General features: G+C 75.0%; 52 protein-coding genes (2 of these 52 cut by a window edge). 14 read left to right on the top strand and 38 right to left on the bottom strand.

The window, feature by feature from the left end; all coding sequences use genetic code 11:
- The 3 genes in view from INN71_RS06005 to INN71_RS05995 are tightly spaced (at most 33 nt apart) and all read right to left on the bottom strand, a layout consistent with a single transcriptional unit that may run on beyond the window.
- Nucleotides 1-534, bottom strand: the 5' portion of a protein-coding gene (locus INN71_RS06005; RefSeq protein ID WP_277501533.1) for an adenylate/guanylate cyclase domain-containing protein. Its footprint begins 483 nt before the window's first position; only the first 534 of its 1,017 coding nucleotides appear in the window; its start codon is at nucleotides 532-534; its stop codon lies beyond the left edge, outside the window.
- Nucleotides 518-1,030 carry a PH domain-containing protein gene (locus tag INN71_RS06000; RefSeq protein WP_277501532.1) on the bottom strand — a complete coding sequence of 171 codons (513 nt, stop codon included), beginning with the start codon at nucleotides 1,028-1,030 and terminating at the stop codon, nucleotides 518-520. The genes INN71_RS06005 and INN71_RS06000 overlap by 17 nt, the downstream gene beginning before the upstream one ends.
- Before the next feature lie 33 nt (nucleotides 1,031-1,063).
- Complete coding sequence (locus INN71_RS05995) at nucleotides 1,064-1,888, bottom strand: biotin--[acetyl-CoA-carboxylase] ligase (RefSeq protein WP_277501531.1); 825 nt, start codon at nucleotides 1,886-1,888, stop codon at nucleotides 1,064-1,066.
- Between the two features lie 63 nt (nucleotides 1,889-1,951).
- Between INN71_RS05995 and INN71_RS05990 the strand changes: the two genes are divergently transcribed.
- The 5 genes from INN71_RS05990 to INN71_RS05970 all read left to right on the top strand — a co-directional run bounded on the left by INN71_RS05990 (nucleotide 1,952) and on the right by INN71_RS05970 (nucleotide 7,628).
- Nucleotides 1,952-3,328 (top strand): hypothetical protein, encoded by a 1,377-nt coding sequence (locus tag INN71_RS05990; protein WP_301799846.1) that lies wholly within the window; start codon nucleotides 1,952-1,954, stop codon nucleotides 3,326-3,328.
- 103 nt (nucleotides 3,329-3,431) lie between these two features.
- Nucleotides 3,432-5,048, top strand: coding sequence for an acyl-CoA carboxylase subunit beta (locus INN71_RS05985; protein ID WP_277499968.1), 1,617 nt, complete (start codon nucleotides 3,432-3,434; stop codon nucleotides 5,046-5,048).
- A complete protein-coding gene (locus INN71_RS05980) occupies nucleotides 5,045-5,248 on the top strand; it encodes an acyl-CoA carboxylase subunit epsilon (protein WP_277499966.1) in 204 nt (67 codons plus the stop codon). The genes INN71_RS05985 and INN71_RS05980 overlap by 4 nt, the downstream gene beginning before the upstream one ends.
- A 98-nt stretch (nucleotides 5,249-5,346) precedes the next feature.
- A complete protein-coding gene (locus tag INN71_RS05975; protein ID WP_277499965.1) occupies nucleotides 5,347-6,831 on the top strand; it encodes a glycosyltransferase in 1,485 nt (494 codons plus the stop codon).
- A 53-nt stretch (nucleotides 6,832-6,884) separates the two neighbouring features.
- A complete protein-coding gene (locus tag INN71_RS05970; RefSeq protein WP_277499964.1) occupies nucleotides 6,885-7,628 on the top strand; it encodes a hypothetical protein in 744 nt (247 codons plus the stop codon).
- Nucleotides 7,629-7,751: 123 nt separating this feature from the next.
- Here INN71_RS05970 and INN71_RS05965 read toward each other — a convergent pair whose 3' ends face one another.
- Together INN71_RS05965 and INN71_RS05960 are read right to left on the bottom strand one after the other, a co-directional pair.
- Complete coding sequence (locus tag INN71_RS05965) at nucleotides 7,752-9,026, bottom strand: response regulator (RefSeq protein WP_301799844.1); 1,275 nt, start codon at nucleotides 9,024-9,026, stop codon at nucleotides 7,752-7,754.
- Between the two features lie 117 nt (nucleotides 9,027-9,143).
- Nucleotides 9,144-10,349 carry a glycoside hydrolase family 6 protein gene (locus tag INN71_RS05960; RefSeq protein WP_301799843.1) on the bottom strand — a complete coding sequence of 402 codons (1,206 nt, stop codon included), beginning with the start codon at nucleotides 10,347-10,349 and terminating at the stop codon, nucleotides 9,144-9,146.
- A gap of 44 nt (nucleotides 10,350-10,393) precedes the next feature.
- Here INN71_RS05960 and INN71_RS05955 point away from each other — a divergent pair, with 44 nt between their 5' ends.
- The 4 genes from INN71_RS05955 (at nucleotide 10,394) to INN71_RS05940 (ending at nucleotide 15,817) form a co-directional block, all read left to right on the top strand.
- Nucleotides 10,394-12,091 (top strand): DUF885 domain-containing protein, encoded by a 1,698-nt coding sequence (locus INN71_RS05955; RefSeq protein WP_301799842.1) that lies wholly within the window; start codon nucleotides 10,394-10,396, stop codon nucleotides 12,089-12,091.
- 3 nt (nucleotides 12,092-12,094) lie between these two features.
- On the top strand, nucleotides 12,095-13,231 hold the full coding sequence (locus INN71_RS05950) for a P1 family peptidase (RefSeq protein ID WP_301799840.1): 1,137 nt from the start codon (nucleotides 12,095-12,097) through the stop codon (nucleotides 13,229-13,231).
- Between the two features lie 38 nt (nucleotides 13,232-13,269).
- A complete protein-coding gene (locus tag INN71_RS05945) occupies nucleotides 13,270-13,923 on the top strand; it encodes a TIGR03085 family metal-binding protein (protein WP_301799839.1) in 654 nt (217 codons plus the stop codon).
- A gap of 394 nt (nucleotides 13,924-14,317) precedes the next feature.
- On the top strand, nucleotides 14,318-15,817 hold the full coding sequence (locus INN71_RS05940; protein WP_301799838.1) for an HNH endonuclease signature motif containing protein: 1,500 nt from the start codon (nucleotides 14,318-14,320) through the stop codon (nucleotides 15,815-15,817).
- Between the two features lie 481 nt (nucleotides 15,818-16,298).
- Here INN71_RS05940 and hisF read toward each other — a convergent pair whose 3' ends face one another.
- The 6 genes from hisF to hisD form a co-directional block, all read right to left on the bottom strand.
- On the bottom strand, nucleotides 16,299-17,063 hold the full coding sequence (gene hisF, locus INN71_RS05935; RefSeq protein WP_301799837.1) for an imidazole glycerol phosphate synthase subunit HisF: 765 nt from the start codon (nucleotides 17,061-17,063) through the stop codon (nucleotides 16,299-16,301).
- Nucleotides 17,060-17,827, bottom strand: coding sequence for a bifunctional 1-(5-phosphoribosyl)-5-((5-phosphoribosylamino)methylideneamino)imidazole-4-carboxamide isomerase/phosphoribosylanthranilate isomerase PriA (gene priA / locus INN71_RS05930; protein WP_277499955.1), 768 nt, complete (start codon nucleotides 17,825-17,827; stop codon nucleotides 17,060-17,062). Before priA ends, hisF begins: the two co-directional genes overlap by 4 nt.
- Before the next feature lie 102 nt (nucleotides 17,828-17,929).
- On the bottom strand, nucleotides 17,930-18,574 hold the full coding sequence (gene hisH, locus INN71_RS05925; protein ID WP_277499954.1) for an imidazole glycerol phosphate synthase subunit HisH: 645 nt from the start codon (nucleotides 18,572-18,574) through the stop codon (nucleotides 17,930-17,932).
- Nucleotides 18,571-19,203 (bottom strand): imidazoleglycerol-phosphate dehydratase HisB, encoded by a 633-nt coding sequence (gene hisB, locus INN71_RS05920; protein WP_277499953.1) that lies wholly within the window; start codon nucleotides 19,201-19,203, stop codon nucleotides 18,571-18,573. Before hisB ends, hisH begins: the two co-directional genes overlap by 4 nt.
- Nucleotides 19,200-20,366: a histidinol-phosphate transaminase gene (locus tag INN71_RS05915; RefSeq protein ID WP_277499952.1), complete on the bottom strand. Its 1,167-nt coding sequence runs from the start codon at nucleotides 20,364-20,366 to the stop codon at nucleotides 19,200-19,202. Before INN71_RS05915 ends, hisB begins: the two co-directional genes overlap by 4 nt.
- The gene (hisD, locus tag INN71_RS05910) at nucleotides 20,363-21,685 is read right to left on the bottom strand and encodes a histidinol dehydrogenase (RefSeq protein ID WP_277499951.1); all 1,323 of its coding nucleotides are present in this window, start codon (nucleotides 21,683-21,685) and stop codon (nucleotides 20,363-20,365) included. Before hisD ends, INN71_RS05915 begins: the two co-directional genes overlap by 4 nt.
- A 72-nt stretch (nucleotides 21,686-21,757) precedes the next feature.
- On the opposite strand from hisD, the gene INN71_RS05905 reads away from it, so the two are divergent.
- A complete protein-coding gene (locus INN71_RS05905; protein WP_277499950.1) occupies nucleotides 21,758-22,465 on the top strand; it encodes an LON peptidase substrate-binding domain-containing protein in 708 nt (235 codons plus the stop codon).
- Nucleotides 22,466-22,536: 71 nt separating this feature from the next.
- A complete protein-coding gene (locus INN71_RS05900; RefSeq protein ID WP_301799850.1) occupies nucleotides 22,537-23,001 on the top strand; it encodes an aminoacyl-tRNA deacylase in 465 nt (154 codons plus the stop codon).
- Here INN71_RS05900 and INN71_RS05895 read toward each other — a convergent pair.
- The 24 genes from INN71_RS05895 to mraZ form a co-directional block, all read right to left on the bottom strand.
- A complete protein-coding gene (locus tag INN71_RS05895) occupies nucleotides 22,985-24,640 on the bottom strand; it encodes a DUF3352 domain-containing protein (protein ID WP_301799836.1) in 1,656 nt (551 codons plus the stop codon). The genes INN71_RS05900 and INN71_RS05895 overlap by 17 nt on opposite strands.
- 55 nt (nucleotides 24,641-24,695) lie before the next feature.
- Nucleotides 24,696-25,175: a hypothetical protein gene (locus INN71_RS05890; protein WP_277499947.1), complete on the bottom strand. Its 480-nt coding sequence runs from the start codon at nucleotides 25,173-25,175 to the stop codon at nucleotides 24,696-24,698.
- Between the two features lie 46 nt (nucleotides 25,176-25,221).
- On the bottom strand, nucleotides 25,222-28,803 hold the full coding sequence (gene dnaE, locus INN71_RS05885) for a DNA polymerase III subunit alpha (RefSeq protein WP_277499946.1): 3,582 nt from the start codon (nucleotides 28,801-28,803) through the stop codon (nucleotides 25,222-25,224).
- A gap of 190 nt (nucleotides 28,804-28,993) precedes the next feature.
- A complete protein-coding gene (locus INN71_RS05880; RefSeq protein ID WP_277499970.1) occupies nucleotides 28,994-29,887 on the bottom strand; it encodes an RluA family pseudouridine synthase in 894 nt (297 codons plus the stop codon).
- Between the two features lie 35 nt (nucleotides 29,888-29,922).
- Complete coding sequence (lspA, locus tag INN71_RS05875) at nucleotides 29,923-30,537, bottom strand: signal peptidase II (protein WP_277499945.1); 615 nt, start codon at nucleotides 30,535-30,537, stop codon at nucleotides 29,923-29,925.
- The gene (locus tag INN71_RS05870) at nucleotides 30,510-30,950 is read right to left on the bottom strand and encodes a TraR/DksA family transcriptional regulator (protein WP_277499944.1); all 441 of its coding nucleotides are present in this window, start codon (nucleotides 30,948-30,950) and stop codon (nucleotides 30,510-30,512) included. The genes lspA and INN71_RS05870 overlap by 28 nt, the downstream gene beginning before the upstream one ends.
- Before the next feature lie 156 nt (nucleotides 30,951-31,106).
- The gene (locus INN71_RS05865) at nucleotides 31,107-31,874 is read right to left on the bottom strand and encodes a DivIVA domain-containing protein (RefSeq protein WP_277499943.1); all 768 of its coding nucleotides are present in this window, start codon (nucleotides 31,872-31,874) and stop codon (nucleotides 31,107-31,109) included.
- A 95-nt stretch (nucleotides 31,875-31,969) separates the two neighbouring features.
- Complete coding sequence (locus INN71_RS05860) at nucleotides 31,970-32,272, bottom strand: YggT family protein (protein WP_277499942.1); 303 nt, start codon at nucleotides 32,270-32,272, stop codon at nucleotides 31,970-31,972.
- Nucleotides 32,273-32,281: 9 nt separating this feature from the next.
- Nucleotides 32,282-32,836 carry a cell division protein SepF gene (locus INN71_RS05855; protein WP_277499940.1) on the bottom strand — a complete coding sequence of 185 codons (555 nt, stop codon included), beginning with the start codon at nucleotides 32,834-32,836 and terminating at the stop codon, nucleotides 32,282-32,284.
- 57 nt (nucleotides 32,837-32,893) lie between these two features.
- Nucleotides 32,894-33,604 carry a YggS family pyridoxal phosphate-dependent enzyme gene (locus INN71_RS05850; protein WP_277499939.1) on the bottom strand — a complete coding sequence of 237 codons (711 nt, stop codon included), beginning with the start codon at nucleotides 33,602-33,604 and terminating at the stop codon, nucleotides 32,894-32,896.
- Nucleotides 33,601-34,320, bottom strand: coding sequence for a polyphenol oxidase family protein (locus INN71_RS05845; protein WP_277499938.1), 720 nt, complete (start codon nucleotides 34,318-34,320; stop codon nucleotides 33,601-33,603). Before INN71_RS05845 ends, INN71_RS05850 begins: the two co-directional genes overlap by 4 nt.
- Before the next feature lie 18 nt (nucleotides 34,321-34,338).
- Complete coding sequence (gene ftsZ, locus INN71_RS05840) at nucleotides 34,339-35,610, bottom strand: cell division protein FtsZ (protein WP_277499937.1); 1,272 nt, start codon at nucleotides 35,608-35,610, stop codon at nucleotides 34,339-34,341.
- A gap of 180 nt (nucleotides 35,611-35,790) precedes the next feature.
- Complete coding sequence (locus tag INN71_RS05835) at nucleotides 35,791-36,507, bottom strand: cell division protein FtsQ/DivIB (RefSeq protein WP_277499936.1); 717 nt, start codon at nucleotides 36,505-36,507, stop codon at nucleotides 35,791-35,793.
- Nucleotides 36,504-37,955, bottom strand: a complete 1,452-nt coding sequence (gene murC / locus INN71_RS05830; protein ID WP_301799835.1) for a UDP-N-acetylmuramate--L-alanine ligase — start codon at nucleotides 37,953-37,955, stop codon at nucleotides 36,504-36,506. The genes INN71_RS05835 and murC overlap by 4 nt, the downstream gene beginning before the upstream one ends.
- Nucleotides 37,952-39,055, bottom strand: coding sequence for an undecaprenyldiphospho-muramoylpentapeptide beta-N-acetylglucosaminyltransferase (gene murG, locus INN71_RS05825; RefSeq protein ID WP_301799834.1), 1,104 nt, complete (start codon nucleotides 39,053-39,055; stop codon nucleotides 37,952-37,954). The genes murC and murG overlap by 4 nt, the downstream gene beginning before the upstream one ends.
- Nucleotides 39,056-39,122: 67 nt before the next feature.
- A complete protein-coding gene (ftsW, locus tag INN71_RS05820; protein WP_277499933.1) occupies nucleotides 39,123-40,367 on the bottom strand; it encodes a putative lipid II flippase FtsW in 1,245 nt (414 codons plus the stop codon).
- Nucleotides 40,368-40,397: 30 nt separating this feature from the next.
- Nucleotides 40,398-41,894: a UDP-N-acetylmuramoyl-L-alanine--D-glutamate ligase gene (gene murD, locus INN71_RS05815; RefSeq protein ID WP_277499932.1), complete on the bottom strand. Its 1,497-nt coding sequence runs from the start codon at nucleotides 41,892-41,894 to the stop codon at nucleotides 40,398-40,400.
- On the bottom strand, nucleotides 41,891-42,967 hold the full coding sequence (gene mraY / locus INN71_RS05810; protein WP_277499931.1) for a phospho-N-acetylmuramoyl-pentapeptide-transferase: 1,077 nt from the start codon (nucleotides 42,965-42,967) through the stop codon (nucleotides 41,891-41,893). The genes murD and mraY overlap by 4 nt, the downstream gene beginning before the upstream one ends.
- Nucleotides 42,964-44,403, bottom strand: a complete 1,440-nt coding sequence (gene murF / locus INN71_RS05805) for a UDP-N-acetylmuramoyl-tripeptide--D-alanyl-D-alanine ligase (protein ID WP_277499930.1) — start codon at nucleotides 44,401-44,403, stop codon at nucleotides 42,964-42,966. The genes mraY and murF overlap by 4 nt, the downstream gene beginning before the upstream one ends.
- On the bottom strand, nucleotides 44,400-46,049 hold the full coding sequence (locus INN71_RS05800; protein ID WP_301799833.1) for a UDP-N-acetylmuramoyl-L-alanyl-D-glutamate--2,6-diaminopimelate ligase: 1,650 nt from the start codon (nucleotides 46,047-46,049) through the stop codon (nucleotides 44,400-44,402). Before INN71_RS05800 ends, murF begins: the two co-directional genes overlap by 4 nt.
- A gap of 47 nt (nucleotides 46,050-46,096) precedes the next feature.
- Entirely contained in the window at nucleotides 46,097-47,866 is a 1,770-nt protein-coding gene (locus tag INN71_RS05795; RefSeq protein ID WP_277499928.1) for a penicillin-binding protein 2, read from the bottom strand.
- Nucleotides 47,867-48,020: 154 nt separating this feature from the next.
- Entirely contained in the window at nucleotides 48,021-48,605 is a 585-nt protein-coding gene (locus tag INN71_RS05790) for a hypothetical protein (RefSeq protein WP_277499927.1), read from the bottom strand.
- Nucleotides 48,602-49,711 (bottom strand): 16S rRNA (cytosine(1402)-N(4))-methyltransferase RsmH, encoded by a 1,110-nt coding sequence (rsmH, locus tag INN71_RS05785; RefSeq protein ID WP_277499926.1) that lies wholly within the window; start codon nucleotides 49,709-49,711, stop codon nucleotides 48,602-48,604. Before rsmH ends, INN71_RS05790 begins: the two co-directional genes overlap by 4 nt.
- 303 nt (nucleotides 49,712-50,014) lie before the next feature.
- A complete protein-coding gene (gene mraZ / locus INN71_RS05780; protein ID WP_346812978.1) occupies nucleotides 50,015-50,470 on the bottom strand; it encodes a division/cell wall cluster transcriptional repressor MraZ in 456 nt (151 codons plus the stop codon).
- 417 nt (nucleotides 50,471-50,887) lie between these two features.
- Between mraZ and INN71_RS05775 the strand changes: the two genes are divergently transcribed.
- From INN71_RS05775 to INN71_RS05765, 3 genes are all read left to right on the top strand, one after another.
- Nucleotides 50,888-51,874 carry a MoxR family ATPase gene (locus tag INN71_RS05775; protein ID WP_277499925.1) on the top strand — a complete coding sequence of 329 codons (987 nt, stop codon included), beginning with the start codon at nucleotides 50,888-50,890 and terminating at the stop codon, nucleotides 51,872-51,874.
- 64 nt (nucleotides 51,875-51,938) lie between these two features.
- A complete protein-coding gene (locus tag INN71_RS05770; protein ID WP_277499924.1) occupies nucleotides 51,939-53,198 on the top strand; it encodes a DUF58 domain-containing protein in 1,260 nt (419 codons plus the stop codon).
- Complete coding sequence (locus INN71_RS05765) at nucleotides 53,195-55,627, top strand: transglutaminaseTgpA domain-containing protein (RefSeq protein WP_301799832.1); 2,433 nt, start codon at nucleotides 53,195-53,197, stop codon at nucleotides 55,625-55,627. Before INN71_RS05770 ends, INN71_RS05765 begins: the two co-directional genes overlap by 4 nt.
- Nucleotides 55,628-55,725: 98 nt before the next feature.
- On the opposite strand, the gene INN71_RS05760 is transcribed toward INN71_RS05765, so the two are convergent.
- The 3 genes from INN71_RS05760 to INN71_RS05750 form a co-directional block, all read right to left on the bottom strand.
- Nucleotides 55,726-56,172 (bottom strand): DUF3040 domain-containing protein, encoded by a 447-nt coding sequence (locus INN71_RS05760; RefSeq protein WP_277501306.1) that lies wholly within the window; start codon nucleotides 56,170-56,172, stop codon nucleotides 55,726-55,728.
- 247 nt (nucleotides 56,173-56,419) lie between these two features.
- The gene (gene dinB / locus INN71_RS05755; RefSeq protein WP_277501307.1) at nucleotides 56,420-57,643 is read right to left on the bottom strand and encodes a DNA polymerase IV; all 1,224 of its coding nucleotides are present in this window, start codon (nucleotides 57,641-57,643) and stop codon (nucleotides 56,420-56,422) included.
- A gap of 24 nt (nucleotides 57,644-57,667) precedes the next feature.
- Nucleotides 57,668-57,671 carry the 3' end of a methyltransferase domain-containing protein gene (locus INN71_RS05750; protein WP_277501308.1) on the bottom strand. It continues 737 nt past the right edge of the window, so only the last 4 of its 741 coding nucleotides appear in the window; its start codon lies off the right edge, out of view — the gene reads right to left on this strand; its stop codon occupies nucleotides 57,668-57,670.

The raw sequence follows: 57,671 nt of genomic DNA, 5'->3' as shown, positions 1-57,671 counted from the left end.
GGTGTCGGTCTCCTCGTCGAGCTCGTCGAGGCCCTCGACCCGGCTCACCGCCGCGGCGAGGTGGCGCCGCCACGCGTTGAGCGTCAGCTGCTCGAACACGTCGCGGAAGTCCTCGACCAGGCGCACGGCCGCGCCGATGCGGCTGCCCGTGGCGCCGGGGCCCGACTCGCGCTCGTCGATGACGGGGATGAGCGCCGAGATCTCCCAGTCGGCCAGCCGCGCCATCGTCTGGCCCACGGCCCGGGTCAGGTTCACCGCCGTGTCCATGTCGAGCCCGCCCCGCTCGACGGTCTCCACGAGGGCGGCGAGCGCCGTGGTGTCGGATCCGGTGAACGTGACGTCGGCCTCGTTGAGCGGCAGGCCGAGGGCCCGCCACAGGCGGCGCACGTCGGCGACCGGGATGCCCGCCTCGTCCAGGTCCTGCGCCGTGAAGACCGGGACCTCCCCGAGGATGGCGCGCTCGAGGTCGGTGCGGGTGGGGCGCCCGCCCTCGCCGCCGGTCGGGTCGGGCTGCGGGTCAGGTGCCGTCGTCACCGCGGGCCCCGGAGAGTCGGTGGAGCTCCTCGGACACGAGCAGCTGGACCTGCTCGACGCGCGGGATGTCGCGCAGCTCGACGCGGCCCTGCTCGCTGGCGTCGGAGACCACGAGCGTGCCGCAGCCGAGGAGGCGGTCGACGACCCCGACCTCGAGGTCGACGCCGCTGATGCGGTTGAGCGGGATGGTGCGTCCCTCCTGCGCGACGAAGCCGGAGCGGGCGATGAAGCGGCGGTTGGTGAACGTGTACGTCGTGGTCAGCCACCGCACCACGGGGCGGAGCACGAACCAGAAGAGCACGACGAGGGCCGCCACCCCGGTGGCGATCCGCCCCACGTCGCCCGCCGTGCTCGCGGGGAGCACCACCACGAGGGCCACGGCCGCCGCGCCCACCACGACGAGCACCAGCAGCGCGCCGAAGATCTCCTTCACGTGCGTGCGGGTGCTCACGACGACGTGCTCGCCGGGGTTGAGGAGCCGCTGCGGGAAGGACACGGCCGCGATTGTGTCACCTCCGCCGGAGCGACCTCAGGCGTCCGCGCGTCGGACGTGCACGACGTCGCCCGCCCCCACGACGGTGCGGCCGTCCGGCCCCTCGACCACCAGGCCGCCGCCGGCGTCGACCTCGACCGCGGTTCCGTGCAGCACCCGGTCCTGCGGCAGCTCGACGCGCACTGCGCGCCCGACGGTGTCGCAGACCGAGGTGTAGTCGGCCCTCAGACCGGTCAGGTCGCCGGCCTCCCAGCGCTCCAGGCCGCGGTCGAGCTCGGCGAGCACCGCGACGAGCAGGGCCGTGCGGTCGAGCTCGGCGGCGGGCACGCCCGCGGTGGCCAGCGACTCCGCCGTCGGCACCGGCAGCTCGGCCCGCGTCGTGGAGACGTTCAGACCGATGCCCAGCACGGCGGCCGGACCGTCGGCGCTCTCCACCCGCTCGGCGAGGATCCCGCAGACCTTGCCCGTGGGCGGGCCGTCGGCGGCGACGAGCACGTCGTTGGGCCACTTCAGCCCGACCCGGAGACCCGGGTGGCGGCGGGCGACCCCCCGTCGTACGGCGGTGCCCGCCAGGAGCGGCAGCCACGGCCAGGCGGCGGCCGGCGCGCCCGGACGCAGGAGCACCGAGAAGGTGAGGGCCGCCCGGTCGGGGGTGACGAACACGCGGTCGACCCGGCCGCGGCCCGCGGTCTGGTGCTCGGCGGCGAGGACGGTGCGGGCCGGTGCGCCCGTCCGGGCCCGGGCGGCCAGGTCGGCGTTGGTCGACGCCGAGGCGGCCACGACCTCGACCGCCCAGCCCGGCAGGGCGGCGAGCTCGTCGGTGCGGAGCGGCGGGCGCAGCGGGGCGGGGTCGGCGGTCACGGGCGCGACCCTAGCCACCCGGAGCCGCCCGCCCGTCTGCCTGCCCGCCTAGACTCGCGACCCGTGCCCGTCGCCCCCGATCCGTCCCGCGTCCCCGTCGTGCTGGCGACCAGCAACGGGGTGGGCATGGGGCACCTCACCCGGCAGCTGTCGGTCGCGCTGGCGGGCGCGGACGCGCTCGACGTGACCCTGCTGTCCCTGTCGGGTGCCCTGCCGACGGTCGCGCGCGCCGTGGCCGACGGGCGCCTGCCCGGGGCCGAGCACGTGCGGGTCGAGCACTGCCCCAGCCGCACCAGCCCGTGGCAGGGCGCGGGCGCGGCCAAGGTCGCCTGGCGCACCGCCTGGGACCCCTACTTCGCCGACCGCCTGGTCGCGCTCGCGGCCGAGACGGGGGCCCGCGTCGTCGCGTTCGACGGCGTGGTGCCGTACGCGGGTCTGCTCGCCGCCCGGCGCCGCCTGCCCGGCACCGCCTTCGTCTGGGTGCGCCGCGGCATGTGGCGCCAGGGCGTCGGCGCGCCGTGGCTGGCGCGCGCCGACGCGTTCGACCTCGTCGTCGAGCCCGGCGACCTCGGCGCCGCGGCCGACACCGGACCCACCGCCGGCGACACCGGCGCGCTGCGCACCGCGCCCGTGTCGCTGACCACGCACGTGCCGGCCCTGGGGCGGGCCGCGGCGCGCGCCGCGCTCGGGCTCGACCCGGACCGCCCGGCGCTGCTGCTCGCCCCGGGCTCGGGGGCCTACGCCGACGTCGGCGAGCTGGTGCGCCGGGTGCGCGAGCACCTGCGCACGGCGGCGCCGCAGTGGCAGGTGGCGCTCACGCGGCAGGCGATCGCCCGCAGCGGCGCCGGCGGGTCCGGCGGCTCCGGCACCCAGGACGGCGACGTCGTGGCGCTGCGCGACACCTACCCCCTGGCGCGCTACCTCGCGGCCTTCGACGCCGCGGTCGGCGCCGCCGGCTACAACGCCGTGCACGAGCACCTCGCCGTCGGCCTGCCCACGCTGCTGGTGCCGAGCACCGCCCACGAGACCGACGACCAGGTGGCCCGCACCCGCGGGGTCGTCGCGCGGGGCGCGGCGCTGGCGAGCACGGACGAGTCCGACCTCACCGGTGCCCTCGACCGGCTCCTCGACCCCGCGGTACGGCGGGAGCTCACCGCGGTGTGCGCGGGCCTCGAGACCCCCGACGGCGCGACGACGATCGCCCGGGAGCTCGTCGCGCTCGGGCGCGGCCGCGCCCCCGCGCCCTGGCCCGCTCGTGTCGGCCCCCCGGCGTGGCGCCGGGCGCTGACCCGGCCGGTCGCACGGCGGCGGGGCACGCCGTACCTGACGGAGGCGGTGACCGACGTGGACCCGCAGGTGCCGGTCGAGCACCTGCGGGCGGGGGCGTCGCCGCGCTACCGCGCGCTGCGCGAGCGGGCGGCGCGCTGGCTCTACGCCTGAGGCGCGGCCGGTGTCCCGGATCACGGGATGGGACGGGGTACCCGTTGTCCGGTACGCAAGACCCCTGCGTCCGGCGTCGGCGCGGGACGCTACATTGCCGCCCATGAGCGCACAGGTGGGCGAGGGCACGGACGTGCCCGACGAGATCGACGTGACGACGACCGCCGGCAAGCTGGCCGACCTCGAGCGCCGGCTCGACGAGGCCGTGCACGCCGGCTCGGCCAAGGCGGTCGAGAAGCAGCACGCCCGCGGCCGCCAGACGGCCCGCGAGCGCATCGAGCAGCTCTTCGACGAGGGCAGCTTCGTCGAGCTCGACGAGCTGGCCCGCCACCGCTCGGTCGCCTTCGGCCTCGAGAAGCGGCGGCCCTACGGCGACGGCGTCGTGACCGGCTACGGCACGATCGACGGTCGCCAGGTCTGCGTCTTCTCGCAGGACTTCACGGTCTTCGGCGGCTCGCTCGGCGAGGTGTACGGCGAGAAGATCACCAAGGTCATGGACCTGGCGATGAAGACCGGCTGCCCCATCATCGGCATCAACGAGGGCGCCGGCGCCCGCATCCAGGAGGGCGTGGTCTCCCTGGGCCTGTACGGCGAGATCTTCCGCCGCAACGTGCACGCCTCGGGCGTCATCCCGCAGATCAGCCTCATCATGGGCAACTGCGCCGGCGGCCACGTCTACTCCCCCGCCGTCACCGACTTCACCGTGATGGTCGACCAGACCTCCGCCATGTTCATCACCGGCCCCGACGTCATCAAGACGGTGACCGGCGAGGACGTGACGATCGAGGAGCTGGGCGGCGCGCGCACCCACAACACGCGGTCGGGCAACGCCCACTACATGGGGGCCGACGAGGAGGACGCGCTCGAGTTCGTCAAGACGCTGCTGTCCTACCTGCCGCAGAACAACCTGGACGAGCCGCCGGTCTTCGACGACGTCGCCGACCTCGAGGTCACCGACCTCGACCGCTCGCTCGACGCCATCATCCCGGACAGCCCGAACCAGCCCTACGACATCCGCGAGGTCGTCGAGGCGGTGGTGGACGACCAGGAGTTCCTCGAGGTCCAGCCGCTCTTCGCGCCGAACCTGGTCGTCGGCTACGCCCGCGTCGAGGGCCGCAGCGTCGGCGTCGTCGCCAACCAGCCGATGCAGTTCGCCGGCACGCTCGACATCGACGCCTCCGAGAAGGCCGCGCGCTTCGTGCGCACCTGCGACGCCTTCAACATCCCCGTGCTGACGTTCGTGGACGTGCCCGGCTTCCTGCCCGGCACCGACCAGGAGTACAACGGCATCATCCGCCGCGGCGCGAAGCTCATCTACGCCTACGCCGAGGCCACGGTGCCGCTGGTCACGATCATCACCCGCAAGGCGTACGGCGGCGCCTACGACGTCATGGGCTCCAAGCACCTCGGCGCCGACATCAACCTGGCGTGGCCGACCGCCCAGATCGCCGTCATGGGCGCCCAGGGCGCGGTCAACATCCTGTACCGCAAGGAGATCGCCGAGGCCACGGAGGCCGGCACCGCCGACGCCACCCGCGCCGAGCTCGTCGACGAGTACGACAAGCACCTCGCGAACCCGTACGTCGCGGCCGAGCGCGGGTACGTCGACGCCGTCATCAGCCCCCACGAGACCCGCGGCGAGATCGTCAGGGCCCTGCGCCTGCTGCGCACCAAGCGCGAGACGCTGCCGCCCAAGAAGCACGGGAACATCCCGCTGTGAGCGCGCCGCTGCTGCGGGTCGTCAACCCCGACGCCACCCCCGAGGAGGTCGCCGCGATCGTCGCGGTGCTCTCCTCGCTGGGGGGCGCGCCGGCGCCGGCCCCCCGTCGTACGCCGGAGTGGTCGGCCCCGCGCCGCCTGCTCCGGTCCACGCCGGCGGCCGGCGCGGGCGCCTGGCGCTCCTCCGCCCTGCCGCGCTGACGGGTCCCACGGGCCGCACCGGTCCGTTTGACGGAAAACTGAGCAGAAGTTCGGCGCTCACCGGGACGGACCCGAGCAGGGGGCGGCAGGATACGGGCGTGACCCTCCCCGGCCCCGAGCTCTCCGGACGCCCCTCCGCGCGCGGCGACACCTCGCAGAACCAGTACGTGCGCGTGCCGGACCCCGGCATGGCGGCGTACGCCGACGAGTTCCTGCACGGCGTCGAGGAGCTGCCCACCTACCGCCCCACCATCGGCGCGGTCATCCCGGCCTACAACGAGGGCGAGACGATCGGCGGCGTGCTCGACGCGTTGCTGGCCCAGACCCGCCTGCCGGACGTCATCCACGTCATCGTCAACAACACCACCGACGACACCGTCGAGGTGGCGGGCTACTACGCCGGCGAGCACGTGCGCCAGACGCGCAACGGCGAGCAGATGACCGAGATCTTCGTCCACGACATCGGCAAGAACCCGGACAAGAAGGTCGGCGCGCTCAACTACGGCTACTCGCTCGTCGAGGGCTACGACTACCTCCTTGGCGTCGACGGCGACACCACCCCGGAGCCCGACGCGGTCGAGGAGCTGGTCAACGAGATTGCGAGCGACGACCGCATCGGCGGCATCTCGGCCATCTACAGCATCGACGACTCGGCGCTCGACGGCCTGATGTCGAAGTTCCTCATCGCCGGCCAGCGTGCCCAGTTCGCCGCCTTCAACATGCAGAACCTCCTGCGCGGGCGCAACATGGCGGTGCTGGGCGGCCAGTTCTCCATCTTCTCCACCCACGCCCTGCGCGAGGTGCTCGAGGACAGCCACCAGCGCACGCCGTGGGTCAACGACTCCGAGGTGGAGGACTCGCTGCTCTCGCTGCAGATCAAGAGCGCCGGCTACCTCACGAAGATCTCGGCCGCCGCCCGCGCCCACGTGGGCGGCATGACCACGCTGCGCTCGCTCGACGCGCAGCAGGTGAAGTGGAACTTCGGCGCCATCGACCTGATGTGGCCCGGCCAGCGCGGCGACACCCCGGGGCAGCCCCTGCACCCGAACCTGCGGCTGCGGTGGTTCGAGCACATCTCGATGGTCATCAACATCACGACCCGGCTGCTCTTCCTGCTGCTGCTCCTGGGCTCGCTGTCGATCGACGCGTTCGTCTTCTCCCCCTGGTGGGTCATCCCGCCGATGGCCGCCATCCTGCTCAACTTCCGCGTGGCCCGCTCGATGTACTACGCGAACCGCCGGGACTACCTGTTCGCATTGCTGCTGGCGCCCGCCGAGGTCTACATGTGGATCCGGATCGGGCACTTCCTGCGCGCCTGGACCAAGTTCGCCTCTCGCGCGCAGACCGACAACTGGGCCGCTCAGGCCAAGGCCGAGCGCGGCTCGGGCCAGGCCTACCTGGCCCCCCTCGCGGTGCTGGCCGTCATCGTCGCCGTCATGGCGGCCATCTGGCTGCAGCTGCCGATCGACGCCAAGTCCGACGTGCTGTCGTTCGGCTGGCCCATCCTCGGCATCATCACGATCCTGCAGACCGGCTGGATGTCGACCAAGCTGCTGCGCCGCTACAAGGGCTACAAGGCGTGAGCGCTGCGCGCACCGCCCGCCCGACCCGCCCCACCCGCCGACCGGAAGAGACCATGCCCGCCTCCCGTGCCCGCCGTACCCGCCGCGCCCTGCCCCTCGCGCTCGGCGGCCTGCTCCTCAGCCTGCTGCTGTCCTCCTGCTCCCTCGTCGAGGACCTGACCGGCAGCGACGACGAGGCGCAGCCCACCGCGACGGCCACGAGCGCCGCGACCGGCGAGTTCTACGACTCGCAGTTCACCCGGGACGGCACGTTCCAGTCGCACATCACGGTCGGCGACAACCTCGACTTCGTGTACACGCTCTACCCGACGAAGTCGACGCCACGGACGAACGAGTGGTACCCGCGCGGCTCGAAGTTCTTCTCCTTCACGTTCCAGGCCTACGACCTCGCCCGCGACCTGCGCGACCCGTACGAGACCAAGCGCAAGGTGTGGCTGGGCCGCATGCAGGTGACGTCCACGACGAAGCGCTCCGACGGCGGCGCGGCCGAGACGCCGTACACCCTCGACGCGCAGGCGCAGACCGTCACGCTCGACCCCGAGCCGGTGACGTACGGCGACTACGGGATGCTCGTCACCTCGCCGAAGGGCGCGTTCGAGCTGCGCAACCAGGAGATCGTGGCCACCGACCTGGCCACCATCGGCGTGGAGCTCACGTTCTCCGCGACGGTCAACATCGAGACCAGCGCGGGCTCGAACCGCTACGTGCAGGAGACCATCACGCAGGTCGTGCCCATCGCGATCTTCGCCTCCGACGAGGAGACCCAGGCCCAGGAGATCCCCGTCAACGCCAACTGAGCGCCCGACCCCGGCCGCGGCCGGGAGACGACGCTGCGAGACGACGCTGCGAGACGACGCCGCGAGACGACGGAGGCCCCCCGGCGATGCCGGGGGGCCTCTCGTGCTCGTGGGCACGCGTCGTCAGGTGCCGGGCGCCATGCGGTAGCCGACGCCGCGGACGGGCTCGATCCACCGGGGGACGGCGCCGTCGTCGCCGAGCTTGCGCCGCAGGTCCTCGATGTGGGCCTCGACGGTGCGCTTGTCGGCCTCGTTGACGAAGTACGCCGTCACGTAGTCCTGGCCGCGCATCGTCAGCACCAGGTCGGCCTTCGAGCGCACCCGCCGGCCCGTGGACATCAGCGAGGCCAGGAGGTCGAACTCGACCTTCGTCACGTCGACGCCGCGACCCTCGACGAGCACCGCGCGCGAGGTCGGGTTGAGGGACAGGCCGTTGTGCCGCACCCACCCGTCGCCCCCCACGACCTGCTGGTCGTTGTCCGCCGCCATCGACGAGGCGGGGGTCAGGCCCGAGGCCGGGAGCGGGTCGGCCGCGTACGACGCGACGGGCTGGGTCGCGACCGGCTGCGGGACGGCCTGCTGCACCGGCGGGGCGTAGACGGGCTGCTGAGCCGGCTGCTGGACGGGCTGCTCGTGGGCGGGCTGCACCGGCTGCTGGTAGACCGGCTGCGCCGGCTGGTGCTGGTGGGCGGGCTGCTGGTACGGCGCCTGCTGCTGCAGCCCCTGGTCGTGCGCGACCTGGTCGTACGTCGAGTGCGCCGCGGTCTGCGGCACCGCCGGCTGGGCGGGCACGGGCTGGGCGGGCGCGGGCTGCTCCGGCTGCGGCGCGGCGTGCCGAGGGGCCGGGGTGGCCGGGGTCGTCGGGGCCGGGCCGATGGTGGCGCGGTTGCCCTGGCTGAACTCGCGACGGATGTCGACCGCCCAGCCGGTGGGCTCGCGCTCGGGCTCGGTCGCGGCAGGCACGGCGGCCGGCTCGGCGAGGCCGTGCCCGTCCTCCTCGTCCGTGCCCTCGTTGCGGGCGCGCGGGCGCCGCAGCATCGACTCGGCGCGGGCGCGGAGCTCGCGGGGGCGGAACGGCTTCACCAGGTAGTCGTCGGCGCCGGCCTCGAGGCCCATCACGACGTCGATCTCGTCGCTGAGCGCAGTGATCATGATGAGGTAGGTGGAGCTGAACTCGCGGATGCGGCGGGCCACGGCGAAGCCGTCCATGCCGGGCATCGAGACGTCGAGGGTCGTCAGCACGGGGTCGTGCTCCCGGACCGCCGCCAGGCCGTCGACGCCGTTGCGGGTGACGTGCGTCACGTACCCGCTCTGCGTCAGGACGAGGTCGAGGAGGTCGCCGACGTCCGGGTCGTCCTCGACGATGACGGCGACCCGTCGCGATGCGCGCTGTTCCACCGGCTCAGGCTAGCAACGTCCCGCGGCCAGGACGCGCCGTACGGGCGAAAGCCGGGGGCAAGATCCCCGCAAATCACCCGGTCCGGCGGGCCCGCCGGACCGTGACCGTGGCGTCCGTCACCACCCGCTCGCGGCGGCCATCGAGAGCGCCCGCTCGACCCAGAACACTCCTGCGTCGGGCCCACCGTTGCAGGTGCCGTCGCTCTCCCCCGGCGGCTTGACCCACAGGTGGGCGTCCCGGGCCGAGCCGTCGTCGACCGCGGCGGGCTCGTCGCCCAGGAGCCGCGCGTCGGGGTTGCACCACTCCGAGGTCGACGGGGCGCCGTTGCGCCCGGAGTCCGTGACGTAGTGCGCGCCGCCGAGCCGGGAGCTCAACGCCTCGGCGTACGGCGTCTCGTCGGCGTCGGCCTGGTAGCCCGCCACGTTGGTGGCGAAGCCCCGCGCCTTCTCGACGCCGACCCGGCGCAGCAGGTCGGCCATCTCGTCGACGGGGCGCCAGTCGGAGTGGCCGGCGTCGACGTACGTCGGGACCCCCGCGTCCACGAGGCTGCCCAGCGCGCCGGCGAGCAGCTCGACCCGCTGGTCGGTGTTGCCGCACTCGAAGGTCGCGGCGAGCCCGTCGGGCTCGAGCACGGCGGCGGCGGCGCCGTCGCCGGTGCCGAGGGCGGAGGCGATCTCCCCGACCCAGGCCGCGTACTCCTCCGGCGGCAGCCCGCCCGCGGAGAGCTGGCCGGTGCAGTCGCGGTCGGTTACGCCGTACACGACGAAGACGGCGACCTCGTCGGCGTCCGCGGCGTCGGCGACGATCCGGCGCACGTGGTCGCCGACCTCGCCGCGCCCGTGGGCCTCGGGGGTCAGCCAGATGGCCGTCGGCACGTCGGCGAGACGCCGCAGCGTGGCGGCATCGTCGGCGCGGCCCTGGGCCTCGACCGTGTCGGCGGCCACCGCGGCCTGTGCGTCGGGCCAGGTGTAGAGGCCGCGGTCGGCGAACGGGTTCGCGTCCTGGGGGTCGCTCCACGGCAGGCTGCGGGAGATCGGACCCTCGCTGAGGGTGAAGCCGACGACGGTCGCGGCCACCACGGCGAGGCCGGCGCCGGCGCCCCACCAGCGGCGGCGCCGACGGCGCTGCTCCCGGGCCGCCGCCTCCACCTCGTCGCGGGAGGGCCCACGGGCGCCCCGCGGGGTCGGCACCGGCGGCACCTCCTGGCGCCGCACGTGGCCCGGCAGGTGGCGGTGGCCGCTCAGCCGGGGAGGCGTCCGCCCGGCCGGTGCCGCACCCGGCGTGTCGTCGGCCGGGTCGTCACCCGAGGAACCCCTGCCCATGAGGACGGATCGTAGTCGGCGCCCTGCACCTAGGGTGGGGCGCCATGAGCAGAACGGTCGACGAGCGCACCACCACCTACGTCGCGGAGCACGCGGCTCTCGATCCCGTGGCGGCCACGGAGATGGGCGTGGCGGGCCACGACCACGAGCTGACCGACTACTCCCCCGAGGGGTACGACGCGCGCCTCGAGCTCGCGCGGGCCGCCGTGCGGGACGTCGTCGCGGCCGAGCCGGTCGACGAGCGCGAGGCGGTCGCGCGGGAGGCGTTCCTCGAGCGCACGCGGCTGGCGATCGAGTACGACGAGGCGGGCTACGCCCGCAGCGAGATCAACGTCATCACCTCCCCGATCCACGAGCTGCGCGGCGCGTTCGACCTGATGCCGACGGCGACGGCCGAGGACTGGGAGGCGATCGGCTCCCGGCTGGCCGCCGTGCCCGGCGCCCTGGCGGGCCTGCGCGTGACTCTCGCCGAGGAAGCCGCCCGGGGGCGGGTGAGCGCTGCGCGGCAGTACGCCGCGGTGGCCACCCAGCTGGAGCGCTGGACCGGCCAGACCGGCTCGGGCAGCGTCTTCGTCGACCTCGTGGCGCGCGGCGTGGCCGACGGCACGGTGCCGGGCGCGATGGCCGGCGGTCTCGAGCGCAGCGCCGTCGCGGCCACGCGGGCGATGGCCGACCTCGGCCTGTTCCTGTCCGACGAGATGGAGCCGCGCGGGCGCCGCACCGAGGCGGTCGGCCGCGAGCACTACGCGCTGGCGTCGCGGATGCACCTCGGCTCCACGGTCGACCTCGAGGAGACCTACGCCTGGGGCTGGGCGGAGCTGGCCCGCATCGAGGACGACATGCGCGCGACCGCCGCCCGCATCACCCCGCAGGCGACCGGGCCCGACGCGATCGACGTGGCCGTCGCCCACCTCGACGCCGACCCCGCGCGCCGGATCGAGGGCCGCGAGGAGTTCCGCGCGTGGATGCAGCAGCTCGCCGACCGCGCCGTCGCCGAGCTCGCCGACGTGCACTTCGACATCCCCGAGCCGGTGCGACGCATCGAGTGCTGCCTCGCCCCCACCAACGACGGCGGCATCTACTACTCGGGTCCGAGCGAGGACTTCAGCCGCCCTGGCCGCATGTGGTGGTCGGTGCCCGAGGGCATCGACACGTTCCACCCGTGGCGCGAGACCACGACCGTGTTCCACGAGGGCGTGCCCGGCCACCACCTGCAGGTCGGGCAGACGGCGTACCGGGCCGAGCTGCTCAACCGCTGGCAGCGCACGATGTGCTGGGTGCCGGGCCACGGCGAGGGCTGGGCGCTGTACGCCGAGCGGCTGATGGACGAGCTGGGCTACCTCGAGGACCCGGCCGACCGCCTCGGCATGCTCGACGGCCAGGGCTTCCGCGCCGCCCGCGTGGTCGTGGACATCGGCATGCACCTCGAGCTCGAGGTGCCCGCCGACAACCCCTTCGGGTTCCACCCCGGCGAGCGGTGGACGCCGGAGCTCGGCTACGCGTTCATGCGCCAGCACTCGCGCGACGACGACGCGACGCTGCGCTTCGAGGTGGACCGCTACCTCGGCTGGCCGGGGCAGGCGCCGGCGTACAAGCTCGGCGAGCGCACCTGGCTCGAGGCGCGGGCCGCGGCGCGGCGCCGCCACGGCGACGCGTTCGACCTCAAGGCGTTCCACCGCGCGGCGCTCGACCTCGGCTCGCTCGGCCTCGACCCGCTCGTCGCGGCGCTCGACCGGATCTGAGCCGTGGCCGCCCCCCGCCCCGACCGGCCCGACCGGCCCGACCGGCCCGCCGCGCCCGTGCCGGGTCCGACGAACACGATCCTCGACGTGCCGGGCATCCGGGTGGGTCACGCGCAGCGCACCGACCCGGGGTGGCTGACCGGCACCACCGTGGTGCTCCCGCCCGCCCACGGGGCGGTCGCGGGCGTCGACGTGCGCGGCGGCGGGCCGGGGACCCGGGAGACCGACCTGCTGGACCCGCGCAACCTCGTGGAGCGCGTGCACGCCATCGTGCTCGGTGGTGGCTCGGCGCTGGGCCTGGCCGCGGTCGACGGGGTCGTGGGGCGGTTGCTGGACACCGGCGTGGGGTTCCCGATGGGCACCGGGCCCGGTGACGTCGTGCCGATCGTGCCGGCGGCGATCCTGTTCGACCTGGGGCGGGGCGGGGTGTTCCGCAACCACCCCGACGCCGCGCTCGGGGCCGCCGCGCACGACGCCGTCGCCACGTCCGGGCCCGACGACGTGCTGGGGTCCGTCGGGGCGGGCACGGGCGCGCGGGCCGGTGGTCTGCGCGGCGGGATCGGGAGCGCGTCGCTGGTGCTGCCCGGAGGTGCGCGCGTGGGCGCGCTCGTCGCGGTTAACGCGGTCGGCTCGTGCGTCGACCCCGCCACGGGCGAGCTGTACGGCGCGCCGCACTGCCTGCCCGAGGACCTCGTCCCCCACGCCCCGGGCGGGCTGGTGCGACCGGACGCCGCCGAGCTGGCCGCGGCGCACGACCTCGCCGCCGCGCTCGAGGGCGACCGGCCCGCCCCGCTGGCGACGACGATCGGCGTCGTGGCGACGGACCTGCCGCTCACCAAGGCGGCGGCCGCGAAGGTGGCGGGCGTGGCCCACGACGGCCTGGCGAGGGCGGTGCTGCCCGTGCACTCGATGTTCGACGGCGACACCCTGTTCGCGCTGTCGACCGCCCCGCCCGGGGCTGCGGGGCCCGACCCCGCGACGTACCCGTTGCAGTTCCACGCCCTCCTCGAGGCGGCCGCCGGCTGCGTCACGCGGGCCGTCGTGCGGGCGATGCTCGCCGCCGAGGGCGTGACGACGCCGTGGGGCACGCTGCGCTCGTACGCCGAGGCCTTCCCGTCGGCGCTCCCGGGCCGGTCGTAGCGCCCGGAGCGGCTGGCCGCGCCGCGTAGGGTCGGACCGTGCCCACGACGTCCCCCTCCCCGGCCCGCACCCTGGCCCGCGCGGAGCGCGCCGCGATCGCCGACCTCGCCCCCACGCTCGGGGCGGACGCCCCCACGTTGTGCGGCGACTGGACGGTGAAGGACCTCGTCGTGCACCTGCTGATGCGCGAGCGGAGCCCGCTGGCGCAGGCCGCGGGGTTCGTCCCGCCGCTGTCGGGCCTGGCCCGGCGGGCCGAGCGGCGGTGGGCGCGCGCCGACCTGCCCCTGCTCGCCGACCAGCTGCGCCGCCCGGTGCTGAGCTGGGCCGCCGTGCCCCCGCTGGACCGCCTCGCCAACACCGTCGAGCTGTTCGTGCACCACGAGGACCTGCGCCGCGCCCAGCCCGGCTGGACGCCCCGCGACCTCGGCGACGCCGCCGAGGACGAGCTCTGGCGGATGCTGCGGCCCATCGCCATGGTCACCACCCGCAAGGTCGGCGCCCCGGTCGTCGCGGTCGACGCCCGGTCGGGGCGACGCGCGACCGTACGGCGCGGCGAGGGCCCCGCCGTCGTCACCGGACGCCCGTCCGAGCTGGCGCTCCTCCTGCTCGGCCGCGACGAGGTCGACGGCGTCGAGGTCACCGGCCCCGACCTCGCCGTTCGCCGCCTGCGCATCGCCGACCTGGGGTTGTAGGTCGCGCCGCGACCGGCCGGGGGTGGTCGCGGTGGCCGCGCGCCGCTCCGGTGGTCGAGGTGGCCGCGCCAGCGGCCCCCTCCGGTGGTTGAGGTGGCCGCGCCAGCGGACCCCTCTGGTGGTTGAGCTGGCCGCCCGCCGCTCCGGTGGTTGAGGTGGCCGCGCCAGCGGACCCCTCCGGTGGTTGAGGTGGCCGCGCGAGCGGACCCCTCCGGTGGTTGAGCTGGCCGCCCGCCGCTCCGGTGGTTGAGGTGGCCGCGCTAGCGGCCCTCGAAACCACGATCGTGGTCCCGGGCGGCCCCGATCCGGGCGCCTCAGAATCTTCCAGATCTTTCTTCCCCAGGCCCCGTTCCTGGAGCGAAGAATGTCGGTGCCCACCCCTAGCGTTGTCCGTATGAACCACCCGAGCACCGCAGTCGTCGAGGCCCCTCCGGCCATCGACACGACAGCGCTGCTCGCGACCGCCCGAGCCGCTGCAGCGACCCAGCAGGCGGCCGAGGTAGCGGCGTTCGTAGCGGTCGCCGATTGGGCCGACGCCCACACCGACGGCACCGTGGGCGACCCCATCGGCCCGCTCGGGCTCTGGTCGGAAGACCCCACCTCGGTACCCGGTGGCGACCGGTTCCTCGAGCTCGGCGGACCCGGCGCACCCCTCGTGTCTGAGTTCTGCCTCTACGAGATCTCCGGCGCTCTCGGCCGATCCGTCACCTCCGGCCGGCCCCTGGTCGGTGACGCCATCGAGCTGCGCCACCGCCTCCCCCGCCTCTACGCACGAGTGTTGGCCGGCGCCGACCCCTCGACACAGCGACGGTCCCTGCCGGTGTGGCGCGCGAGGAAGATCGCCGCCCTGACCCGCACCCTCACCGCCGAGGCCGCGGACTTCGTCGACCGCAACCTCGCACCGGTCGCCCACCGTGCCACCATGCCGACCGTCGAGCGCCTCGTCGCCGAAGCGGTGGTGCGGTTCGACCCTGAGAACGCCGAGCTCGACCGAGCGGATGCGGACGCCGGCCGTTACTTCACGGTCGAGACCACTCCCGTCGACGCCGCGTCGCCCTGGACCGGTGTCGTGGCGGTGCACGGGACGCTCGACTCCGCCGACGCGCTCGACCTGCAGAACGCGGTGCAGCGGGTCGCCGCCGACCTCGCCGCCGCCGGCTGCGACGCCGACCTCGACGTCCGCCGCTCCATGGCCCTCGGCGAGCTCGCCCGCCGCCAGACCACCCTCGACCTCTACGGCACCGACAGCACGGCGGCCCACACGACACGGACGCCGGCACGGCAGGTCGTGCTCTACGTCCACTTCTCCGACGCCGCCATCGCCTCACACCGACCCGGTGACGGCCCCGGCATCGACCCGGCCACCGGCACCACGGGCATCGACCTCGCCCGCGAGGAGAACACCCGCAGCCTCGTCACGGCCGACCAGGTCCGCGACTGGTGCCAGTCCCCGAACACGACGATCACCGTGAAGCCCGTCATCGACCTGGCGGAGCACGTCGCGGTGGATGCCTACGAGATCCCCGACCGGATCGCCGAACGGGTCCGGCTCGACCGGGCCACCTGCGCCTTCCCCTACTGCGGACGACCGGCACGCGGGCTCGACCTCGACCACACCGAGCCCTACCGCTGGGAAGCAGCACCTGGTGCCGGCCAGACCTCGACCGCCAACCTCACCCCGCTCTGCCGGGGCCACCACCGCGTCAAGACCCACCCGTCACCCACCGGGGCCAGCCCACCGAGCGACGGCCCACCCGGCATCGACCCGCTCGCCGAGCATCCGCCCGACCGACGATGGCACTACCACCGCGACCCGCTCGGCACCTACCTCTGGACCAGCCCTCACGGCCTGAGGTACGCCGTCGACTCGACCGGCACCACACCGCTGAGCTAGCTACCCGCGCAGAGCCGACCCCGCCACCCCGGCACCACGTGGCGGGGCCACCGGCGCGCCCTGAGGTGGTTTCGAGGGCCGCCCGGGCGGCCACCCCAACCACCGGACGACCCCCACCACCGGCGTGTCCAGGCGTGGTTTCGAGGGGTGCTAGCGCACCCACCTCAACCACCGGGAAGCGCGGCCACCAGACCCCCGCCGTACCCGCGGGGCCACCGGCGCGCCCCGGACGTGGTTTCGAGGGCCGCCGGGGCGGCCATCTCAACCACCGGACGACCCCCACCACCGGCGTGTCCAGGCGTGGTTTCGAGGGGTGCTAGCGCACCCACCTCAACCACCGGAACGCGCGGCCGACTCGATCGCCGCCGGAGGTGGACCGCCACCACGGGCGCCGCTTCCCGCTCGCGGTAGGAGCGATAGCCCTCGACTACCGCTCCTACCGCGACAGGCAGGGACCGCGACCGAGCCGGGCGTGACCCGCCTAGCGGACGGGGTGCCCCGCGTCGACGAGCGCGGCCTTGACGTCGCCGATGCGCAGCGTGCCGAAGTGGAACACGGTGGCGGCGAGCACGGCGTCGGCGCCGGCGTCGACGGCGGGCGCGAAGTGCTCGAGCGCCCCGGCGCCGCCGGAGGCGATGACGGGCACGCTGACGACTCCCCGCACGGCCCGGAGCAGCTCGAGGTCGAAGCCGTCCTGGGTGCCGTCGGCGTCCATGGCGTTGAGCAGGATCTCCCCCGCGCCGAGCTCGCTGGCCCGAGCCGCCCACGCGACAGCGTCGAGACCGGCGGAGCGCCGGCCGCCGTGCGTGGTGACCTCGAAGCCGGAGTCGGTGCCGCTCGCCGCACGGCGGGCGTCGACGGAGAGCACGAGCACCTGGTTGCCGAAACGGTCCGCGATCTCCGCGATCAGCTCGGGCCGGCGGATGGCCGCCGTGTTGACCGCGATCTTGTCGGCCCCGGCGCGCAGCAGCCGGTCGACGTCCTCGACGCTCGAGATGCCGCCGCCGACGGTGAGCGGGATGAAGACCTGCTCGGCGGTCGCCGACACGATCTCCAGCGTCGTGGCCCGCCCCTCGTGGGAGGCCGAGATGTCGAGGAACGTCAGCTCGTCGGCGCCCTCGGCGTCGTACGTGCGGGCCAGCTCGACCGGGTCACCGGCGTCGCGCAGCTCCTGGAAGTTGATGCCCTTGACGACCCGGCCGCCGTCGACGTCGAGGCACGGGATGACGCGGACGGCCAGGCTCACGCCTGCTCCCCCGCAGCACCCGCGGCGCCCGCGGCACCCCGCGTCAGCTCGAGCGCGTCCTCGATGGTGAACCGGCCCTCGTAGAGCGCGGTGCCGGCGATCGCACCCTCGACGCCCAGCGGCACGAGCTCGGTCAGCGCGCGGATGTCGTCGAGGGTGGTGACACCGCCCGAGGCCACGACCGGCTTGTCGGTCGCCGCGCAGACGTCGCGCAGCAGCTGCAGGTTGGGCCCGGCGAGCATGCCGTCCTTGTTGACGTCGGTGACGACGTAGCGCGCACAGCCCTCGCCGTCGAGCCGCGCGAGCGTCTCGTACAGGTCCCCGCCCTCCCGCGTCCAGCCGCGCGCGGCCAGCGTGCGGCCGCGCACGTCGAGGCCGACGGCGACGCGGTCGCCGTACGTCGCGATCGCCCGCGCGCACCACTCGGGCTGCTCCAGCGCGGCGGTGCCGATGTTGACCCGGCGGCAGCCGGTGGCCATGGCGGCCTCCAGCGACTCGTCGTCGCGAATCCCGCCGCTCATCTCCACCTTGATGTCCAGCCGACCGACGATCTCGGCCTGCAGCTCGCGGTTGGTGCCGACGCCGAACGCGGCGTCGAGATCGACGAGGTGGATCCACTCCGCGCCGGCCCGCTGCCAGCGCAGCGCGGCCTCGACGGGGTCGCCGAACCGCTTCTCGGAGCCGTCGACCCCCTGCACCAGCTGCACGGCCTGGCCGCCCTTGATGTCGACGGCGGGGAGGAGCTCGAGGTACGACGCGGGCACGACGGCCTGCCTTTCTCGCGGGATGCGCTGGTGCGGGGTGCGGTGCTGCAGTGGAACGGGGTGGTACGGCGGAGCGGCTGCGGCGGGCGGGCCCGCTGCGCCTCAGAGCGTGGCGACCCAGTTGCGCAGCAGCGCCGCGCCGGCGTCGCCCGACTTCTCGGGGTGGAACTGGGTGGCCCAGAGCGGACCGTTCTCGACGGCCGCGACGAAGCGGTCGCCGCCGTGGGTGGCCCAGGTGACGAGGGGCGCCCGGGTGCGGTCGTTGGTCTCGAGCTCCCAGCGGCGCGCGGCGTACGAGTGCACGAAGTAGAACCGCTCGTCCTCGAGCCCGGCGAACAGCCGCGACCCCTCGGGCACCTCGACCGTGTTCCAGCCCATGTGAGGCACCACCGGCGCCTCGAGCCGCTCGATCGTGCCCGGCCACTCGTCGCAGCCGACGGTCTCGACGCCGTGCTCGATGCCGCGGCCGAAGAGGATCTGCATGCCCACGCAGATGCCCATCACGGGGCGTCCGCCGGCGAGGCGGCGCCCGATGATCTCGTCGCCCTTGACGGCGCGCAGGCCCTCCATGCATGCCGCGAAGGCGCCGACGCCCGGCACGAGCAGGCCGTCGGCGTCCAGCGCCGCCTGCTTGTCGGAGGTCAGCTCGACCTCGGCGCCCGCGCGCTCGACGGCGCGCACGGCGGAGCGCAGGTTGCCCGAGCCGTAGTCGAGGACGACGACGTGCGGCCGGTCGCCACCGCTCACAGCGTGCCCTTCGTGGACGGCACGCCGGTCTCGCGCGGGTCGAGCGCGACCGCGTCGCGGAACGCCCGGGCGAACGCCTTGAACTGCGTCTCGACGATGTGGTGCGGCTCGCGCCCGGCGAGCACCCGCACGTGCAGCGCGAGGTGGCCGTGGAAGGCGATGGTCTCGAAGACGTGCTTGGTCAGCGACCCCAGGTAGGACACGCCGGAGCCGCCGAGCTGCACGTACTGCTGGCCCTCGGGCTCGCCGGTGTGCACGCAGTACGGGCGGCCCGAGATGTCGACGACGGCCTGCACGAGCGCCTCGTCGAGCGGCACCGTCGCGTCACCGAAGCGCCGCGTGCCCTTCTTGTCGCCCAGCGCCTGGCGGATCGCCTGGCCCAGCACGATCGCGGTGTCCTCCACCGTGTGGTGGGCGTCGATCCACGTGTCGCCCTCGGCACGCACGGTCAGGTCGACGAGCGCGTGGCGGGCGAACGCGGTGAGCATGTGGTCGTAGAAGCCGACCCCGGTCGAGATCTCGTGCCGGCCGGTGCCGTCCACGTCGAGGTCGACGAGGATGCGCGACTCGCTGGTCGTGCGCTCGAGCCGGGCGGTGCGCGGGGCGCGGTCGGCCTGGGGGGTGCTCACTGGTCCTCCTTGGTGACGATCACGAGGGCGTCGCGGAACGCGGCCATCTCCTCCGGGGTGCCGACCGAGACCCGCAGCCAGCCCTCCGGGCCGGTCTCGCGGATCAGCACCCCGCGGTCCAGCAGACCCTGCCAGACGGCGCGCCGGTCCGCGAACCGGCCGAAGAGCACGAAGTTGGCGTCCGAGTCGGCCACGTCGTGGCCCTGCTCGCGCAGCCACACCACGAGCACGTCGCGCTCGGCACGCAGCGCGTCGACCTGCCCGAGCAGCTCGGGCGCGTGGCGCAGCGCCGCGAGCGCCGTCGCCTGCGTCGTGGACGAGAGGTGGTAGGGCAGGCGCACCACCCGGATCGCGTCCGTGATGGCCGGGTCGGCGGCCAGGTAGCCCAGCCGGAGCCCGGCGCCCGCGAACGCCTTGCTCATCGTGCGCGTCACGACGAGGTTGCGGTGGGTCGGCAGCTGCTCGAGCGCGCTCGGCGTGCCGGCGCGGCGGAACTCGCCGTACGCCTCGTCCACCACGACGATCCCGCCGCGCCCCCCGTTGCCGTGCTCGGCGACCGCGGCGCACAGCGCGTCCACGGCCTCCGGCGGCAGCGCGGTGCCGGTCGGGTTGTTCGGGCTCGGCAGCAGCACGACGCTCGGGCCGTGCTCGGCGACCAGGTCGCGGGCCGCGTCGAGGTCGAGCGAGAAGTCCTCGGCCCGATGGCCGGCCACCCACGTCGTGCCCGTGTCCCGCGCGTACTCCGGGTACATCGAGTACGTCGGGGCGAAGCTCACCGCGGTGCGTCCCGGCCCGCCGAAGGCCTGCAGCAGCTGCAGCATGACCTCGTTCGACCCGTTGGCCGCCCACACCTGCTCGGCCGCGATCGGCGCCTGGCCGGCCGCGACGTCCCGGGAGAGGTAGGCCGCGAGCGCCTCGCGCAGCGCCGTGAACTCCCGGTCGGGGTAGCGGTTCAGGGTGCGGGCCGCCGCGGCGACGCCCGCCGCGATGTCCGCGACGCACGCCTCGGAGGGCCCGTAGGGGTTCTCGTTGACGTTGAGCTGGACGGGGACGTCGAGCTGGGGCGCGCCGTACGGCTCGATCCCCCGCAGCTCCTCGCGCAGCGGCAGCCAGCCCGCTCCCGTGCTCCCCGTGCTGCCCGTGCTCCCGGGGCCCGCGCTCACGAGAAGCGCACCCGGACGGCGGCGCCGTGACCGGGGAGGTCCTCGGCCTCGGCGAGGGTCACGACGTGGTCGGCCACGTCGGCCAGGCCCTCCCGCGTGTACTCCACGACGTGCACCGACTTCGTGAACGCCCGCACCGACAGGCCCGAGGAGTGGCAGGCGCAGCCGCCGGTGGGCAGCACGTGGTTCGACCCGGCGCAGTAGTCGCCCAGGCTGACCGGGGCGTGCGGACCGACGAAGATCGCGCCGGCGTTGCGCACCCGCGCCGCCACGGCGGCCGCGTCGGCGGTGTGGATCTCGAGGTGCTCGGCCGCGTAGGCGTCCACCACCTCGATGCCCTGGTCGACGTCGTCGACGAGCACGATCCCGGACTGCCGCCCGGCGAGGCTGGTGCGCACGCGCTCGACGTGGCGGGTGGCGGCGACCTGCTTCTCCAGCTCGGCGTCCACGTCGTCGGCGAGCGTCTCGCTCGGCGTGACGAGCACCGCGCCGGCGAGCGGGTCGTGCTCGGCCTGGCTCAGCAGGTCGGCGGCGACGTACGCCGGGTCGGCGGTGTCGTCGGCGAGGATCGCGATCTCGGTGGGCCCGGCCTCGGAGTCGATGCCGACCAGCCCCCGCACGAGCCGCTTGGCGGCCGCGACGTAGATGTTGCCGGGGCCCGCGACGAGGTCGACCCGCGCGCAGGGGCCGGCGCCGTGAGCGAACATGGCGATCGCCTGGGCCCCGCCCACCGCGTAGACCTCCTCGACGCCGAGCAGCGCGCAGGCCGCCAGGATCGTCGGGTGCACCGAGCCGCCGAACGCCTTCTGCGGCGGGCTCGCCAGCGCGATGGAGCCGACGCCGGCCACCTGGGCCGGCACGACGTTCATCAGGACGCTCGACACCAGCGGAGCGAGGCCGCCCGGCACGTAGAGCCCCACCCGGCCGACGGGCACCTTGCGGTGCGTGACCCGGGCGCCCGGCGCAAGGTCGGTCACCGCATCGCGCTCCAGCTCGGCCGCGGAGGTGGTGCGCAGGCGGCGGATCGACTCCTCCAGCCCGGCGCGGATCGCGGGGTCGAGCGCCTCGAGGGCCGCCTGCGCGGCTCCCACGGGGACGCGGACGTCGGTCAGCTCGACGCCGTCGAAGCGGGCGCCGAGCTCGAGGACGGCGTCGACACCGCGCTCGCGCACGGCCTCGACGATGGCGTGGACCGCCGGCACGGCCGCCTCGACGTCGAAGTCGGCACGCGGCACGACCGCCCGGTAGTCGAGGGATCCGGGGGTCGCTCCGCGCAGGTCGGTGCGGCGCAGCCGCGGGGCCGGAGCGGTGGTGGTCATGGGCCCGATTCTAGGCCGGGGCCCGGGGCGGCCCGGCATCGCGGCCGCCACGCGGGCGCTAGGGTCGAGGACGTGGCCGACGCGCAGGACGACCAGCCCGGGGACGCCGGCACGACGCGCCTGCCCATGTTCCCGCTGGGCTCGGTGGTGTTCCCCGGCCTCACCGTCCCGCTGCGCGTCTTCGAGGACCGCTACCGCGCGCTGGTGCACCACCTGCTGCGCGAGCCCGACCCCGCGCGCCGCCTCTTCGGCTCCGTCGCGATCCGCGAGGGCTATGAGGTCGGCGACCGCGGCAGCCAGTCGCTGCACCGCGTCGGCTGCCGCCTGCAGCTGACCCAGGTGCAGACCCACGAGGACGGCACGTTCGACGTCGTCGCCGTGTGCCGCGACCGCCTGCGGCTCGACCGTCTCGACACCAGCGGCACCTTCCCCGTCGGCGAGGTGCAGGTGCTCCCCGAGCCCGAGCGCCCGCCGACCGTGGACCCCGCGGTCGTCGAGCGCACCGGCGCGCTCTTCGCCGCCCACCAGGCGGTCGTCTCCGAGCTCGGCGGCAACGTCGTCGCCGGGGTGCTGCCGAACGACGTGGTCTTCCGCTCGTGGGCGATGTCGGCGGTGGCGCCACTGCCCCTGTCGGACCGCCAGCGGCTGCTCGAGACCGACGACCCGGAGGAGCGCTACCTGCTCCTCGCCGACCTGTTCGAGGCCGAGCTGCGCGCCATCAACGTCATCCCGTCGCTCCCGGCGATGCAGCTCAACCGCACCGGCTTCTCCCCCAACTGAGCGCGGCGGCGAGGACGGTGGCGAGGAAGCGCGACGCCCGCGGCGAGCGGCAGGCCGCGGCGACCCCGGCGATCGCCGCCCTGGTCGCGGCCGGCGCCTGGCACGTGGTGCACCCCTACGAGCACGACCCCGCGAGCACGTCGTACGGCGAGGAGGCCGCGGCCGCGCTGGGCCTGTCCCCCGACCGGGTGCTGAAGACCCTCGTGCTCGACGTCGACGGCGAGCTGTGCGTCGGCGTGGTGCCGGTCGCCGGGATGCTCGACCTCAAGGCGGCGGCCGCCGCGCTCGGCGGCCGCCGCGCCCGGATGGCCGACGTGGCCGATGCGCAGCGGGCCACCGGCTACGTCGTCGGCGGCATCTCGCCGCTCGGCCAGCGCCGCGCCCTGCGCACCGTCGTCGACGACACGGCCCTCACCCACGCGAGCGTCTTCTGCTCCGCGGGTCGCCGCGGCGTCGACGTCGAGCTCCGCCCCGCCGACCTGGTGGCCCTGGCCGGCGGCGGCGCGGTCGTGGCGCCCGTCAGTCGTCCGTCGTGATCCGCAGGACGGTGCGCGCCACGTCGTCGTCGACCCGCACCGAGAGCCCGACGGCCGACAGCGGCGCCACGTTGTCGGCGAGCTCGTCGTCGCCCAGGTCGCGCGCGAGGTCCTCGAGCCAGCCGTCGCCGGCCCGCAGGTCCAGGAACAGCAGGGCGTGCACGTCGTCGGTCTCGGGCACGACGTCCTCGAACACGTCGGTGCCGCCCAGGCCGCCCTCCTCCGCGACGTCGGCGACCACGTCGTCGTCGAAGCCGAGCGCCACGCTCCCCCCGTCGCCGCCCTCCACCGCGACGTCGACCTCGTCGGGTGCACCGGACGCCTCGAGGAGGTCGTCCAGCACGTCCCGCACCTCGTCGGCATCGGTGCCCAGCACCTTCGCCGCGAGCGGCAGGTCCTGCGGTCCCTCGGAGCCCTCCAGCGTGTCGAGGTCGGCCCGTTCCCCGTCGACCGCGAGCGCGACGCCCTCGCCGAGCAGCGTCCGCAGGTCGTCCGGCAGCCGCAGCCCGGTCTCGTCCTCCACCGCGGCGACGCCCGCCTCGACGTCCTCGGAGGCCAGGCCACCGTCGACCAGGTTCGCGAGCAGCGCCTCGTACCAGTAGGGCACCAGGCCCACCGCGAGCGCCGCCCCCGTGGTGTCCGGCAGCGAGGCCGCGAGGTCGCCCGCGGTCCCGGCGGTCAGCGCCGGGCGCTCCCCGTCCTCCGCGCCGAGCCGCGCCTGCGTGGCGCCCACGACCTCGAGGCCCCCGTCGGCGAAGCGCGCGGCGAGGGCGGCGCCCTCGAAGTCCTCGGCGGCGGTGCGGACGGCCTCGCGGTCGGCCTCGCCGATCGCCAGCCCCAGCTCGTCGCCGATCGCGTCGTCGAGGTCGCCGTCGAGGGCCTCGACGAGCTGGTCGGCCGCACCGGACCCCACGAAGACGTTGAGGATGCCCGCGCCGCCCGCCGCGTCGGTCCACCGCCCGTACGCCGCGTCGTCCGCGAGGGAGGCCTCGGCCGCCCCGTCGAGCACCCGCTCGGCGGCGTCGGAGGTGTCGCTCACCACGAGCCACGAGCCCTCGGCGGCCCAGCCGACCTCGTCCTCGCCGCCGCAGTCCGCGATCCGCTCCATGCCGTCGGACGCCGCCGCGGCGTCGGAGACCTCGGCCACGAACACGACGTCGCCGCCGAGCTCCGGCACGTTGGGCGAGGTGTCGTCGGGCACGACCGCCGCCGCGAAGCGCCCGCCGAGCCACGGGTCGATGTCGTCGTCGAAGTCGAGGTCCGCGCAAGGAGTCGCGTCGACGATCTGGTCGAAGAGCGTGCGGCGGACGTCGTCGCGGTCGAGCCCGACCTCGTCGGAGAACTCACCGAAGCCGGGGAAGCGCTCGAGCACCTCGAGCGCTTCGAGCTTCTGCCGACCGCTCGGGTCGAGGTCGACGCTCAGGTAGGCCAGCGTGTCGGCCGGCAGCGCCTGCGACGGCTGGTCGCCGGTCGCGTAGTAGGCCTGGTAGGCCGCCGCTCCCCCGCCGATCGCGACCACCCCCAGCACGCCCGCCGCGCCGAGCACCACCGCGGTGCGCGCCCGGCGCCGGCGCGGTCCCCGGTGCGGCGGCTCGTACGGCGGCGGGTACGCCTGCTGGTCCCCCGATGGCTGCGTCACGTCCGCGTCCCCTCGTCTCGTGGTGCGGCGGCACCCTCGCCGCCCGGCCAGGAGACTAGTCGCCCCGGCGGGGCCAGAGCAGCAGCACGAGTGCGACGGCGCTGAGCGCGGCCGCGGGCATCGCGGCGTACGCGCCGATCCCCTCCACCTGCAGGTCGATGGCCACACGGGACCCGTCGGCGCTGCGGGCCGCCACCTCGACCGGGTCCTCCGGGCCGAGCAGGTGGCCGATCCACCCCGTCAGCACCCCCGCCGCGGCCGCAGCGAGGCCCGTCGCCCCGAGCGCGACCCACGGTCGGGCGAGGTGGCGCACGGCCACCACGGCGCCGGTCAGGAAGCCGGCGGCGGAGGCGACGACCAGGTACGACGCCGTGCCCGTGATCGAGCCCTCGATGCTGCGGGGGTCCCAGAAGAAGTCGCCGTTCGCGGCGAACCCGGTGGACGGGCGCCACCACCAGCTCCACAGGAGCGCGGCGACCACCGCCACCTCCGCGAACAGCCGCACCACCCGCAGGACGTCACGGACGGTCGTCATCGGGTCAGCCGCGGCACCGGGCGAGGGGGGCGTCGGCAGCACCCGCTCAGCCACGCGACTCCGCCCCGCCGAGGCACCCGGGCCCGAGCAGCTGCTTGAGGTCGGCGAACAGGGCCGGGCTGGGCGTGACGCGCAGCCGGTCGTCGATGCGCAGCAGCGTGGTCGACTGCCGCGTCAGCAGCCGCAGGTGCACCTCGGACATCCCGGGGTGGGTGGCCAGCACGTCGCGCAGCTGCGTCACCACCGTGGGGGTGCACCGGGTCGACGGCAGGGTCAGCACCACCGGCCCGCCGGGTCCCTCCGCGAGGTCGGGGAGCGTGACCTCCTGCCCGCGGATCTCCGGCTGCTCCTTGTCCTTCGACAGCGCGCCCGAGACCCGGATGATCGAGTCCGGCACGAGGTGCTGGGCAACCAGCTGGTAGCTGCTGGGGAAGAACAGCACCTCGATGCCGCCCTCGAGGTCCTCGAGCGTGATCGTCGCCCAGGCGTCGCCCTTCTTCGTGATCTTGCGCTGCACCGAGGTGACCAGGCCGCTCACGGTGACGCGGGAGCCGTGCGGGCGCTCCTCGTCGAGCAGCAGCTGACCGACGGTCGCGTCGGTGCCCTGGGAGAGCACGTGCTCGAGGCCGAGCAGCGGGTGGTCGGAGACGTAGAGGCCGAGCATCTCGCGCTCGTGGCCCAGCAGCGTCATCTTGTCCCACTCGTCGATGTCGGGCAGCGCGACGCTGACGCCGAACGAGCCGCCGCCGTCGTCCACGTCGTCGAGGCCGCCGAACAGCGAGTCCTGCCCGATGGCCTCGTTCTTCTTGATGTCGACGTACTGGTCGACCGCCATCTCGTGCACCGCGACCAGCGCGCGCCGCTTGTGCTTCATGTCGTCGAAGGCGCCCGCCTTGACCAGCGACTCGATGACCCGCTTGTTGCAGGCGCCGATCGGGACCTTCGCCATGAAGTCGTTGAAGTCCGTGAACCGGCCCTTCTCCTCGCGCGCGCCCACGACCTGCTCGACCACGTTCGCGCCCACGTTGCGGATCGCGGTGAGGCCGAAGCGGATGTCGGTGCCGACCGGGGTGAAGTTGTGCGCGGACTCGTTGACGTCGGGCGGGAGCACCTGGATGCGCATGCGGCGGCACTCGTTGAGGTAGATGGCCGACTTGTCCTTGTCGTCCTTCACCGAGGTCAGCAAGGCCGCCATGTACTCGGCCGGGTAGTTCGCCTTGAGGTACGCCGTCCAGTACGACACCACGCCGTACGCCGCGGAGTGGGCCTTGTTGAACGCGTAGTCGGAGAAGGGCAGCAGGATCTCCCACAGGGCCGTGATGGACTGCTGGGAGTACCCGCGCTCGAGCATGCCGGCCTGGAACCCGGCGTACTGCTTGTCGAGCTCCTCCTTCTTCTTCTTGCCCATGGCGCGGCGCAGGTTGTCAGCCTGTCCGAGGCTGAAGCCCGCCAGGACCTGGGCGATCTCCATGACCTGCTCCTGGTAGACGATCAGGCCGTAGGTCTCGCCGAGCACCGTCTCGAGGGGCTTCTCGAGCTCGGGGTGGATCGGGTCGATGGGCTCGCGGCCGTTCTTGCGCCGCGCGTACTTGTTGTGGGAGTCCGCGCCCATCGGGCCCGGACGGTAGAGCGCGCCGACGGCGGAGATGTCGGCGAACTTGTCCGGCTTCATGCTGCGCAGCAGCGCCCGCATGGGCCCGCCGTCGAGCTGGAACACGCCCAGGGTGTCGCCGCGCGAGAGCAGGTCGTACGTCGCGGGGTCGTCGAACGGCAGGTCCTCGAGCACGACCGTCTCGCCGCGGTTCATCTCGATGTTCTTCAGCGCGTCGTCGAGCACCGTGAGGTTGCGCAGGCCGAGGAAGTCCATCTTGACCAGCCCGAGCGACTCGCACATCGGGTAGTCGAACTGCGTGATGATCGCGCCGTCCTGCTCGCGCTTCATGATCGGCACGATGTCGACGAGCGGCTCGCTCGACATGATGACGCCGGCGGCGTGCACGCCCCACTGGCGGATCTGGCCCTCGAGGCCGACCGCCGTCTCGTAGATGGTGCGCACGTCGTGGTCGCTGGCGTGCAGGGCGCGGAACTCGCCGCCGTCGTTGTAGCGCTTGTGGCCCTCGTTGAAGAGCTCCTTGAGCGGCACACCCTTGCCCATGATGTCGGGCGGCAGCGCCTTGGTGATGCGGTCGGAGACGGCGAAGCCGTAGTCGAGCACGCGCGCGGCGTCCTTGATCGCCTGCTTGGCCTTGATGCGGCCGAAGGTGGCGATGTAGGCGACGCGGTCGCTGCCGTACTTCTCCGAGACGTACTGGATGACCTCGGTGCGCCGACGCTCGTCGAAGTCGATGTCGAAGTCGGGCATCGAGGGGCGCTCGGGGTTGAGGAACCGCTCGAAGATGAGGCCGTGCTCCAGCGGGCACAGGTCGGTGATCCGCAGCGCGTACGCCGCGATCGAGCCCGCGCCGGAACCACGGCCGGGGCCGACCCGGATGCCGTTCGCCTTGGCCCACTGGATGAAGTCGGCCACCACCAGGAAGTAGCCGCAGTAGCCCTTGGCCGCCACGACCGACAGCTCCATCTCGACGCGGTCGCGCACCTCGGCGGTCAGCGCCTCACCGGGGTAGCGGCTCTCGATGCCGCGCCAGACCTCCTTGCGGAACCAGGAGTCCTCGCTCTCCCCCGCCGGCACGTCGGCGCGCGCCATGTAGCCGCCGGTGGACTCGGTGAAGTCCACCGAGCAGCGCTCGGCGATCGCGAGGGTGTTGTCGCACGCCTCGGGCATGCCGAAGCGGTCGGCCCACAGCTCACGCATCTCCGCCGCGGACTTGATGTAGTAGCCCCCGCCGTCGAACTTCAGGCGGTTCGGGTCGGCCAGGCGCTTGCCGGAGGCGACGCACACCAGGGCGTCGTGGGCCTCGGCGTCGCCCGGGTTGTTGTAGTGCGAGTCGTTGGTGGCGACCGGCGGGATGCCCAGCTCCTTGCCCAGGCGCAGCAGGTCGTCGCGCACGCGCTTCTCGATGCTGATGTCGTGGTCCATCAGCTCGAGGAAGAAGTTCTCCTTGCCGAAGATCTCCTGGAACTCGGCCGCCGAGCGGCGCGCCTCGTCGTACTGCCCCAGCCGGAGGCGGGTCTGCACCTCGCCCGACGGGCAGCCGGTCGTGGCGATGAGGCCCTTGCCGTAGGTCTGCAGCAGCTCGCGGTCGGCGCGCGGCTTGTAGTAGTACCCCTCCAGGCTCGAGCGCGAGGAGAGCCGGAACAGGTTGTGCATGCCCTCGGTGCTCGAGGCCCACATCGTCATGTGGGTGTAGGCGCCGCCGCCCGCGACGTCGTCGCCGCCCTCCTCGGCCGTGCCGCCCTTGCCCCAGCGCACCCGGCGCCGCTCGCTGCGGTGGGTCTGGGGCGTCAGGTACGCCTCGATGCCGATGATCGGGTTGACCCCGTGCTTGCGGGCCTTCGACCAGAAGTCGTAGGCGCCGTGCAGGTTCCCGTGGTCGGTCATCGCGATGGCCGGCATGCCCAGCTCCACCACCCGCGAGAACAGCCCGTCGAGCAGCGACGCCCCGTCGAGCATCGAGTACTCCGTGTGGACGTGGAGGTGGACGAACGAGTCGGAAGATCCGGCGGCCATGGAGTTCAGCGCGCTCCTCGAGGACGGTGCAGCAGGACAGACGGGTGGTGCGGGCGGTGCGCGGGGAAGGAGGTCAGCCTACGCGACGCCGGCGCCCCTCATCGTGCCGTCGGGCACCGACACCCGTCGCGTCGCGGACGCCGCGGCGGGTCGGGTGGCGGGCCGGGTGGAGGGTCGGGTCGAGGCCGGGTCAGTCGCTGTCGCGCACGACCTCGAGCGCGTGCGCGAGGTCGTCGGGGTAGCCCGAGTCGTACGTCACGTACTCCCCCGAGCCCGGGTGCACGAAGCCGAGCCGCACGGCGTGCAGCCACTGGCGCTCCAGCCCGACGCGGCGCGCCAGCGTCGGGTCTGCGCCGTACGTCAGGTCACCGACGCACGGGTGCTTGAGGGCCGACATGTGGACGCGGATCTGGTGGGTGCGGCCGGTCTCGAGGTGGACCTGCAGGAGGCTCGCGAAGCGGTGGGCCTCGAGCGTCTCGTAGTGGGTCACGCTCGCGCGCCCGTCGGCCATGACGGCGAACTTCCAGTCCGAGCGCGGGTGGCGGCCGATGGGGGCGTCGACCGTGCCCGTGTGCGGGTCGGGGTGCCCCTGCACGAGCGCGTGGTAGGTCTTGTCGACCTCGCGGTTGCGGAAGGCGTTCTTCAACCGCGAGTACGCCGTCTCCGACTTGCAGACCACCATGACGCCCGAGGTGCCGACGTCGAGACGCTGCACGATGCCCTGGCGCTCGGAGGCCCCGCTCGTGGCGATGCGGAAGCCCGCGCCCACGAGGTGACCGACCACGGTCGGGCCCCGCCACCCCGGCGAGGGGTGGACGGCGACACCGACCGGCTTGTCGATCACCACGATGTCGTCGTCGTCGTGGATGATCCCGATGCCCTCGACGATCTCCGGCACGATCTCGAGCGGGTCGACCACCGACGGGATGGTCACCTCCAGCAACGCACCCGCCACGACGCGGTCGGACTTGGCGACCGGGCCGCCGTCCAGCGCGACGTTGCCCTCGGCGATCAGCTCGGCCGCCCGCGACCGGCTCACGCCGAACATGCGGGCCATGGCGGCGTCGACGCGCTCGCCGGCCATCCCCTCGGGGACGAGCACCACGCGGAGGTCGGCGTTCACCGCGGGTCCTCCCCGGCCGGCTGGTCGGCCTCGGGGGTGCTGTCCGCCCGGTCGTCATCGACGCGCCCGCCGTCGACCCTCACGCCGCGGAAGGCCTGCACCACGATGAGGGCCGCGGCCACGTTGATGCACATGTCGGCCACGTTGAAGACGGGCCAGCTCGGCAGCGCGATCATGTCGACGACGTGCCCGTGGAACGGCCCGGGGTCGCGCAGCAGGCGGTCGGTGAGGTTGCCGGTCACCCCCGCCAGGAGGAGACCGAGGGCGACGGCCCACAGGGCGCTGCCGAGGCGGCGGCTCGCGACGAGCACCGCGATCGTCGCGACGATGGCCACGACGGTGAGCACCGGGGTCGCCCCGGTGCCGAGGCTGAAGGCGGCGCCGGGGTTGAACACCAGGCGCAGCACGAGCAGGTCGTCGACCAGCGCGACGGGGCCGTCGGCGAGGTGGCGGAGCGCGAGCTCCTTCGTCGTCAGGTCGACGGCGTACGCCGCGAGGGCCACCAGCAGGAACGCCGTCCAGGTGCGACGCCGACGAGACGCCGGGGAGGACGGGGGACGGTCCGGGTCGCCCGAGCCGTGGCTCAGCGACGCTCCTCGCGCTGCTTGCATGACACGCACAGTGTGGCACGCGGGAAAGCCATCACCCGCATCTTGCCGATCGGTCCGCCGCACGAGGCGCACACCCCGAGGCGGCCCTCCCCGATGCGTGCGAGGGCCCGCTCGACCTGCTCCAGCGCGGTGCGCTCCGTGCTCACGAGGCTGAGCTCGTGGTCGCGCTCGAAGGTCGAGGCGCCGAGGTCGGCCGCGTCGGGGCCGGCGCCGTCGCCCGCGTCGGCGAACAGCCCGGCGAGCTCGGCCTCCTGCGCCTCGATGCGGGCGCGCAGGGTCGCCGCGTGCTCCTGCAGCTCGGCGACCACCTCGTCGACCTCCGCCCGCGTCCAGGGCTCGTCGCCCTCGGCGACCGGGAGGGCGGCGGGGTCGATCTCCCGCAGGCCGGTGTCGGTCGTCGTCTCCTCGTTCACCACGTGCTCCTCCGAGTCGGTGTCCGAGGCGACGTGCCGTCGGCGTGCGAGGACCCTAGCCGCCTGCCCCGCACCGCTCAACCGTCCCGGGACGCCGAACGGCCGGCCACCCCGGGAGGGGTGGCCGGCCGCGCGTGCCGTCGAGGTGGTGAGCGCTCAGGCCTCGTCGTCGCCGAGGATCGAGCGCAGCCGCTTCGGGGCGGCCGAGCTGTCGCTCACGGGCGCGGCGTCGCCGCCGCCCCCGAGGGCCTCGAGCTGCTGCGAGAAGTAGGTCTTCAGGCGCGAGCGGTACTCCCGCTCGAAGGAGCGCAGGCGCTCCACCTCGCCGTTGAGCTTGTCGCGCTCGCGCTCCAGGTCGCCGAACATCTGCTGGCGACGCTCGGCGGTCTCGGTGTCGAGCATCTGCGAGCGGGTGCGGGCGTCGGCCTCCATGCGGTCGGCCTTCGTCTTGGCCTCGCCCTCGAGGCGCTCGGCCTTGGTGCGGGCCTCACCGATGATGCGGTCGGCCTCGTCCTTGGCCTCGTCGACCAGCTCGTCGGCGTTGCGCGTCGCGATCTCGAGGAGGCGGGCCGCGGCGTTGGAGGCCTGCGGGACCGTCTCGACGCGGATCGTCTCGACGCCGGCGGAGGGGGCGGCAGCCGCCACCACGGGCGCGGGCGCCGGGGCGGGGGCCGGCGTGGGGGCCGGGACCGGCGCGGGGGCCGGCGTCGGCTCGGGCGCCTTCTCGAACACCGGCGCGGGAGCGGGAGCACCCGACTGCGCGGCGCTGAGCTTGGCGCGCAGGTCCTCGTTCTCCTTGGTGAGACGGGCCAGCTCGGCCTCGACCTCGTCGAGGAACTGGTCGACCTCACCCATGTCGTAGCCCTCGCGGAGCCGGACAGGAGTGAAGCGCTTGTTGCTCACGTCCTCAGGCGTCAGTGGCATGACCACACCCATTCATCTCGTCGGCTTGCAATACACGTCTCGGCGCAACACTAGCGCCTCAACTCCCCCACGGGTCACTCGACCGCCGGGGAGGGTCAGGCGCTCAGCAGCGTCGCACGGTTCACCTGGAGCAGCAGCATGCTGGCGACCAGGACGATCAGGAAGCTGAGGTCGAGCGCCACCCCGCCCAGGCGCAGCGGCGGGATGACCTTGCGCAGCGCCTTGATCGGGGGGTCCGTCACGGAGTAGACGACCTCGAGGACCACGAGCACGACGCCCTTGGGCTCCCACGACCGGGCGAAGACCTGCACCCAGTCGACCACGAAGCGGATCCACAGCATGCTGATGAAGACGAACAGGACGAGCTCGACGACCTGCCCGATGACGTTCGCGGTCAACGCCCCGCGTCAGCTCTGGTTGAAGAAGCCGCCGCTGACGATGCGCGCCTTGTCCTCGGCGGCGACCGTCACGTTCGGGGGCGAGAGCAGGAAGACCTTGTTCGTCACGCGCTCGATGGTGCCACGCGTGGCGAAGACCAGGCCGGCGGCGAAGTCCACGAGCCGCTTCGCGTCGCTGTCGTCCATCTCCGAGAGGTTCATGATCACCGGGATGCCGTCGCGGAAGTTCTCCCCCACGGTGCGGGCCTCGTTGTAGGTGCGCGGGTGCAGCGTGATGATCCGCGACAGCTCGGCGACCTGGCTGACGGGCGCGGCCGCCACCTGGGCGCGACGGCGCTCGGCGAGGTCGGCGACGGGGGCCGGGGCGGCCTCCACCGGACGCCGACGCACGGGGCGCTCCTCGCGCTCGTCGGAGTGGTCACGGTGGTCCCGCTGGTCCCGGTGGTCGCGCTCGTCCCGGACGTCCCGCTCGCCGGTGTGGCCCTCGGCCTCGTCGTACTCGTCGTACCCCGGGTCCTCGAGCAGACCGAGGTACTCGCCGATCTTGCGCATCGCGCCGCTCATGCTGACTTCCTCAGGAGTTGTGGCACACCACGGGGGCGCGCTCGGTTGGATCGGACACTACTGGACACGGGGCCTCGCTCCGAGGACCGCGCTACCGACACGCACGTGTGTCGCCCCCGCCGCGACGGCCTCCTCGAGGTCGCCGCTCATGCCGGCCGAGAGCACCGTCGCGCCGGGGTGCTCGGCCCGGACGCGGGCCGCCTGGTCGGCGAGCCGGGCGAACGCCGCCGCCGGGTCCTCGCCCAGCGGCGCCACCGCCATGAGACCCGCCAGGCGCAGCCCGTCGGTGCCGGCGACGGCGTCGCACAGCTCCGCCACCTGCTCCGGCGGGCAGCCCGCGCGGTGCTCGGCGCCGGGCGGGTCGAGGCTCACCTGCACGAGGCAGTCGAGGGGACCGGCGACGTCCCGCTCGGCCCGCCCGCGCGCGAGCGGGGCGAGCAGCTTGGGACGGTCGAGGGACTCGACGACGTCGGCGTACGCCGCCACCGCCGCCGCCTTGTTGCTCTGCAGGCCGCCGATGAAGTGCCAGCGCAGCCCCAGGTCCGCGGTCTCGGCCGCCTTCGCCGCCGCCTCCTGGTGGCGGTTCTCGCCGACGGCGCCCACCCCGAGCCCGGCGAGCAGCCGCACGTCGGAGGCGGGGAAGAACTTGGTGACGACGACGAGCTCCACCTCGTCGTCGCGGCCGGCCGCGCGGGTGGCCGCGACGACCCGCGCGCGCACCGCCGCCAGAGCGGCGGCGAGCTCGGCCTCCCGGCCCTCCGCACTCACGCGACCACCTGCACGAGGCCGGCGAGGCGGCCCGCCGCCGCACCGTCGCGCCGGTGGGACCACAGCTCGGCGTCCTCCATCGTGCACGCGCCGAGCTCGGTGACCTCGTCGACGCCCGCGGCGGTGAGCTGCGCCCGTACCGCTGCCCCGAGGTCGAGCGCCGGCGTGCCCCACGACGTCGTCGCCGCCGCGGCCGGGACCGCCCGGGCGACCTCGTCGCGCAGCGCGGCGGGGACCTCGTAGCACCGCCCGCACACGTGCGGACCCACCCAGGCCCGGACCTCGTCCGCCCCGGCGGCCCGCAGGGCGGCCACCGTCGCGGTCACGACCCCGGCGCGCACGCCCTCGCGCCCGGCGTGCGCCGCGGCGACGGCACCGCCGGCCGGATCGGCCAGCAGCACCGGGACGCAGTCGGCGACCCGCACGAGCAGGGCGACGCCCGGCTCCGTGGTCACGATGCCGTCGGCCTCGGGAGGCTCGCCGGCCGCGTCGAGCGCCCCGGCAGCGACCGCCACGGTCGCGCCGTGGACCTGCCGCATGCCCCGGACGGAGCGGGCGCCGAGCTCGGTGCGCACCGCCTCGAGGTCGGCCCGCACGTCGCTCACCGCCGCCGCGGGCGGGGTGCCCGGCAGCGCGAGGTTGAGCGGGCGCGCGTCGTGGCGGGCCGAGGTGAAGGCCACCTCGACCCGCCCGACGCGCTCACGGAAGACGAACACCGGCTGCGGACGCTCCGCTCACTTCAGGAAGTCGGGCACGTCCAGGTCGTCGTCGAAGTCGACCTGGGGCGCCGGCTGGGCCGGGCGGGGGGCACCGACCGGCACCGACGGACGCTCGTTCGGCTGGGGCGGGAGCGGACGCTGGTCGCGCTGGGGCTCCTGGGCGTACGCCGGCTGCCGCGGCTGGGCGGGCTGCTGGGCGGGCTGCTGGTGCGGCTGCTGGGCGGGCTGCTGGTGCGGCGCCCGCTGGACGGGGGCCGCCTGCTGCGCCGCGGCCTGCTGCGCCGGAGCGGCCTGGTCGCGGCCACGGCCGAGCGCCGCGCCCTCCTCGCGCTTCTTCGGCACGCCGCCGTCGAACCCGGCGGCGATGACGGTCACGCGGACCTCGTCGCCGAGCGCGTCGTCGATGGTCGCACCGAAGATGATGTTGGCCTCGGGGTGGACCGCGTCGGCCACGAGCGCCGCGGCCTCGTTGATCTCGAACAGACCGAGGTCGGAGCCGCCGGAGATCGAGAGCAGCACACCGTGGGCGCCGTCGATGGAGGCCTCGAGCAGCGGGGACGAGACGGCCATCTCGGCGGCGGCGACCGAGCGGTCGTCGCCCCGGGCGGAACCGATGCCCATGAGCGCGGAGCCGGCGTTGGCCATCACGGACTTCACGTCCGCGAAGTCGAGGTTGATGAGGCCCGGGGTGGTGATGAGGTCCGTGATGCCCGAGACGCCCTGGAGCAGCACCTGGTCGGCCTGCTTGAACGCGTCGAGCACCGACACGTTGCGGTCGCTGATCGACAGCAGCCGGTCGTTGGGGATCACGATGAGGGTGTCGACCTCCTCGCGGAGCGCCGCGATGCCCTCCTCCGCCGAGCCCGCGCGACGGCGGCCCTCGAACATGAAGGGACGGGTGACGACACCGATGGTCAGCGCACCGAGCGAGCGGGCGATGCGGGCCACGACGGGCGCGCCGCCCGTGCCCGTGCCGCCGCCCTCGCCGGCGGTCACGAACACCATGTCGGCGCCCTTGATGACCTCCTCGATCTCGTCCGAGTGGTCCTCCGCGGCCCGGGCCCCCACGTCGGGGTTCGCGCCGGCACCCAGGCCACGCGTCAGCTCGCGGCCGATGTCGAGCTTCACGTCCGCGTCGCTCATGAGGAGCGCCTGCGCGTCGGTGTTGATGGCGATGAACTCGACGCCCTTGAGCCCGACCTCGATCATCCGGTTGACGGCGTTGACGCCGCCGCCGCCGATGCCGACGACCTTGATCACGGCCAGGTAGTTCTGCGCTGCTGCCACGGCGGCCTCGCCTCTCACGTTCGGTTGGTGGACGGTTCCTGCTCGAGGTCTCAACTGTCACCCTCAGGTAGAGGGTTATAGTTATGTCAACCTCGTCGTGCTGACGACAGTAGGGTCGGCACTCGTCCGGATCCGGGAGGCACGCCGCGCGTGTCGCGCGTGTCGTGCGGCGCGCCCGCCTCAGCGGGTGGTCGGGCGGCTGGGCACGCTGACGTCGTACTCCTCGACGTCGAGCCCCTGGGCCAGCAGCACGTCGAGCACCTCGCCCTTGGCCGCGGACTCCTCCGCGCTCCCCCACACGACCACGGCGCCGTCGCGCAGCTCGAGCGTGATCTCGTCGACGGTCGCAGCCGTGATGGTCGCGACCTGCGCCGCCGTCTGCGCGGGCATGGCCCCGACGACGCGGGCCACCTCGCGCACGGCCTCGTCCCCCGCGGCGGCGTCGAGCTGGACCACGGGCACGTCGGGCGGCACCTCGTCGTACGTGCGGAACGCGACGCCGTCGGCGTCCACGCCGCGCAGGCTGGCGCCGCGCTCGACGACCGCGACGACCTCGCGCTCGGTCACCGCGATGTGCACCCCGTCCGGCCACGCGCGGGTGACCTCGACCTGGGACACGGCCGCCAGCGCGTCCACGCGCCGGCTGATGGCGTCGAGGTCGACGCGCGCCAACGGGCGTCCCTCGGGCACGTCCGCGGCGGCCCGCACCTCGTCCGCCGTCAGCACGCGGGTGCCGTCGACCTCGACCGCGGCCACGGCCAGCACCGAGGAGAAGAACACGAGCCACACGAGCGCCGCGGCGGCGGCCAGCACGCTGCCGACCACCGCCACCCACCGCCACACCGACCACCGGCGGCGCCAGCGGCGGCGCTCGAACAGCAGGCGGGTGTCGCTCACGCCGAGCCCGGGGTCGCGCCCGCCCGCAGCAGGTCGAGCACGTGGGGACCAACGGTCGTGATGCTGCCGGCGCCGAGGGTGAGCACGACGTCGCCGGGTCGCGCCCGGCGCACCAGCTCGGCCGCGACGTCCTCGAGCGCGGGCACGAGGGCCACCGCTCCGGCGGGCAGCGGCACCGCGCCCGCCACGAGCCCACCGGTCACGTCCGGGTCCGCCTCCTCCCGCGCCAGGTAGACGTCGGTGACGACGACCTCGTCGGCCGCGCCCAGCGCCTCGCCCATGGCCGTGCCGAAGATGCGGGTGCGCGAGACCAGGTGCGGCTGGAAGGCCACCACGACCCGGCCCTCCCCCGCGACCGACCGGGCGGCCTGGAGGTCGCCGGCGATCTCGACCGGGTGGTGGGCGTAGCTGTCGTAGACGCGCACGCCGGCCACCTCGCCCTTGGCCTCCATCCGGCGGCGCGTGCCGGTGAAGGAGGCGAGCCCCCCCGCCAGCGCGTCGGCGTCGTGACCGAGCAGCAGGCCCGTGGTCAGCGCCAGCGCGGCGTCGAGCACGTAGTGGCGTCCGGGGATGCGCAGCTCCACGGGACCGACCGGGCCCCGCACCGCGTGGCTCCCCCCGTCGGCCGGGACCAGCGTGAACGTCGAGCGCGTGCCGGCGAAGCGCACGTCCTCCACCCGGAGGTCGGCGTCGGCGGACTCCCCCACGCCGACGGCGCGGATGCCGCGCTCACGGGCCGTGGCCAGCAGCGCCGCCGCGCCCGGGTCGTCGACGCAGGCCACGAGCAGGCCGCCGGGCTCGATGCGGCCGAGGAACTCGTCGAAGGCGGCACGGTAGGCCGCCTCGCTCCCCCACACGTCGAGGTGGTCGGCCTCGACGTTCGTCACCACCGCGACGTGGGGGGTGTAGACGAGGAAGGCGCCGTCGCTCTCGTCGGCCTCGGCCACGAAGAGGTCGCTGCTGCCGTCGTGGGCGTTCGTGCCGGTCTGCGCGAGCTCGCCCCCCACGGCGTACGACGGGTCCGCGCCCGCCGCGACGAGCGCGGTGGTGAGCAGCGACGTGGTCGTCGTCTTGCCGTGCGTGCCGGCGACCGCGAGCACCCGACGGTCGGCCATGACGGCGGCGAGGCCGGCGGAGCGCGGCAGCACGCGCAGGCCGCGCTCGTAGGCGGCGACGACCTCCGGGTTGTCCTCGCGGACGGCGGTGGAGACGACGAGCGTGTCGGCGTCGCCGACCTGCTCCGCGGCGTGGCCCACGTGCACCCGGGCACCCGCGGCGGCGAGCGCGTCGAGCACGGGCGACGGGGCGCCGTCGCTGCCGGAGACCCGCACGCCGCGCGCCAGCATGATGCGCGCGATGGCCGAGAGCCCGGCGCCGCCGATGCCGACGAAGTGGACGGCGCCCAGCTCCTCGACCGGCAGGATCTCGTCGGGGACGGGGACCCTCATCGCCGCCCTCCCCGGGTACGGCGGGGCGCGGCCACGACCTCGGCGACCAGGTCGGCGAGGCGGTCGTCGGCGTCGCGCGGGATGAGGCCCGCGGCCACGGCGCCCATGCGCGCCAGCCGCTCGGCGTCGTTGGCGAGGCCCGGGACGGTGGCGCTGATCCACTCCGGCGTCAGCGCGCCGTCGGCGACGAGGAGGGCCCCGCCCGCGTCCACGACGGGCCGGGCGTTGAGCTCCTGCTCGCCGTTGCCGATCGGCAGCGGGACGAAGACGGCCGGCAGGCCGACGGCCGCCGCCTCGGTGACGCTCGAGGCGCCCGCGCGGCACAGCACGAGGTCGGCGCTCGCGTAGGCCAGGTCCATCCGCTCGACGAAGTGCTCGACCACGTAGGGCACCCCCTCGACCCGGGCCGGCTCGGCCTCGCCCTTCGGCCCGACGACGTGCAGCACCTGCACGCCGGCGGCGCCCAGGGCGCCCGCCGACGCGGCGACCGACTGGTTGAGCCGGCGCGCGCCCTGCGAGCCGCCCGTCACCAGCAGCACCGGCAGGTCCGGGTGCAGGCCGAAGGTCGCGCGCGCCTCGGCCCGCAGCGCCGCCCGGTCGAGCGTGGACACCATGCGGCGGATAGGCAGCCCGACGTACGTCGCCCGCGGCAGCGGGGTGTCGGGGAAGCTGACGGCGACCCGGTCGGCGACACGGGCCCCGACCTTGTTGGCGATGCCGGGCAACGCGTTCTGCTCGTGCACGACGAGCGGCAGCCGACGGCGCCGGGCGGCGAGGTAGACGGGCATCGAGACGTAGCCGCCGTAGCCGACCACCACGTCGGGCGCGAAGCGGTCGATGACCGCGCCCGCCTCCCGCACCGCGGCCCGCAGGCGCCCCGGCACCCGGGCGAGGTCCGCGCCGGGACGCCGCGGCAGCGGCACCGGCGGGATGAGGGCGAGCTCGTGGCCGGCGGCCGGCACGACCCGCGTCTCCAGGCCCCGGGCGGTGCCCACGCACAGCACCTGCGTCGCCGGGTCGCGGCGCAGCAGCGCGTCCGCGGTGGCGAGCAGCGGGGAGGTGTGGCCGGCGGTCCCGCCGCCGGCGAGGAGCACACGCATTCTCAGGGCCCTCCTGGGCTCTCGGGGATCCACCGGGTCTCGGCGGACCGGTCGGCAGATCGGTCGTTCAGCGGGCGCGGCGCCGCGCCTCGAGGGCCGCGGCCGCCCCCGGCTCGCGGCGGGCGAACGTGATGAGCAGGCCCAGGGCGACGAGGGACGGCACCAGCGCGGACCCACCGTAGGAGACGAGCGGGAGCGGGATGCCGATGACCGGCAGCAGCGTGAGCACCATGCCGAGGTTGATCATCGCCTGGCCCAGCAGCCACACCACGATGCCGAAGCCCGCGTAGCGCACGAACGGGTCGGCGGTCGTGCTCGCGACCCGGATCGCGGCGAACGCGATGGTGAGGAAGAGGCCGAGCACCAGCAAGGTGCCCACGAGGCCCAGCTCCTCGCCCAGCACGGCGAAGATGAAGTCGGTGTGGGCCTCGGGCAGGTCGCCCCACTTCTGCTGGCTGGCCCCGATCCCCTGGCCCAGGAGTCCGCCGGACGAGAGGGCGAAGAGCCCGTGCGCGGGCTGCCAGCCGGCGTCGTGGAAGTCGGCGAAGGGGTCGAGGAAGTTCGTGATGCGCTTGACGCGCTCCGCGCTCGTGGTGGCCAGGACGACGACCCCCACGGCGACCACGGAGAGGGCGAGGGCGAAGAACCGCAGCGGCGCTCCCACGACCCACAGCATGGCCAGCAGGATCGCGAGCAGCACGAGCGCCGTGCCGAGGTCCCGCTGCAGCAGCACCAGCACGATGATCAGCCCGACGACCGGGACGACGGGCACGAGCATGTGGCGCACGCGGTCGAGCACCCGCTCCTTGTTGGCGTAGACGTCCGCGGCCCACAGCACGATCGTGAGCTTGGCCAGCTCGGACGGCTGGATCTGCACCGGCCCCAGCGCCAGCCAGTTCGTGTTGCCGTTCACCTCCACGCCCAGGCCCGTCTGGGTCAGCGCGAGCAGCACGAGCACGACGGGCAGCGCCAGCCAGGTCGCCCGCCGTACCAGCCGCATCGGCAGGCGCGCGACCACCAGCGCGACCACCAGGCCGATCGCCGCCCACATGAGCTGGCGGCGCACGACGCCGTAGGAGTCGCCGGTGAGGCGGTAGGAGTAGACGCTCGAGGCGCTCAGCACCATGACGAGGCCGATGGTGAGCAGCAGCGCCGAGGCGCCGAGCAGCAGGTAGTACGACGTCAGCGGGCGCTCGAGGGAGCGGCGCAGCGGCTCGGTCCAGGCGAGGCGGCCGCGGGCGGCGGGCTCCGCCGGGACGGCGGTCGCCCCCGTGCGGCCCCGGCGGACGGGAGGCTCCTGCGTGGTGGTCACCGCGGCTCTCCCTCCCGTCAGCAGCCGGCCTCAGCCGTCCTGTCGTCCTTGTCCTGCCTGTCCCGCCTGTCCTGCCGGCCCGCGCCGCCGCACGGCGGCCGCGAACGCGTCACCCCGCGCGCCGTAGTTGGCGAACATGTCCATGGAGGCGCAGCCCGGGGCCAGCAGCACGGTGTCGCCGGGCTCGGCGATCCGGGCGGCGGCCCCGACGACGGCCTCCATGGGGGCGTCGGTGGAAGTCTCCTGGTCGCCGAGCACGATGAGCGGGACCTCGGGCGCGTGTCGCGCGAGCGCGTCGGCGATCACGTCGCGGTCGCGGCCGTAGACGACCGCCCCCCGCAGCCGGGTCCGCACCGCCTGCACCAGGTCGTCGAACCGGGCGCCCTTGGCGAGCCCGCCGGCCACCCAAACGACCGGGTCGTAGGCCTGCAGCGAGGACTGCGCGGCGTGCGGGTTCGTGGCCTTCGAGTCGTCGACGTAGCGCACGCCCGCGACCTCGCCGACCTCCGCGATGCGGTGGCCGTCGGGCCGGAACGAGCGGAGGCCGTCGCGCACCGCCTGCTGGGAGACCCCGTGCGCGCGGGCCAGGGCGGCCGCGGCGAGCGCGTTGGCGACGAAGTGCGGCGCGGGCGAGGCCAGGTCGGCGATCGTGCAGAGCTCGGCGGCGCTGGTGTCGCGCTCCGTCACGAACGCGCGGTCGGCCAGGATGTCCTCGACCAGCCCGACCATGCCGACGGACGGGGTGCCGAGGGTGAACCCGACGGCCCGCGCCCCCTCGACGACGTCGGCGTCGCGCACCATCTGCTCGGTGGCGGGGTCGGCGACGTTGTAGACGCACGCCCGCTGGACCTGCTCGTAGATCCGGGCCTTGTCCGCGGCGTACGCCGACATGTCGGGGTACCAGTCGAGGTGGTCCTCCGCCAGGTTGAGCACGGCGGCCGACTCGGCGCTCATCGAGTGCGTGTAGTGCAGCTGGAAGCTGGAGAGCTCGACGGCGAGCACGTCGTACCCGTCGGGGTCCATCACCGCCTCGACGACCGGGCGGCCGACGTTGCCGACCGCGGCGCTGCGCAGGCCCGCCGCCCGCAGGATCGCGTCGAGCATCTGCACCGTGGTGGTCTTGCCGTTGGTGCCGGTGACCGCGACCCACGGCGCGGGGCGCTTGAGGTCGCGCAGGCGCCACGCCAGCTCGACCTCCCCCCACACGGGTACGCCGCGCGCGGCCGCCTGCGCCAGCAGCGGGGCGTCGGGGCGCCAGCCGGGCGAGGTGACGAGCACGTCCACGTCGTCGGGCAGGGTCGCCGTGGCGCCCTCGCCGAGGTGGACGGTGGCGCCGAGCACCTCGAGGAGCTCCGCCTTGTCGGGACGGTCGCCGGCCGTGGACTCGTCGAGCGCCACGACCTGCGCGCCCAGGTGGTTGAGGGAGTCGGCGGCGGCGAAGCCGGAGACGCCGAACCCGGCCACGACGGCCCGCACGCCGTCCCAGGAGTCGGCCCGACCCAGGGACGCGGGGTCGCGCCGGGTCACAGGTTGGCCACCCACTCCGCGTAGAAGATGCCCATGCCCGCGGCCACGAAGATGCCGGTGATGATCCAGAACCGGATCACGACGGTGACCTGCTCCCAGCCGAGCATCTCGAAGTGGTGGTGCAGCGGCGCCATGCGGAACAGGCGCTTGCCCTTGGTCGCCTTGAAGAAGCCGACCTGGAGCATCACCGACAGGGTCTCGAGCAGGAACAGGCCGCCCAGGATGACGAGCAGCAGCTCGGTGCGGGTCAGGATCGCCAGACCGGCGAGCGCGCCGCCGAGGGCCAGCGAGCCGGTGTCGCCCATGAAGATGCGGGCCGGCGACGCGTTCCACCACAGGAACCCGAAGCAGGCCCCGGTGATGGCGGCCGCGACGATCGCCAGGTCGAGCGGGTCGCGCACCTCGTAGCAGTAACCGCTCTCGGCGCCCGCGCCGCACAGCTGGTTGAACTGCCAGATGTTCACGAGCGTGTAGGCGCCGAACACCATGGTGGCCGAGCCGGCCGCGAGCCCGTCGAGGCCGTCGGTGAGGTTCATGCCGTTGCTGGTGCCCGCGATGATCAGCCAGATGAAGAGCACCGCGACGATCCACGGCAGGGCCAGCCACGCGATGTCGCGCAGGAACGAGATGTTGGTCGAGGCGGGGGTACGTCCGTTCGCCCCGGACTCCAGCCACGGCGACAGCGCGAGGGCGCCGAACGTGAGCGCGATGACGGTCTGGCCGATCATCTTCGCCTTGCTCCGCAGGCCCAGGCTGCGCTGCTTGTAGATCTTGATGAAGTCGTCGAGGAAGCCCACCATGCCGAGGCCCACGAAGAGGAAGAGCAGCAGCCACGCCGACGCGGACGGCGGGGTCCACGTGACCAGCTTCGCCACCAGGTAGCCGAGCACGGCCGCCAGGATGATGACGATGCCGCCCATCGTGGGGGTGCCGCGCTTCGTGTGGTGCGACGTCGGTCCGTCGTCGCGGATCTCCTGGCCGTAGCCCTTCGCCGACAGCACGGTGATCGCCACCCGTGTGCCGAGCAGCGACAGGATGAGGGCCAGCCCACCCCCGAGCAGGATCGCTCTCACGTCGTCGGTCCTTCCTCTCCCGTCACCGGCCCGGCCAGCAGGCCGTCGGCCACCACCTCGAGCGCCGCACCGCGCGACGCCTTGACGAGCACCACGTCGCGGGCCGAGACATTCTCGCCCAGCCACCGCAGCGCCTCGTCGCGCGTCGACGTGACGAACGACTCAGGACCGCCGGGGTCCCGGCCGGTGGTGCCGGCGCCCGGTACCGCACCGGCGACGATCCAGCCGGCCGGGCCGTCGTCGTCCCCGACCGCGAGCACGACGTCGACGCCGCTGGCGGCGGCCAGCGCGCCCAGCGCCCGGTGCTCCGCCTCGGACCCGTCGCCCAGCTCGCGCATCTCCCCCAGCACCGCGACGCTGCGTCCGCCCGGGCGCTCGGCGGCGATGGCCACCAGCGTGCGGACCGCGGCGGCCATCGAGGCCGGGTTGGCGTTGTAGGCGTCGTTGACGACGACGAGGCCGTCCGCGCGCTCGGTCACCTCCATGCGCCAGCGCGAGCGGCTGCCCGCGCCGTCCAGCGCGGCCACGGCGTCCGCGAACGGCACGCCCGCGGCCACGGCGAACGCGACGGCGGCCGCCGCGTTGGCGACCTGGTGCGCACCGGAGGCGGCGAGCGAGAGGGGGGCCCACGTGCCGGCGTACCCCAGCTCGACGCGGGGACGGCCGAGCGGGTCGAGCCGCAGGTCGCGCCACGCCACGTCGCCGGCCTCGCCGAACGTCAGCACCGGGGCCTGCGTCCGGCTCACCATGGCCGCGGTGCGGTGGTCGTCGGCGTTGAGCACCGCGCGACCGTCGGGCGGGAGCGCCTCGACGATCTCGCCCTTCGCGACGGCGATGTTGTCGACCGAGCCGAACTCGCCGACGTGGGCCTGACCGACGTTGAGCACGCCCGCCACCCGCGGCGGCGCGAGGGTGCAGAGGTAGGCGATGTGGCCGATCCCCCGGGCGCCCATCTCGACGACGAGGAAGCGCGTGCCGGGCTCGGCGCGCAGCACGGTGAGCGGGACGCCGAGCTCGTTGTTGAGGTTCCCGGCCGTGGCGACGGTGGGGCCGACCGAGGCCAGCACCTGCGCGAGGTAGTCCTTCACGCCGGTCTTGCCCTGGCTGCCGGTGACGGCGAGGACCTGCGCGTCGGGCAGGCGCTCCAGCACGGCCCGCGCCAGGCGGCCGAGCGCGACGGCGCCGTCCGCCACGACGACGGCGGGCACCCCGACGGCCCGCTCCGCGAGGACCGCGGCCGCACCGCCCGCGACGGCGGCGGCGGCGTAGTCGTGACCGTCGACCCGCTCGCCGGGCAGCGCCACGAACAAGCCACCCGCCGGTACGGCGCGGCTGTCGAGCGAGGCGGCCCCGGTGACGACGACGTCGGCCGCCTCCGGCGGGTCCACGCGGCCACCCGTGGCGGCGGCGACCTCGGCGAGGGTGAGGGGGATCATCGCTGCGGCTCCTGCGGGGCGTCGTCGGCCGGTCCCCCGGCCAGCAGCGCCGCCACCTCCTGGGCGGCGACGACCCGGTCGTCGAAGGGGTGCACGGTGCCGTCCACCTCCTGGCCGGTCTCGTGGCCCTTGCCGGCGACGACGACGATGTCGCCCGGCGCCGCGAGGCGTACGGCGGCGCGGATGGCCGCGCGCCGGTCGCCGACCTCGAGCACCTCGGCGCTCGCCCCGGCCCCGGACGCCGCCGCGAGCGCCCCGGCCAGGACCGCGGCGCGGATCGCCGCGGGGTCCTCGGTGCGGGGGTTGTCGTCGGTCACGACGAGCACGTCGGCCAGCTCCGCCCCGAGCCGGCCCATCACGGGGCGCTTGCCCGTGTCGCGGTCACCGCCCGCCCCCAGCACGAGGACGAGCCGGCCGGTGGTCAGCGAGCGCAGCGTGCCGAGCGCGGCCTCGATCGCGTCGGGCTTGTGGGCGTAGTCGACGACGAGGGTGAACGGCTGGCCGGCGTCGACCCGCTCGAGGCGGCCCGGGACCCCGCCGGAGGCGGCGAGGCCGGCGGCCACCCGCTCCGGGTCCTGCCCGGCCTCGACGAGCGCGGCCAGCGCGGCGAGCGCGTTGGCGACGTTGAAGCCGCCCGGCAGGGCCACGGCGGTCTCGACGCGCACGCCCCCGGGTCCCCGCACGGTGAACCGCGAGCCCTCGGCGAGGGCGACGACGTCCTCGACCCACCAGTCGACCCCGTCGCTCCCCGGGCCCGGGGCCCGCACCGAGAACGTGCGCACCTCCAGGCCCGCCGCGCGGGCGAGGTCGACGAGGCGCCGGCCGTGCTCGTCGTCGACGTTGACGAGCGCGCGCCGGGCGCGCTCCGGGGTGAAGAGAGACGCCTTGGCCGCGAAGTACTCCTCCACGTCCGCGTGGAAGTCGAGGTGGTCGCGCCCGAGGTTGGTGAACACGGCGACGTCGAAGACGACGCCGTCCACCCGGCCGAGCACGAGGGCGTGGCTGGAGACCTCCATCGCGCACACCTCGACGTCCGCCTCGACCATCCGGGCGAACAGGCCGTGCAGGTCGGGCGCCTCCGGGGTCGTGAGCGCCGTCGCGACGTCGGTGCCCCGCACCCGCGTGCCGACGGTGCCGACGACGGCGGCCGGCACCCCGGCGGCGGTCAGCGCCGCCTCCGCGAGCCGGGTGGTCGTCGTCTTGCCCTGCGTGCCGGTCACGGCCACGGTCGCCATGCGGGCGGCGGGCTCGCCGTACACGTGCGCGGCGACGCGGCCCAGCACGGAGCGCGGCGCGTCCACGACGAGCACCGGCACCTCGGGGGTCGCGGAGTCCAGGGGTACGGCGGAGCGCACCCGCGCCGCCCCGTCGGCGTCGGTGAGCACGGCCACGGCTCCCGCGGCGACGGCGTCGGCGGCGAAGTCGGCGCCGTGCGCGCGGGCGCCCGGCAGCGCGACGTACAGGTCACCGGGGAGCACCCGGCGCGAGCTGAGGGTGACGCCGGTGAGGGTCCGGTCGGCGGTGGGCGCGGGGGCTCCCACCAGAGCCGCGACGTCGGCGAGCGCGACCGGCGCGATCGTGCGCGGCCGGGCCGCCGCGACGGCGTCGTCGGCCGACGGCGGTGTCGTGGGAGGCGTCGAGGTCATCGGAGCAGCCTAGTGTCCGCGGTCCGGACACCCGCCGACCGGCCGCGTCACCACTCCACCGGCAGCGTCGACGCCGGGGCGCCGGTCGGCTCGACGGCGAACTTGCGCAGCACGTGGGACATGATCCGGTTGAACGCGGGCGCCGCGACGGTGCCGCCGCCGCCCGAGGCGGGGTCGTGCACCACGACGTAGACGGTGAAGCGCGGGTCGTCGGCCGGGGCGAACCCGGCGAACGAGACGCTCGTGCCGTCGTACCCGCCCTCGACGGCGCGCTGCGCCGTGCCGGTCTTGCCGGCGACGCGGTAGCCCGGGATCTGCGCGGACCCCGCGACCCCGGCCTCGGGGTCGACGACGCGCTCCATCATCTCGGCCGTGGCCGCCGCGGTCTCCTCGCTGACGACCCGGTGGGTCTCGCGCGCGCCGGTGCCGACGGTGCGGCCGTCGTCGGTCGTCGCGGTGCCCTGCACGAGGCTCGGGGAGATGTAGACGCCGCCGTTGGCGATGGCGTTGACGGCGCTCGTCATCTGCACTGCGTTCACGCTCATCGCCTGGCCGAACACGATGCGGTCGTGCTCCAGCCCGCTCCAGTCCTCACCCGCGGGCAGGATGCCGGAGGTCTCGCCGCGCACCCCGACGTCGGTGCGGGAGCCGAGGCCGAAGGAGCGGAAGTACTCGTCGAGGGCCGTCGACGACATCTCGTCGGCCGCGATCACGGTGCCGATGTTGGAGGACTTGGCCAGCACCCCCGCCAGCGTCAGCCGCAGCGTCTCGTGCTCCCAGTAGTCGCCGATGCGCCGCCCGTCCTCCTCGAGGTACGGCGGCACCGTCAGCCGGGTCTCCGGACTGACGAGGCCGGCGTCGATCAGCGCCGCCATCGTCAGCGCCTTCTGCACCGAGCCGGGCTCGTAGACGTCGCTCAGCGCACGGGAGCCCAGGTCGGACTCGGCGGCGAGCAGCGGGTTGTTGGCGTCGAAGGTCGGGTAGTCGGCCAGGGCGATGATCTCGCCGGTGAGGGTGTCCTGCACGACGGCGACGCCGGACTCGGCCCGCGCCCCCTCGACCGTGTCGCGGAGCACCTGCTGGGTGTACCACTGCACGTCGCGGTCGATGGTGAGCGTGAGGTCCTGCCCGTCGACGGGGTCGGTCGTCGAGTTCTCGCCGAGCGGGATGCGGTTGCCGCCGCCGACGCGGTAGCGCGCCGAGCCGTCGGTGCCCGCGAGCTGCTCGTCGAAGGTGAGCTCCATGCCGGCCAGCGGGCCGTCGGTGCCCATGAAGCCGAGCACGTTCGCCGCCACCTCCCCCGCCGGGTAGTCCCGGACGGGGTCGACCTCGGTGTAGACGCCCTGGAAGCCCGCCTCGGCGACCTGCTCGACCACCTGCAGCGCCGTCGTCGCGGGCACCCGGCGCGCGACGTACTCGTAGCGGCTGTCGTCCTCGCGCAGCTTCTCCAGCGTCGCGAAGTAGTCGGCGCCGAGGCCGTCGGCGAGCAGGCGGGCGATCTCGGCGGCGTCGTCGGCCGTCTGCGAGGGGTCGGCGATGACCATGAGCCCGTCGATCGAGGCCGCGAGCGGGTCCCCGTTGCGGTCGAGGATGTCGCCGCGGGCCGCGGGGAGCACGACCTCGCGGGTGCCCCGCTCGGCGGCCATGGCGGCGTACTGGCCCGGGTCCACGGCCTGCAGCTGCACGAGCCGGGCGGCGAACACCGACAGCACGGCGGCGATGACGAGCATGCCCACCCGCATGCGCAGCGGGGACGAGCCGCGGCGCGCGCGGCGCAGGGTCGGGGCCGGACGACGTCCTCGTGCTGGGCTGCTCACACGTGCTCCGTGGTCTCGTCGGGTCGGGGGACGTCCGCGGGAGGACGGGGACGGCACTCGACTGTTGTACCGGCTCGCGGGGGCCGGATCGGGAAGCCACGGCCGTGTCGCCGCAGCGGTCGGACCCGCACCCGGACCCGGACCCGGACCACCGTCAGGGGGTCGTGGTCGCGGCGGGGTCGTCGGTGGTCGGGAGCTGCTGGTCCGCCGCGGCGCCCGGGGCCACGGCCGTGCCCGGGGTCGCGGGGGTGGCGGGCGCCGGCACGTCGCGGATCTCGGGCTCGGGCGACAGCACGGCCGGCTTCACCGGCTCCGGGGGCGCCACGTCGAGCGCGTCGTCGCGGGAGGCGACCTCGCCCTCGACGACGATCTCGCCGCTGCCGAGGTCCACGACCGCCGGGGGGCCCGCCGGCACCATGCCCATCGCGGTGGCCTCCTCGCCGAGGCGCTGGGGGTCCCGCAGGTCCTGCAGCTCCTGGGTCAGCGTCTGCTGGCGGGCCTCGAGCACCGTGGCGCGCTCCTCGAGCGCGGCGCCCGTGAAGGCCGCCTGCTGCATCGAGGTGTTGAAGAGGAGCAGACCCACGATGCCGCCGAGCAGCACCGCCGTCACGAGGATGACGAAGGGCACCCGCGGGGCGCGCCGCCGTACGCGCGGCACCACCTGCAGGCGGGCACGCTCGACCGCCGCCTCCGCGAACCGCGGGACCGCCAGCCTCCGCTGCGCTGCCGAGCTGCTCATCGCCGTCCTCCTCCGTGCTGGTCGCCGTGCTGGTCGCCGTGCCGTCCCCTGCTGGTCCCGCTCGTCCTGCTGGTCCTGCTGGTCCTGCTCCCGGGCCCGTCCACCCGCCCCCGCGTGCCGGCGGGGCGCACGCGCTCCACGGCCCGCAGCCGCACCGAGGCGGCGCGGGGGTTGGCGTCGACCTCCGCCTGGTGGGCCTTCTCGGCGCCACGGGTGACCAGGCGCAGCTCGGGCTCCGCCTCCTCGGGCACCACCGGCATGTCCGGCGGCGCCTCGGAGCGGCTGCCGGCGGCGAACGCCCGCTTCACCAGCCGGTCCTCGAGCGAGTGGTAGGACTCGACGACCACGCGGCCACCGACGCCGATGGCGTCCAGGGCGGCGGGCACCGCACGGCGCAGCACCGCCAGCTCGTCGTTGACCTCCATGCGCAGCGCCTGGAAGGTCCGCTTCGCCGGGTGGCCGCCGGTGCGGCGCGCGGGGGCGGGGATCGCGTCGTACAGCAGCTCCACGAGCGGCGCCGACGTGGTGAAGGGGGTCGTGGCCCGGCGCTGCGCGACGGCCTCGGCGATGCGGCGGGCGAACTTCTCCTCGCCGTAGTCGCGGAGCACGCGGGTCAGCTCGGGCACCTCGTAGGTGTTGAGGACGTCGGCGGCGGTGCGCCCGACCGTCGGGTCCATGCGCATGTCGAGCGGCGCGTCGGTGCGGTACGCGAACCCACGGTCGACCTCGTCGAGCTGCAGCGAGGAGACGCCGAGGTCGAAGAGGACCGCGGCCGCGCCGCCCACCGGCGCGAGCCCGGCCTCGGCGAGCACGTCGGGGATCTCGTCGTACACGGCGTGCACGGGGGTGAACCTCTCCCCGTACGACGCCAGCCGACGCCCGGCGCGGGCCAGCGCCTCGGGGTCGCGGTCCACACCCAGCACGCGGGCGCCCGGGAGGCGCTCGAGCACGGCCTCGCTGTGCCCGCCCATGCCGAGCGTGCAGTCCACGAGGACCGCGCCCTCCGTCGCCAGCGCCGGGGCGAGGAGCTCCACGACGCGGTCGACCAGCACGGGCACGTGCGCGTGGGGAGCCGCTGCGGCGTCCTCGCGTCCCGCGTCCGTCACGACCCTGCTCCTCGACCCTCGCCCGACCCTGCCCCGACCCTGCTCCGACCCTGCTCCGACCGTGCTGCGGCTCCCGCCGCCGTCCCGCCACGGCTCGCGCCGCTCCGTGCGTGCTGCCGGGCCACCGGGCCCGGAAACCGAACGACGTACGGCCAGGTCCCTGCCCGCCTCCGCCAGCCCTCTGGAACCGGGGAAGTTGCCCCAGAGTGCGTGGAGGCGGGCCCGAGACCTCGCCGTACGTCGCTGTTCTGTTCTGTGGGTGCTGCTGTGCTGCTGGTGCTGCTCTCCTGCCGCGGCTGCCGGCTACGTGCCCGGCACCAGGTCCGCGTCCAGGGCCGAGAACCTCGGCACCTGCTCCGAGGTGTAGGTCGCCCACGCCTCGGGGTTCCAGATCTCCAGCCGGGACATCGCACCCACGACCACCACGTCACGCTCCAGCGACGCGTACTCGCGCAGCATCGGCGGGATCGTCACGCGGCCCTGCTTGTCGGGGACGTCGTCGAACGCGCCCGCGAAGAGCATGCGGACGTAGTCGCGGGTGGCCTTGTCCATGAGCGATGCGCGCTGGAGCCGTTCCGTCTCCTGGTCGAAGCCCGCCTTGGACCAGACCGAGAGCGAGTTCTCCTGGCCTCTGGCCACCACGAGCCCCTCCGCCATCGCGTCCCTGAACTTGGCCGGCAGGAAGATGCGCCCCTTGTCGTCGAGCTTGGGCGTGAAGGTGCCGAAGAACACCGGCCACCTCCGCTCGACGGGCCACACCCACCTGCCCCCTTGCGCTCCACTTTACTCCACTTTCCTCCCCCGTCAACCACTTTGCTCCACCACGCTCCCCTGAGCACCCCGGCAGCGCCGCGGGACGCTCCCCGGGGCGCTGCGCCGCGTCGTACGGCGGCTCCCCGGCCCCACGAGGCGGTCTGCCGGAGGCCGTCCGGGGGCCGTCGGGCGGGCCCGGGGAGGCGGGTGGAGGGCCCGGGAGGCGCCCGGTGGAGGGCCGTGGAGCGGCGGGGTGGAGGGAGGTGGAGCGCCGAGGTGGAGGGAGGTGGAGCGCCGAGATGGAGGGAGGTGGAGGCCCGCGGTGCCGCGAACCGGCCGCGACCGTTGGGCGCACGCCCTACCGTTGGGCCCACGCGGGCCCGACCGGCCGCGGGCGAGCGGCGAGAACGGGGACCCCCAGGGATGACGAGCACTCCGGACCACCAGCGGGGCGACGCGGCGGACCTCCAGACGCTCGCGCGGGTCACGGCCCGCGTGCGGCACAACGTCGAGAAGGTCGTCGAGGGCAAGAGCGAGGTCATCACCTCCGCCCTCGTGGTGCTGCTCGCCGAGGGCCACCTCCTGCTCGAGGACGTGCCCGGCGTCGGCAAGACGATGCTGAGCAAGGCGCTGGCGCGCAGCATCGACTGCACCGTGCGGCGCATCCAGTTCACGCCCGACCTGCTGCCCTCGGACGTCACCGGCGTCTCCGTGTTCAACCAGGACACCCGCGAGTTCGAGTTCCGCCCGGGCGGCGTGTTCGCGAACCTCGTGGTGGGCGACGAGATCAACCGGGCGTCGCCGAAGACGCAGTCCGCGCTGCTCGAGTGCATGGAGGAGCGGCAGGTCACGGTCGACGGCACGTCGTACCAGCTCGAGAGCCCGTTCATGGTGATCGCGACGCAGAACCCGGTCGAGATGGAGGGCACCTACTCCCTGCCCGAGGCGCAGCGCGACCGCTTCATGGCCCGGGTGTCGATGGGCTACCCGGTCGAGGCCGCCGAGCTCGCGATGCTGCAGCACCACGCGGGCCGCGACCCCTTGGCCGACCTCGAGCCGGTCACGGACGCCGCCGAGATCCGCAAGCTCGTCTCGATGGTGGCGCGGGTGTACGTCGCGGAGTCGGTGCAGCGCTACGCCGTGGCCATCACGACGGCCACCCGCCGCTCCCCCGACCTCGAGCTCGGCGCCTCCCCGCGCGCGACCCTGCACCTCGTGCGCGCCGCGAAGGCGCTGGCGGCCGTCAACGGCCGCGACTTCGTGCTCCCGGACGACGTGGCGAGCCTGACCGGTCCGGTGCTCGCGCACCGCGTGCTGGCCCGTCCCGACGCCGCCGGCGCCCGTCGCTCCTCCGCGGACGTGCTCGCGCGCCTCGTGGCCGGGGTGCCGGTGCCCGGCCGCGCGGGCTGACGTGGGCCGGTCGCGGGCGGTGCCGCACGAGCCCCGGGCGCGTCGCGTGCTAGGGGGTCTCACCGTGCGGGGCCGCGCGTTCGTCGCCGCCGGGGTCACGGCCGTCGCGTGCGCCGTCGTGCTGGGGCAGGAGACGCTGGCGGGGGCCGGTGTGCTCGCCCTGACCCTCCCCCTGGCCAGCCTCGCCGTCGTGCACCTCGGCCGCCTCGATGTCCACCTCTCCCGCTCGGTCGAGCCGTCCCACCTGTCCGTCGGCGCCACGGCGGTGGTGCGGCTGACGCTCACCACCACCGGGCGGGTGCCCGGTCGCACCCTGCTGCTCGACGACCGGGTGCCCCACGCCCTGGGCGCCCGCCCCCGCCTGGTGCTGCGCGGCGTCGGGCGGCACTGGCGGGGCGAGGTGACCTACGCGGTGCGCTCGGACCTGCGGGGGCGCTACGAGACGGGACCGCTCCTGGTCCGCGCCGAGGACGCCTTCGGCATGGTGCAGGTGGTGCGCCGCTTCCGTCGTACGACGGACCTCGTCGTGCGCCCCCGCACCGTGCCGCTGCCCGACGTGGCGCTCGGCGGCGGGTCGGGCGCCAGCGGTGACGACCGGCCGCGGGCGGCTGCGACGGGGAGCACGGAGGACGTGATGGTGCGCGAGTACCGCCGCGGCGACGACCTGCGCCGCGTCCACTGGCGCAGCACCGCCCGGACCGGCGAGCTCATGGTGCGCCGCGAGGAGCAGCCGTGGCAGGCCCACGCCACCGTCCTGCTCGACGACCGCGCCCACGCCCACGCCGGCGACGGCGCGGCCTCCTCGCTGGAGCACGCGATCGTGGCGGCGGCGTCCGTCTGCACCCACCTGGCCCGTCGGGGGTACGCCGTCGCGCTGGCCGACGCCGAGGGACGGGTGCTGGCCCGCTCGACGGCCGGCTCCGGCGCCGGTGGCCTGCTCGACGCGCTCGCGGGCCTCGGCGCTCTCGAGGCCGCCGGCAGCCCCGAGACCCCCGGCGCCCCCGGTCTGGTCGCGCCCGCGTCCGTGACGGCCGCCGACCCCGGGGTCACCGTCGCCGTGCTGGGCCGCCCGTGCCCCGGGGACGAGGTCGTGCTGGAGCGCGTCGCGCGCGCCAGCTCCTCCGCGCTCGCCCTGCGCCTCGACGTCGACCGCTGGGCGGCCGGCGCCCCGGCACCGGTCCCCGGCGCTCCCCCGCTCCCCGGACTGCCCCGGCACGGGTGGCGCACCGCCCTGGCGGGACCCGCCGATCCGCTGGCCGAGGTCTGGGTCCGGCTGGGCGCGCGGTGGGCCCCCGACCTCGCGAGCGCCGGAGGTCCCCGGTGAGCCCCGGCCTGGCGCGTGCCGGGCGCTCGCTCGTGCTCGGCGCCCTCGGGGCCGCCACCACGGTGCTCGCCCTGCAGACGTGGCGCGGCCTGACCGACCGCCCCGCCGACCTGGTCGGCCCCGTCCTGGTGCTGGCCCTCGCGCTGCTGACGACGGGCACGGCGCTGCGCGCCCTCGGCACGCCCCGCGTGCTCGTCGCGCTCGCCCAGGCCGGGGTGGCCGCGGTGGTGGTCGTGGCCCAGGTGGCGGGGGGCCCGCCGGTCCCCGCCTCGTTCACCGTGCTGGCCGACGAGCTCGCCCGGGCGGTCGAGAACGCCCGGATCTACCCGGCCCCCGTCCCCGTCGTCGACGGCGGGCTCACCGCGCTGCTGCTCGTCGGGGCGGCCCTGGCCCTCTGGCTCGCGGACACGGTGGCGGCGACCTTCCGCGGGGCGCCGGTCCTCGGCCTGCCGCTCCTGGCGGTGATCAGCCTGCCCGTGACCGTCACCGGGTCCGCCGGGCCGTGGTGGCTGTTCGCGGCCACCGCCGGCTCCTACCTCGCCCTCGTGGCGGCGCAGGCCGCGCAGGACGTCGGCGACTGGGGTCGTCCCGCCAGCACGTCCGCCGGACCGGGCGCGGCCACCCCCCGTCCCGGTGGGCCCGGTGTGCCCGGCGTCCCCGTCGGGGCGCTCGCCGCGGGCGCGGTCGCGACGACGCTGGCGCTCGTCGTGCCCCCGCTCGTGCCGACCCTCGACCTCGGCCTGGTCCCCGACGGCCGCTTCGGCGGCCCCGCCGGCGACGAGATCACCGTGGCCAACCCGGTCACCGACCTGCGGGCGGGCCTGCAGCGCGGGGACGACGTGCCCCTGCTGACGGTGCGCACCGACGGGCCGCGGCCCAGCTACCTCCGCATCAGCGCGCTCACCCGCTTCAACGGCGAGCAGTGGAGCGCCGGCGACCGCGACCTGCCCGACGACCAGACCGCCCAGGACCCCGTGCCCGACCTCCAGGGCGTCTCGACCGCGATCCCGCGCGAGGAGCACGAGCTGCGCGTGTCGGCCACCGACGACTTCGTCTCGACCTGGCTGCCCGTCCCGGCCGCCATCAGCGCCGTGGACGCCGACGCCGGCTGGAAGTACGACGACGCCACGATGGACTTCATCGCCGCCGAGGACGAGCTCACGACCCGGGGCGACACCTGGGGGGCCACCGCCGTCGAGCTGCAGGTGGCGGCGGGCGACCTGGCCGGCGCCGCGGCGCCCGGGGGCGACGTCGACGAGCTGTTCCTCGACGTGCCCGCCGACGTCTCCCCCCGGGTGGGCGACCTCGCGGCGGAGGTGACCGCGGGGGCGGGCACGCCGTACGAGCGGGCGGTCGCCCTGCAGGAGTTCCTGCGCAGCGACGAGTTCACCTACGACCTCGACGCCCGCTCCGGCACCGGCGGCGACGCCCTCGACGAGTTCCTCTTCGACACCCGGGTCGGCTACTGCGAGCAGTTCTCCGCGGCGATGGCGCTCATGGCCCGCCAGGTCGGGGTGCCGGCGCGCGTCGCGGTCGGGTTCCTCCACCCGGACCGGGTGGACGACGGGGTGTGGGAGTACAGCGCCCACGACCTGCACGCGTGGCCCGAGCTCTACTTCCGCGGCGCCGGGTGGGTGCGCTTCGAGCCCACCCCGGCCGCCCGCACGGGGGCCGCGCCGGCGTACTCCGAGCCCGACACCCCCGGGTCCACCCCCGACGTGCCCCGACCGACCCGCGAGCCGAGCGCGTCGGCGCCGGGGGCACCGGCCACCAGCACCGGTCCGGGGGCGTCCCCCGACCTGCCCGAGGCCGAGACCGCCCCCGACGCCGCGGACGGCGACGAGGCGACCGAGCCGGGCGGCCTGCCGTGGCGGGTGGTCGCCGGGGGCGCCGGCGCGCTGCTCCTCGTCGCGCTCGCGCTGCTCCCCCGCGCCCTGCGCCGCCGGCGCGCGGACCGGTACGCCCGGGACGGCGCCGAGGGCGCCTGGGCGGAGCTGCGGGCCGGGCTGCTCGACCACGGCGTGCCGTGGCCGGCGGGCCTCACCCCGGCGGCCACGACGCGGGCGCTGGTGGCCGACTGGGAGCGGGACCTCGAGGCCGGCGACCGCCCCGACGCCCGACCCGGCGCCCGACCCGGCGCCATCGTCCCCGACGACGCGCTGCGCGACCTCGAACGACTCGTGACCGCCGTCGAGCGCGAGCGCTACGCACCGGCGTCGGCGTCAGCGTCGGCGGCGTCCGCAGCGTCGGGGACGGCCGACGGGCTCGCGGCAGCAGCGCGACGGGTGGTGGCGGCCCGCTGCGCCGGCACCGGCCGGGTACGACGCGCGCTCGCCACCTGGTGGCCCGCCTCCGTGCTGCGCCGGGAGCCGGTGACCCGCACCGCGGGGGCCGAGGACGACGAGCGGGCGCGGGCCGCGGCGCGCTGAGGCCGACGGGCCGCGACACCGCCCGGGAACGACGACGGGCCGTGCGAGGAGTCGCACGGCCCGGTCGGGTGCACGGGCCGACGGCCCGTGGGGTGGGGTCAGTAACCGCCGCCCTCACGACGGCGGCGCCAGCGCTCCTCGAGGCGCTCCATGAACGAGCCGTCGTGGCGCTGGCCACCCCGCTGGCCGCCGCGCTGACGGCGGGGGCGGCGGCCGCCCTCGATGAGCGTGAGGCCGGCGGTCGGGTCCGCCGCGGTCTCGGCGGTCGCCGGGACGGCGCGCGAGCGGGCCGCGGTCAGGCCGAACACGGCCGAGCCGAGCATGACGAGGAAGCCGATGATGCTGACGGGCTCGACCCGGGCGACGACGCCCGTCATGAGGAGCGCGACACCGCCCAGGAACAGCACGCCCGCGGCGATCGCCCGCTTGCGCGCGGTGCTGCGCATGCGGCTCCCCTGCAGGGTCGACGCGAACTTCGGATCCTCCGCGAGCAGGGCACGCTCCATCTGCTCCAGCATCCGCAGCTCTTCCTCTGAGAGCGGCACGTTTCCTCCCGTGGCTGCAAGCGACGACGATCGTTGCGTTCCTGCCGGCGACGGACCTCCCGACCAGGACGGTCGGGGCGAGACACGGACGCCACCAGCGATTCTAGGCAGCAGGTGGTGAGCGCGGTAGCCGGACCCGGCGAATTGGTGCCCGCCCGTCCGTGCGGACCCCACCCCGGCCCCACCCCGGCCCCACCCCGGCCTCACCCCAGGCCCACCCCAGGCTCACCCCGGCCTCACCCCAGGCTCACACCGACCGTTCACCGCCCCGCAGCAGGGTCGCCGGGGCGACCACCGAGCGGCCGAAGCGCGCCCGCAGCTCGTCGACCGCGCGGTCGGCGTCCCCCCACCCGTGCTCGGGCTCGCCGAGGCGCAGCTGCTCGCCCTGCCCGGCGTCCACCAGCTCCGTGACCCGCACGCCGAGGAGCCGCACCGGCCGGGCGTGCCGCGACCGGCCCCGCTCGGCGTCGTGCAGCGCGACGACGGCCTCGTAGACCTCGCGGGTGGTCGTCGTGGGCTCGACGAGGGTCCGCGAGCGCGACACCGTCGTGAAGTCCGGGTAGCGCAGCCGCAGGCCCACGGTGCGCGCCGCCAGGCCGGCCCGCCGGAGCCGGCTCGTGACCTCGACGGTCAGCCGCAGGACCTCGGCCAGCACGACGTCGCGCTCGCCGAGGTCGCGCCCCAGCGTGCGGTCGGCGCCGATGGAGCGGGGCCGCTCGCGCCGCACGAACCCCGGGGAGGCCCGGGCGGTGTCGACCCCCCGCACGAGGGCGTGCACGTGGCGCCCCGCGGCGTCGCCCAGCCGCGAGCGCAGGAGGTCGACGGAGGCGGCGCGCACGTCGCCGACCGTCTCGAGCCCGATCTGCGCCAGTCGCGCCCGCGTGGCGGGCCCCACGCCCCAGAGGTCACCGACGTCGAGCGGGTCGAGCACCTCCCGCACGCAGTCGGGGGCGATCACGGCCACCCCGTCCGGCTTCGCCCGCCGCGACGCGAGCTTGGCCACGGGCCGGGTCGCGGCGATGCCGACCGAGCACGTGATGCGCTGCTCGTCGCGCACCCGCTCGCGCAGCCGGCTCGCGAGCTCGAGCGGGGTCGCCGTACGGCGGGCGCCCCGGACGTCGAGGAAGGCCTCCTCCTGCGACAGGGGCTCGACGTGCGGCGTCACGGACTCGAAGAGCGCGAACACGGCGGTGGAGACCTCGGCGAAGGCGGCGAAGTCGGGGCGCACGACCACGAGGTCGGGGCACAGGCGCCGGGCGCGGGCCGTCGGCATCCCGGCGCCGACACCGCTGCGCCGGGCGGGGTACGTCGCGCACAGCACGACGCCGCGGTCTCCCCCGCCGGCCACCACGACGGGCGCGCGGCGCAGCTCGGGGTGGTCGCGGAGCACGACGGACGCGTAGAAGGCGTCCATGTCGACGTGGAGGATGCCGCACCCGTCGTCGTCGCCGGGCCGCGGCGCCGGCCTCACGCGCGCCCCCGCGCGCGGGCGGGCTCAG

Source organism: Nocardioides sp. ChNu-153, assembly GCF_030466625.1.
GTDB lineage: Bacteria > Actinomycetota > Actinomycetes > Propionibacteriales > Nocardioidaceae > Nocardioides.
Note: the sequence above shows the minus strand (reverse complement) of the source record. Positions and strands in the feature narration are given on the sequence as shown.

What these genes read in the sequence shown, in the direction of transcription:
- INN71_RS05985 (WP_277499968.1), top strand. Translation starts at nt 3,432, where the DNA reads ATGAGCGCACAGGTGGGCGAGGGCACGGACGTGCCCGACGAGATCGAC.
- INN71_RS05970 (WP_277499964.1), top strand. Translation starts at nt 6,885, where the DNA reads ATGCCCGCCTCCCGTGCCCGCCGTACCCGCCGCGCCCTGCCCCTCGCG.
- INN71_RS05960 (WP_301799843.1), bottom strand. Translation starts at nt 10,349, where the DNA reads ATGGGCAGGGGTTCCTCGGGTGACGACCCGGCCGACGACACGCCGGGT.
- INN71_RS05955 (WP_301799842.1), top strand. Translation starts at nt 10,394, where the DNA reads ATGAGCAGAACGGTCGACGAGCGCACCACCACCTACGTCGCGGAGCAC.
- INN71_RS05940 (WP_301799838.1), top strand. Translation starts at nt 14,318, where the DNA reads ATGAACCACCCGAGCACCGCAGTCGTCGAGGCCCCTCCGGCCATCGAC.
- hisD (WP_277499951.1), bottom strand. Translation starts at nt 21,685, where the DNA reads ATGACCACCACCGCTCCGGCCCCGCGGCTGCGCCGCACCGACCTGCGC.
- INN71_RS05890 (WP_277499947.1), bottom strand. Translation starts at nt 25,175, where the DNA reads ATGACGACCGTCCGTGACGTCCTGCGGGTGGTGCGGCTGTTCGCGGAG.
- dnaE (WP_277499946.1), bottom strand. Translation starts at nt 28,803, where the DNA reads ATGGCCGCCGGATCTTCCGACTCGTTCGTCCACCTCCACGTCCACACG.
- INN71_RS05880 (WP_277499970.1), bottom strand. Translation starts at nt 29,887, where the DNA reads ATGGCCGGCGAGCGCGTCGACGCCGCCATGGCCCGCATGTTCGGCGTG.
- lspA (WP_277499945.1), bottom strand. Translation starts at nt 30,537, where the DNA reads ATGCAAGCAGCGCGAGGAGCGTCGCTGAGCCACGGCTCGGGCGACCCG.
- INN71_RS05865 (WP_277499943.1), bottom strand. Translation starts at nt 31,874, where the DNA reads ATGCCACTGACGCCTGAGGACGTGAGCAACAAGCGCTTCACTCCTGTC.
- INN71_RS05855 (WP_277499940.1), bottom strand. Translation starts at nt 32,836, where the DNA reads ATGAGCGGCGCGATGCGCAAGATCGGCGAGTACCTCGGTCTGCTCGAG.
- murC (WP_301799835.1), bottom strand. Translation starts at nt 37,955, where the DNA reads ATGAGGGTCCCCGTCCCCGACGAGATCCTGCCGGTCGAGGAGCTGGGC.
- murG (WP_301799834.1), bottom strand. Translation starts at nt 39,055, where the DNA reads ATGCGTGTGCTCCTCGCCGGCGGCGGGACCGCCGGCCACACCTCCCCG.
- murF (WP_277499930.1), bottom strand. Translation starts at nt 44,403, where the DNA reads ATGATCCCCCTCACCCTCGCCGAGGTCGCCGCCGCCACGGGTGGCCGC.
- INN71_RS05800 (WP_301799833.1), bottom strand. Translation starts at nt 46,049, where the DNA reads ATGACCTCGACGCCTCCCACGACACCGCCGTCGGCCGACGACGCCGTC.
- INN71_RS05790 (WP_277499927.1), bottom strand. Translation starts at nt 48,605, where the DNA reads ATGAGCAGCTCGGCAGCGCAGCGGAGGCTGGCGGTCCCGCGGTTCGCG.
- INN71_RS05775 (WP_277499925.1), top strand. Translation starts at nt 50,888, where the DNA reads ATGACGAGCACTCCGGACCACCAGCGGGGCGACGCGGCGGACCTCCAG.